Here is a 57671-nt window from a genome sequence, read left to right as displayed (position 1 = left end):
CCGATCACAAAGAACGTCGCTGGCACCCGATGTTGCGTCAACACATCGAGAACCTCTGGCGTGCAGAATGGATTTGGCCCATCGTCAAAGGTCAAATAGACAGGGAAGCTTCCGCTCACATCAGCGTAGTCGCAAGGAACGGCAGACACGGGGACAAGTTCTTTCACAGCTCAGGCCCGTTCCGATCGATCATTGCGCCGGCGGGCCACTCGCTGATCGCGCTTTGAACCGGGAACACGACCACGATCACCTCTTCGATGCGGATCGGCGACAAATTGGGGTAGACATCCGGATGCGTGGAGCGGACGCGAAGGCCCGACATGAGGGTCGCGAGGCCCTGTCTTTGCACCAGTCGGGTAAGATGCTTCTCAAGCGCGGGCCGGACCGTCCCGAAGCCGAACGGGACTCCAAGTTCGTGCAGTATAGGATACATCACCCGCAGCGCGTGGCTGATACCCAGTCCCTCGAGATCCGGCCGCACGGCATACAGCCCAAGTTCAGCCACGAGTAGATCGACTGCACCAATCTTGATGAAGCGGCGCAGTAGTCCGACGTGAGCAGCTACACCATGGGCGTCGCGACCAATCACGCGGACCTCAGGCCTGGCGCCGGCCCAACTTCTGCTGCCTTCAAATGGCTGCGCATTGAAAGCACCGGTCGGCCCGTAACTCTTGCGAAAAAATTCGGCGAGCTCGGCATGCTCGGTAAGCCGCAGCTCGTTTTCCCAGCGAACGCTCCAATGAACCTGAGTACGCGCAGAAGGAGCTAACGCGGTGCGAGATGCGACAATGTCCATGGCAGGCTTTCCTACGCGAGTAATCTCAAGAGCGGGGTCAGTCACGCAAACTCACTCACCGGACGCAGATCGATCGAGAAATGCGCCCTCGCGTTTTGTTGGATGCCGGTTCTCCTTTGCGCGCGCGGCGCCGGAGCAGATCGCTTGGGGTGGCGCCTTTGTGTGCGATCAGCTGGTCGCTCCGTTGAGGCTTGTCATTCCGACCGAATGCTGTGCCGAAGGCGTACGGACGGGGCGGTTTGATCGTGCAGATGTTATCTGCACCATGGAGCCCTTCTGCCTCGTCTATGGCGGCCATCGGCGCTTTGCCGCCAGTGACCGGACCATCGATGCGGACCACCTCGTTGAGAGAGCGTCCCAATGACAGCAGATCAACTTGGTTCTCATGCATCTACGACACGCCCCGAATGCGATTGACAGTCGAGCCAATGGACTGTCGCCAGATCTATTTGGCATCCGCAATCTGCGCCTGCCGCTGTATCGCGACACTAGGGCGATGCTGATCCGGCCCTCAAGTGTACGCGGGTAAACCGCCGATATGGAAAGGGTTGGAATACACATACGAAGGTTTACCGAGCGCTTCGCGTTGCAACGGATACGCGGGTTGCGCTGGTCAAGACCGACGCCACTCGTACGCCTTCGCGTTGAATAGCCGCCCAAGAAGCCGACAGAAGCCGCTCGCGTTCAAGGGGTTGTCCAGAGCCCGCGCACGACCGACAGCCATCCTGGTGTTCCGACCATTTTCCAAACTGATGTTTGCTATCCAACATCCCGCAGTTTGGTAAAATCGATTGTTTCGATAGAATGCATCCACACGATGGATAGACTCAAACGATGCGATTCAAAGGACTCGATCTAAACCTGCTCGTTGCGCTCGATGCTCTGATGACCGAGCGCAACCTCACCGCCGCGGCGCGTACAATTAACCTGAGCCAGCCCGCTATGAGCGCGGCAATCGCGCGGCTGCGCACCTACTTCGGCGATGAACTTTTCACGATGCGCGGTCGAGAGCTCGTCCCGACACCGGGCGCGGAAGCGCTCGCGGGTCCCGTTCGCGAGGCCCTCTTGCACATTCAAATTTCGATTATTTCGCGAGATTCGTTCGACCCTGCTCAGTCCAGCCGTCGCTTCAGGGTCATTCTCTCCGATTTCATGACAATCGTCTTTTTTCGACGAATTATGGACCGTATCGCACAGGAAGCCCCGGCTGTGCGCTTTGAATTGCTGCCCTTTTCGGATGAGCCCGACGAGTTGCTCCGCCGGGGACAGGTCGACTTTCTCATTCTGCCGGAGTTGTTTATGTCGAGCGCTCATCCCAAGGCGACGCTGTTCGACGAGACTCTCGTATGCGTGGGATGCCGCACGAACAAGCAGCTGTCACGCCAACTGACATTCGAAAAATACCTTTCGATGGGTCACGTTACGGCCAAATTCGGACGGGCGCAGAGGCCCAACCTGGAAGAATGGTTTTTGCTTGAACGCGGCCTAAAGAGACGGATCGAGGTGGTAGTGCAAGGCTTTAGCCTTATCCCACCCATAATATTGGACACCCGCCGTATCGGCACGATGCCTTTGCGACTCGCTAGGCACTTCGAAAAGCGGATGCCCGTGCGGATTGTCGCACCACCCTTGCCTCTGCCCACATTCACCGAAGCATTGCAATGGCCCGCGTTTCACAACACCGACCCAGCGAGTGTTTGGATGAGGCGAATATTGTTGGAAGAGGCGTCCAACATCGCATCGGGGCATCTCGAGACATCTACTCGCAGGCGATGTTAAGTTCAGCATAAGGCGATTCCGGCCGTGTCTCGAGTATGGCGGCACGCCATTAATTCTCCGCCGACGCTTTCCATTTCTCGACGCGCGATGTGGCAGACGCCTGACGTTAGATGACGAAGCGCTCCGAGGGCTTGGCAGGTCGAGCGCGTAATAATGTTCCGGCTGAGATTGGGATAGCGGCGATACAGGTCGACGGACGTGCAGCGTTGCTGCGGTACATAATCCTTATTGGTGCGCAAATGTCCGGGCACGTTCAATTATTCGCTTGAATCCCACGCTGCGTGAGGTTGTAGGCTGCGCGCCTTGGCTCGCGCTGCGTTAAGCGGCGGTCGACCGGGCGCACAGCCGAACTCACGGCTTTGGCGGAACAACTTGGACTGGTGCCAATAGTTAACGACCGGATCTTGTTACGAGGCGCGCCGGAGCGGCGAGCCTATTAGCTTCGGCCTTGTAACGGTTTCCGGCCTATGATGTCCGCCAACGGCCGAACTGTCCATTGTTGCGATGATTCCGCGACCTTCCTCTCGCGATCGCAAGGTAGGACGAAACCGATTCGGACGAGCCGGTGAGGCCGCCCCAGACGTAGCCGCGGCCGGTCTTTTATACACCGCAAGCACGTTTGCGCCGGACAAGAAGATATGCGTTTCAAAGGACTGGATCTAAATCTTCTCGTCGCGCTCGATGCTCTAATGACCGAGCGCAGCCTGACTGCAGCGGCACGTAAGATCAGCCTTAGCCAGCCCGCTATGAGTGCAGCTGTCGCCCGACTGCGCTTCTATTTTGGTGACGAGTTGTTTGTAATGAGAGGACGGGAACTTGTCCTGACCCCACGCGCGGAGGGACTTGCCGCTCCGGTTCGTGAGGCGCTGATGCACATTCAGCACTCGATTATTGCACGGGAGGCCTTCGACCCTGCCCGATCGAACCGGCGGTTCAGGATCTGCCTGTCAGATTTCATAACCGTCGTATTCTTCCGCCACGTGGTGGAGCGCGTCGCGCGAGAAGCACCCAATGTCAGGTTCGAGCTGGTAACGCTCACCGATGAGCACGATGAGCTACTTCGGCGCGGCGAGGTCGATTTTGTCATCCTGCCGGAACTATTCATGTCCGGTACGTACCCCAGAGCGGCCTTGTTCGAGGAGAGCCTCGTTTGCGTGGGCTGCCACACGAATAGTCACCTACTGAGGCGGTTGACATTTGATCGGTATATGTCGATGGGCCACGTTGCGGTCAAGCTCGGAGGCCCACGCAAGACCTTCCTCGAGGATTCCTTGTTGCACGATCTCGGGCTCAATCGGCGCATCGATATTCTTGTGCAGAGCTTCAGCATGATCCCGCCCCTGCTAGCGGGCACGGGCCGCATAGGGACCATACCCTTAAGGCTCGCAAAGCATTTTCAAAGAACCGCGCCGCTCCGGATTGCCACGCTTCCCCAGCCATTCCCCACCTTCACCGAGGCAGTCCAATGGCCAGTCCTTAATAACAGCGACCCAGAATGCGTCTGGCTGCGGGAGATATTGCTGCAGGAGGCAGCTCGCATGACAACTGCGCGTGAAGAGGTATTCAGCATTAGCGGTTCGGAGCAAGCAGATGATGCCGGCAGCTCCGCAGGATCGGTCTCGCCGTTAGCGTAAGGACGTTGGCAAACGTGAGCGAACCCGGCACCCGGACCGTGTCCCAACGCGTGCAATTTCGAATCGTCTCGCTCGAACTCGTTGTCTCTCGTCAAAGCTCCTCATAGTTGGCGACCGTCACAAGCCCGAGGCCGTGCTTCTCGCACCGGCGACAGGCTCGACGTAAAGCGGTCGCTCGAGCATTAGCCCCGGCTTTGAGAGACAGAGAGGCCGCTACGTGCCCGCGCCAAAGCTACGCTGGCGCATTGCAAGCCCGGCTTGCGGCCGCGCCGCCCTCGATACGGCAGGATCGGCTCGGCGGCTAATCGCATCAACACGGCGAATCGGTCGTGGCGCTCGCAATGAGCGGACGGTTCGGACTCGTCGGAGAACCCAGCACCACGACAGTGAACGCAGTGCCGATTGATTGGGCATATGAATGTTGGACTCGCTCCGTCCAAGCAAGGCATCGCACGTGCGTGTTGCTCTGTCGCATCACCCGAGAGCGCATCGCATCTTCGTCTCTCTGCGCCGCCGGTCTGACTTCTTTTGGCCGCACCTCGGCCAAACCTCTTGACGAGGTGCGCCATGCCGACGCAATGACGAACAAGGAGCCGTACGTTGGAGCAATACAGTGGAGTATTCGATCCCGAAGAGCTTTCTGTCTTAGGAAGTCTTTTTGACAGGGCAGTCTCCGCGCTGCCGCCATCAATGCGAACTCCGGAAAATCGAACGGCGATCGCCAAACTCATCCTGGAGCGTACAGCGGCCGGCAATACCCAGCTGACATGCTTAACGAACCTGTTGATCACCATTTCCCCCAAGGGTTGATCGCGCGCCGTTCTAAGGATAGTCACCACACCTGCGCTGGAATGGAAGACGATCCAGCTAGAGCTTTGAAATGGCTTGAATCCAACGTGACGTCAGGTTGTAGGCTTTGAAATTGAACAACATGAGCAAAGCTACACCAAGACGGCGTCGATGGCGCATTGGCGAACTTGCGGAAGCGACCGGAGTGACGGTACGCACGCTGCATCATTATGAACACACCGGCCTGTTAGCCGCTTCAGAGCGCACGGACGGCGGCCATCGGATGTACGACCGCGAAAGCGTCCAGCGGGTTCATCAGATCCGGGCGCTACGCGAGCTCGGCTTCTCCCTTTACGAGATCCGTAAAGCTATGGAGGGAACGACTTCACTGATCGACCTATTGCGAAAGCATTTGGAGCGTATAGAGCTTCAAGTTGCTCGAGCAACGCTGTTGCGAGATCGATTGCGCAACATGACGACCGACAGTGACGTTCAGGTCAGCGTGGATGAGCTACCTGCCACCTTGGACGCCATGTCGCGGGTTGAGACACGTAGTCAAACATCCCGATGCACATGCAAGTTGGCTGCAGAACGCGAGGAGCGATGGCGACGCATTCGGGACGACCTCCGCGATTGTATGGATAGAGGTGAACACCCTTGCGGCGAGCGCGCGAAAGCCGTCGCGATTGCCGCGCGCCTGCTGATCGGCGAAATCGCTGGAGCGGATTCTCGGGTTTCGACGATCCTGAAGGTCCTTGCACGCCTAAGCGCCCCACGCAGTTTGGCTGGTTGGGATCCCTGCCTCATGCAATATCTCGATCTTGCCCTCACCGGCCTGGAGGATCAGCCATACTGAAAACACAAGGCGGCTTCGGGGACGGCTTGACCAGTCCGCTTGGCCGGCTCGATCGTCATGGCGGTTCCGCGTGATCTGCCGGCTTTGATGCCCGGCGGCAGCTTTACCAATCACCGGTCAGATTTTCTGCGAGGGTCTCGGCGATCCGCCGCTTTCTCTGATGCATTAAGCGAAGCTCCCGTTCAAGAAAGGCTTGAATCGCACGTAACGTCAAATTGTAGGCTCCGCCATGGTCGTTGCCCGATCTGACGCATGCTTCGCTTGGCGATCCTTCGACCTGCGGGCCCGTGCTGGCCGCAGACAGTTGGGGTTAGATCGAGGTGAGCACTAGGAGTTCTGCAGTGTTGAATAGGCGTTACACTCCAGCTGCAGGTGCAGCCTTCCTTTTCTGTGCCCTCGCCTCGACTGCGTGGGCTTCGGACGTTCATATTGCCGTGGCCGGCCCAATGAGCGGAAGCAGCGCGGCGTTCGGCGCGCAGATGCGCAACGGCGCCGCCGCGGCTGTCGAGGCATTGAACGCTTCGGGCCTGCTTCCCGACACCAAGGTGATACTGAGTGTCGCTGATGACGCCTGCGACCCGAAGCAAGCGGTCGCCGTTGCAAATAAGCTCGCAATGGCTCAGGTGCGTCTGGTCGTCGGCCATTTTTGCTCGTCTTCGTCCATCCCAGCCTCCGACGTCTATGCCGAAGCAGGTATCATCCAATTGTCACCTGGTTCGACAAATCCTCAGCTAACGGAACGCGGCATCGAGACCGTGTTTCGGATCTGCGGCCGCGACGACCAGCAGGGCACCGTTGCGGCTGAATACATTCACCGACATTACCATAGCGACAAGATCGCAGTGCTCGACGACAAGAGCACCGCCGGCAAAGGTGTCGCCGATGCGGTTGAGGCACAGCTTCAGGGATTCGGCGAACACGTCATTCGGCAGAGCTATATAGCCGGTGAAAAGGATTATACGGCGCTGATCTCTAGATTGAAGAAGGACGGGGTACGCCTCGCCTATATCGGCGGTTATCACACCGAGATTGGGCTGATCATCCGTCAGGCATCAGAAGCAAAGGCCGGCCTTACCGTCATGGCCAACGACCCGTTGATGACCTCCGAATTCTGGGGCATCACCAGCAGCGCGGGAAACGGTACGCTATTTACCTTTATGCCCGACGTGGCAACGAATGCCAATGCGGCCGACGCCGTGGCCAAACTCAAGGCTTCCGAGCTGTCGTCCGAAGGCTACACACTTTACGCCTATGCGGCAGTTCAGGCGTGGGCAGAGGCGGTGAAGCGGGCCGATTCCCTCAATGCTGCGCGGGTCGCAACCGAACTCCGTTCACGGTCGATCGAAACAGCCGTTGGTCCGGTCAGGTTCGATACCAAGGGAGACAATGCAGGCCCAGGCTTTGTGGTTTACCGCTGGCTCGACGGGCGTGTTGAAGCGCTCGACCAGAACTGATCGACGCGATCCACAGCCCTTCTCCGCCAACCCAGCCACCGATACAGATGATGAAACGACATCAGGACCTTGCTGCCGTTATACTCGCGAGCTCTCTTGTGCTCGCGGCTTTCGGAGCGCTTGTCGCCCTCGCTGCAGCGCTCGCAGAATTACCAGACGTCGACGTGGAGGAGGAGCTACGTCCGATGGTAGACAAATAGCATTCCGATTAAGGCCAGTTCTTGCGACGCTCCACTGCCAAACATCCGCAACAGCCTGATTGGGAATGCTGCGTCGCTCCGCTCATGCGACAGCAGCCATGACAACCAAACCGCCGCGGCAATCTCTCCGTCGACCGCGCATGCTGACAAATGCAACCTCACTTCCCAACTTCCGGCGACCTCACATTGCGCGAACGCGATTGCGATCCAATCGCTGTTTCGCCAGCGCGTTCCTTGTCAATTCTGCCAGCGCCTCGACCGATCCAAGCGACTGACGTCAAACTTAAGGTCTGTGTGAACGCGATCCCACCGCCGGGCAGTTTGATGCAACGCCGCTCGTTGCGAAGCGAATTGCCGATAACAACCTCACATTGATTCCGGCAGCCGGCAATTCGGGCATGGCGCCTCGACAATCGGGCAGAGTTACAACATTGAGAATATTATCGTAATGACTTCGATCAGCTCTCCTTTCCGACTGCGCATCCTTGGAACTTGTTCCACTTTAGGGCACAGCCGCCGATCCATCTGGCATGAAGGATGGGACGCTCCATCTGACATCGCGAAAACTCGGAATATCTACTGCGTGTTTTGAGCCAAGCTTCGTAAGGGCGCCGACGACAGATGATGTCACATTGCATATTGCCTGCACTTCGAGTGCAAGTGCTGTGCAAAACGGAACGGACAGATGAAACGACCGAGATTCACAGAAGAGCAAATTATCGCGATACTGAACGAGCAAGGGACTGGTGCGAAACCGGCTGATCTAGCTCACAGACACAAGATCTCCGAAGCGACGATCTACGACTGGAAGGCCAAGTTCAGCGGCATGGACGTTTCGGCCGCCAAGCGGTTGAACGCCCTGGAAGAGGAGAACGCGAAGCTAAAGAAGCTTCTGGTCGAGCACATGCTTGGCGTGGATGCACTTCGCGAACTCCTATCAAAGTAGTCGCAACCAATATGCAGGTTCTCACGCCCACGCTGCACGGCGCAAGCCCAGAGCGTTAGCTCTTGCAGAACAGCTAGATCGGCCAAGTGATGCACGCCACGTCTTTGAGGCCGACGGCACAAAGCAACAAGGACTCCCATTCCAAAATCGGAGATAATCGAGTGAAAAGCGGCCTTCCCTCAAGACTGACATGCGCAATCTTTGACCACTTGGACGACGACGGCCGCGCCATTGCGCGACAGTATGAAGATCGCCTCAAGCTGGCGGAGGCGTGTGATTCTCTGGGCTTTTACGCTTATCACCTGGCGGAGCACCACTGCACCCCTCATGGCAGAGGGCCCTCGCCGAACCTGTTTCTAGCAAGTCTTGCGCAGCGCACCCGGAGGCTTCGCTTTGGTCCGCTTGTTCTGTTGCTCAACCTCTATCATCCATTGCGCGCGTTCGAAGAGATCTGCATGCTTGATCAATTGAGCGGCGGCAGGCTCGAACTCGGTATCGGGCGCGGCTCCCAGCCGATCGAATGGGGCTATTTCGGCATCAGCGCAGGCGCGGCGCCAAGCCGCTATATGGAAGCCAGCGAGATCTTAAATGTTGCGCTGAAGAGCGATACGTTATCCTACCAAGGAAGCCATTTCGAGCTGAACAGTGTACCCTTAACCTTGAGGCCTCATCAGCGCCCTTATCCGCCGACCTGGATCGCCAGCAATCGGACCGAATCGGCGGAATGGGCCGCGGCAAATGGTGCAAATCTGGCGTGTGTCGGTCCCGCCTCTGCTGTCCGAAGCATCACGGATGCTTTTCGTTGCCGTCGCGCGCGCTGCACAGCCGCGGACGATCGAGAGCCATTCCTAGGGTTGGCTCGTATGATCGTGATTGCGAGATCTGACGGAGACGCTCATGCGGCTGCCGAAACCGCTTATGGACAATGGCTGGATAGCTTTAAGTTCCTTTACGAGTTGAACGCCACTCCGACACCGCCGACCCTGCCGCTGTCGTTCGATGCAGCGCTGGAGAGCCAATTGTGCGTCGTCGGAACGCCAGCTTCCGCCCGACAGCAGCTTCTTAACCAGATGGAAGAGGCAGGTACCAACTACCTACTCTGCCAGCTTGCATTCGGGAACCTTCCGCTCGACATTTCACTATACACCGCGAGCGCGATCAGAGCCGAAATCATCGATAGCTTTGGCTGACAACGTCCATTCAACTTCGCTACTGCGGGATGCCCGGCCCTTCTTGGCATGCCGTACGTGCCCATTGGCGTACGATCAAGGCGTTCTTTCTTGCTCGACGGGCGATCCCAAACCCATAAGGATATAGGCGCGATCTCAAGCGTCACTTTGCCGGCCGCGCAGCTGATGTCGTCGGCAGCGACATGACAGGTTGAATAGCGTTGGCATGACAAACCGGCTCAACCCGTATGCGGGCTTGTCTTATGCGTCGTCCAGAGCAGGTCAAGGATAGTCGCGCGCTATCCGCGGACTGGATGCATCCCATAAAAACTTTCGATTTTACGGATTTCAGCCAAATGCACCATAGTCGCTCACCGGTTTCCGGAAAGCACCTTTGACGAAGCTCGTGTGACCATGGACCCCCTTTGCTTTCTGCCAAGTCGCAGGCCGGCTCAAGCCTTTCGCGCCAACATCACCAACGATATCCCTCGACCTTTGAAACCGCGCCACCAGCGGCCTAGCTTCAACCGGATGGCTCGCCGAACCGTATGGCCCTCATTCGAAGTCGCCGACAGCAATTTCGTCATCCTAAAGGCGTCCCCGAAGATTAGGTGCTTCTCACGCGCATTGGCCGGGTTGCATGCGTGCGTCGCGTAGAAGCCAGGCAGGCGCACTGCCTCTTACGCCAGCCTCGGCAAGGCTTGTCGGCCTGACCAGCTGGACAGCCCCGTTACTTCCGCGATGTTGTGATTCTCAAGCAATGCGATGTCAGCCATCTGACCTCCTTAAGGACGCGCTGGTATCAGCGGCGCGTACTGACGTCGATTTCGGCGACGCGAAAGGCTATGCGACAACACTAGCCGCCCACTTACGCCCTTTGATCGCGGGGTTCTCATGCCGCCCATCCGCTCCACGCTGTTTGGTGGGCTCTGCCTATGCCAACGGCGTTCCTGTGAGGTTCGCTAGCTTGGAGTGCGCCGGCTCGATAGCTCAATCAAGGACGAGCGTTCTACCACGCAGCGCACAGCGCTCGATAGCGACCATACCTCCTTCGGGTCTTTCTACGAGACCAGCCTGTCCCTTTCTTTGGTTGCACATGCGCGAGTTGTCTTGTGCAGCGGCAATTCGGTCACGCACCGCATCGGCTGCCTCGCAAACCGGAACGCACACAAACACTACACGTCAATCTCGTTTAATTAGTCTGGAGCAACACTGTGGAACTTGACCCTTCGAATTCACGCATGCAAGACCTTGAGGATCGCATCGACCTACAACTCGATATCGTGGCAACTCTTGTACGCGAAGGAAGCAACGAGCTCGAGGCAATCCAGCTGCTCAACGCACTCACGAACGAAATGATATCAGCGGAACTGGAGCTCGGCCAGCTCGGCGATACGAGCACCGGTGGCCATCCCGGCAGCGGGCGAGCAGCGCGAATGAGACGGGACCATGGCGTCTACAATCCAGAAGAGCTTCAAATCTTGGGGCGCCTTCTCGATCAGGCAGTGGCCGCCTTACCGCCTGCACTGCGCACTCCGGCCAACCAGATGCGGATTGCCAGATTGATTCTGGCACGTGCGGCGGGCTGAGAGCCGCTTTGCTCCTCTGCGATTGACGGCCGCTCAGCGAAAGCTTCATCGCTGGGCTAACCGTGGCTGTGCTCTCCTACCCACGGATAAGGCCGCTTCGAGACCGTGGCTCACCGCTACGTGAGTGAGCCGCTTCCACGTGCTGATCATTTCGCTTCGGAGGAGCGCGACATCCATCCGATTTCCGGTGGACTGCACTTCAAACGCTTGATCATGGCTTCTTACACGCTCGCAGTTTACTCCAAGGCAGATACGCACGATCCGAGATATTCGTGCGAGACACCGCACGGTTGACCGCGCCTTCCGATATTCGGATCTTGGCAGCATAAGCTAACTCCCTGATCGCGGCCGCATTGTTCTAAAGTTGCGGGCCACCTGATATTTCGTTGCCAGAACGAGCTCCTGGCAGATCAACGCAATTGTCGCGATGCTTGTCCCGTTTCTTTGGCGCGACTCATCCGGAGCAGAATCGCATCGCAAACGTGGTGCTGTGCGCAGAAACCGGCGGATGCGGCCGGGCTGGTGACGCATGTCGGGAAGCACACGAACGGATTGTCGAGAATGAGCCACACAGCAGGACGCGACATAAAGCGCGCATACGACATCTCCCAGAACACTTCTTAGCCTTGAAAGTTTGGAAGGTAGCGAACGGCCTGCTCCGCAAGACGGCTGCAGTTCGACTGACTCTTGGGAGTGTGGGCCCGGCGAACGGCGAAGGGCGAACGCCGGGCAACAAGATGCGCGGCGCAAAGCGACAAATGTCAACGCGGGGTCTCTTCAGCCAATTCAGAATCGTTCGCCTCGCGCCGGCACTTCGACATTCGGTCATCCGGAATTCAACAAGCGGCATTATAAAGTTCGCTGTAGCGCCGCGAGCAGCTCGACACACATTTTGGCTGTGGCTCCGACTTCTTGCCGGTCAGGACAGGCCGCAGCTCGTCGGTACGCTTCGGACGAATCTTTTACCTTGTGCCAGGAGTCGAGGAGATTCGAGATGGATCAGGTCATATCCGACCAGGTGCAAGCGCCAGACGCTATCGCAAGTATCGCATTTGAAAAAGCGTGGCGCTTTGTCGAGAAGGACCCAGTTCTGGCGCATCATCTCAAGGCGTTCCTTCACAGCCGCTTGCGAGCATTACTGGAGTGTTCGATCAGAACCGGCGAACGGAATACCCTATATCTGGCCAACGAAGCGATACGCAATTTACGAGCGGAACTGGCGTCGCCGAGCAAACAGTAGGTGGTTCGTTCCTCTAGCTGGCCGCCACCCTTGTTATCGGCCAGGAACGGGACGGTGTCGTCACTCCCGAAGGGTCAGGTCGTGGTCGAGCTGAGTTTTCTCTGCGCATCTTCTTCTACACCGACGACTGCGTCAGAGAGCCCTGCTCGTGCAGCTCTCGTGGTCCCCACACCAGTAGGATAGAAACGGGAGCACACCGGCAACGAAGGCGGGACAAGCGCGCGTTGCCTCGACGTGACACAATGCGCACCTTATCTGACAGCTTGGCATGCGTCTCAGCAATTTCGATGCGGGCTTCATCCAGCGCGGTGACCAGCATTCTGCGGCAGACGATCTTGGCGGCGCGCCGGCTCGATTGGCTCTCCTGTCGCGGCAAGAGCAGTTACAGCTCGCCAGATACCACTCCGGATCTTCAGGATGTCCGAATTTAGATCGATCAATGCCTCTGATGGGTCATTTCCGACGTTACCACAATCTTAAGTCGCCACACGACTCCTCACCCAAGATTAATTCAAATCCCATCCCGATAAAAACGCCTTCATCTGTGCGGCTCATGACGAAACCCGCTGAACGACGCGCAGCCGGACGTATCGCCAGGAACCTGGTTGTAGCGGTGTTTCAGCAAATGCGCTCGCAGCATTGCGTCGCACAGTGCCATCACGATCGTATCGCCTTCAGGTAAAGGCGCCACGAGGCGCCCTATCAATGTCGCTGCATTTCCGTCGATGCGTCGCAAGTTAGGCGCCTCACAACCTGACGCACCGTGCGTTTCGACCCATTTATCGCGGAGGAATGTTGTGCCTCAGTTACAGCAATTCGCAATCATGTTGTTAAGACGCACGGCGCCGGGGGCATCAAAAGGAATGACACTGGAATGAAGAATTTGCTGGTTCTGACCGCAAGCATCGCACTCAGCGCTGCAACTCCCACATTCGGCGCTGACCTCGCCGGGCAGCCTGTCAACATCAAGGCAGCCACATTGCCGGTGGTAGCCCCGATCAACGACTGGAGCGGCTACTATATCGGTCTCAATGGCGGCTGGGGATCGAGTCACAATTGCTGGAATTTCAACGGCGTCACTTCCGAGGGCTGCCATAATTCGACCGGCGGCACCGTCGGCGGCCAGATCGGCTATCGCTGGCAGATCTTCAGAACGGTGTACGGCATCGAAGGTCAGGGCAACTGGGCCGACTTCAGCGGCTCCAATGTCAGCACTGCCTTCCCAGCGGACACCGTTGGCACCAAGACAGATGCATTTGGATTGCTCACCGGCCACATCGGCTACGCATTCAATGCCGTGCTGCTTTACGCCAAGGGCGGTGCGGCGGTGACCAGCAACACCTATCACGTCAACTCAGTGGCTGCTGGCACCGAGCTTGGCAGGAACAACGATGTTCGCTGGGGTGGCGCGCTCGGCGTTGGCGCCGAAGTCGGCCTGAGCCCGAACTGGTCGGCTGGCCTCGAGTATAATCACTTGTTCATGCAGGGCAGCAACGTAAGCTTCCCCACGGCCGCTGGCTTCGATCGCGTTCACCAGGACATCGATCTTGTCACGGCACGGCTCAACTACAAGTTCGGCCCAGCGCTTGCAAAATAGCGAACACCACGCGCGCAAAAGTTAAATCGAGAGCCCCGACTAACGGTCGGGGTTCTTTCTCGAAATGCTGCCCTACCGCCTTACGACCAGCCAGCGGAACCGGCTCGAGCTCGTCTAGGCTTAGATCACTGGCTGGCGGAGCAGACCGCAGGCACACCAGAGGATACCAAGCCAGTCGGCTTGACATGCGTCGTCGAACTCCAGAACCTTACGCAACGTGAGATTCCGTCGCCTGTCTCAACGAAGCGCTGTTCGAATGACAGGAGCCTTACCAGGGCTTGGCGTCAATGGCACTTCCTGGCGGTGAGGATGGGATCTCAAAGAATATTGAGGCGAATGGCTATAGCGGTCGCCTGGATCCGGCTGGTCGCGCCCAGCTTTCGCATTGCATTCTTGATATGAAAATTGACCGTATTTTCGCTAATTTTTAGGATCTTCCCAATTTCCCAGGACGACTTCCCCTCTGCCACCCACCGCATGCAACTGATCTCCCGTTGCGACAATGCAATTTGTTTCCCGCAGCCGCCATTAGAGGGTCGAGCAATCTCGCCATAGGCGCTGTGAAAGAGCGAAGCCAGGGCATTGAGATGACCGATGCGATTCTGAGGATCAGCATCGTCGGACGGAGATGCAAAGGACACCACAGATACTTGGCCCAACGGGCCAAATAAAGGCACGCTCATGCCATGCTTCAGCCCGGCCTCCCTAGCCTCATCCAATACGCGTCTCTCGTCCGGTTGAAGCTGATAATGGTCAGCGAGTTGGTCCCACAGAAACGGACGCGAATGCATCGGCGTCCGCCGGACCACCGGATCGATGGTGTGGTACTTGCGTTTGAAGTATCGATCGCACCAGGCCGGCGGCCAATTCACAGCGACAGTCGGCGGTGGATACTCAGCCAACCGAAGCGGCTCGACGAAGTTGAGGGCTCCGTAAGCAACCTCACTGAATCCTTCCTCGGTGGCACGGTTTACAAGAAGGTCGAACAACGCTCTCAGCGAATGCGTCTGGTTTGCGCATTCGGTGAAGCTAAAGAGATCCACGATGGGCGCTTCGGCACGCCGATCCGGCTCGCCATCGCTGCGTTCGATTGCATTTTTTTCAGGCCGAGCCACATTCCATTCCATGAGCTGAACTCTCAGGTTTGCTCTTCGTGAAGTCTGGAGCGCCCGCTGCGTCAGACGCCATTCCCGAATTTTTCACCTTCCGCCAGCTGCGGCGCGATAATTGTTCCGTCAAACGCCGGGATCCAGCTGCTATCCTCGTCGGACACCCGACGGCACGCCACAACCGAAGCGCCGTCAAATTCCGTCCGATCGGTCCTGCTCGCCGATGACGCGTTGGCCAAGCAGGCGATCACCGCATTGTCGTTCGTCTGATGGTCCGTGCCCTCGATGCTGCCTTAATAGTGCGGCCAAAGCAGCCATGAGTGACAAGATCGACTCTACTCAGATTAAATGGTAAGGAGCCACTGTCCCGCCGGAAAGACGCCTGGCTTTGCCTCAAGGTTGGGCGCGATGATACCCCGAACGTTGACCTTCGCGATTCAAGCGGGATGGAGCACGTTGGCCAACTTGGCGGTGCCGGGCTCGACCTTCGCAGTTCCGACATCGGCCTTCTGCTTCCTGCCGACAGGAAGGTCATTTTTTCCTCCCCATCCTGCGAATTGCTGTCGCGAATTCTTCGCTCATTCGCCGTCCTTCGACGGCGTCGGGAATGCGGTCTGCGAGCAACGCGGAAGAGCCGCACCAGCAGGTGACCGCGTGATATAACGGCCCGGCGCCGGATCAGGCGCGTTGAAGAGGTCCAGCGCACCTGAATTGAAGGCACAGATGATCCATGCGCCAGGTGCGCAATGGGAGATGCGCGCAGAAACAACACCTGCCGGCCGCAGAGGACACCTTGCATGCGCATCTCCATAAGGGAGAGGACCTGGGCGCGGATCAGCAAGTGTCGTACCAACTGGCGGCCTCAGAAAAATCAATCCTCGATACCAGGGATTCAAGGCAAGAGCCCGGTTTCGGCGCACGAGCGCTTGAAGCAATGGCGACATCTGGAGGAAACGCGACAGCGCCACTTGCGCAAGGCTCCCACGGCCTGGAAAGAGTGCCGCTCGGCGCGGCGGCTTCCAAGCGCCTTTCAAACAGCCGGGCGCTGGCGTACCACTTTCACATCCTGGTCAAGTACCGATGCTGGCAATTGAAGAAGCCGATCCACAAATGGCAATCGTGTGGGAACCTTAGCCGGTGCCAACTGCGGCGCGCGGCCGGGCGGCATCCGATTAAGCGCTCGCTTGGACTTCATCCGTCGCGGAAAGACAACTGGGACTGCATGCAATTAGCGCAAGGCAAGCGAAGAACTTTTCGCAGGGTTGGTGAAGTATGCTTTCTCTGTTCTTTGCGATTATCTCACTGCTCTATGCAATGGTTGGCCAAGCCGGTGGAACCGCGTTCCTAGCGCTTATGGCGTTTTCTAGCTTGCCCTCCACAGAGATGCGCCCGACGGCGCTTGGCCTCAACATTGTTGTCGCGAGTTATTCCACGTGGTTCTTAAACCGCAACAAAGTCATCGACTGGATAGCGCTCCGGCCGCTTCTATTGTCATCAATGCCGGCGGCACTTGCCGGCAGCTTGCTGGTGCTCGGGGAGAACGTTTACAGGACATTGACTGGTCTTGTCCTCCTTTTGGCGAGCGCTGTGATGATCGTTCGGCGCGGCCGCGTTGCCCATCGTATTTTCGAAACTCCGCTCTGGGGAAGCGTGGGCATTGGAGCGGTCATCGGGTTTGTTTCGGGTCTGACCGGCGTGGGCGGAGGAGTATTCCTGGCGCCCGCGCTCATGACACTGAACTGGGCGTCAGCCAGGCAAGTCACCCTGCTGTCGCCTCCGTTTATCCTAGCGAATTCCACGGTGGGCTTCGTCGGAGTTCTTTTCACCGGCCAGTTTCCGTGTTCGGATTCGGCCATTTACGCAATCGCCGCACTGGGAGGAGCCGTCGCAGGAACGGTTATCGGCCTGAAATGGCTGAGCCAGACAGCTATTAGGTTCATCCTCGTGGCGGTTCTGCTCATTGCCGGCGTGCAGTTGGTTCGCACCTAAATGCCGCTGGATCTGCTTTTGCTGCAGCTGTCGTTGCGGTCATCGAGCACCACCGAGGTTCATGACAACGGTCGCAAAGATTCCAAAACGAACGATCCGAGCCCCTGAAGCAGAACAGACGCGTATCGTCTGACTTGGACGTGCCAGGGAGTACAGAAGCTGACAATGCCCGCGCGTTGCGATTCCGGCACAGCCTGCGGCCTGGTTGGGAATTGGTGAACTCGCAGCGCTCACAATGGCGCGGCCGAATCAAAGCGCCCCGACGCACCTGCCGGGGTTGGAAGTGCGCCGGGGCGGCCCCAACATCATCAGTACATCCGTGACGATGCTTGGCGCAATGAGACAAGCGGCGTGGCGGAATTGAGGCTGGTCCATCCTTATAACGTGGAGTCAAAAATGTTTTTCAACCGGTTCGACGCCTATTGAAACTCACGTTGCGTCACGTTGTAAGATCTCGCGCCCTGCGATTCATCAACCGAGACTCCTTGTCTGACAATCCCAGCTTGGAGAGCATTCTGCTTGTTGCATCGCGAGGCGCCGCGATAAATACTATCCCTATCCTCGTTCGCGTATGCCATTTTTTCCTGCACAACCTAGGCAGCCCGGAACGCAAATCGGAACGCGACATCGCGTGCCGTAGCGTTTCCCGCCCAAATCGCTGAATGCAAATGGGCTCAAATCCCGTCTGCGCAGGTTTGAAAAGGCGTGACTGACAAAGATGCGGCAGATTGTGTAGCTTCAATAGAAGCGCCGACTATCGTTCCTCGACGAGCCCTTCTACCGCAAGAAAACAACATCGACGCGAGACACGCCGGCGCTTTCTCACATTACGTGCGAGCGTGCGGCAAAGGGGGCTATTGCGCGAGGGGCAGGTGCCAGGCCGTGAGCCCGAGCGGCAGCATGCCCACCTGCCAGTTCGCACGGGGTGTATGATCGAAGCCGAAAAGAGCTCAACTGCGCGTCGCTTTTGATTATGACGCTTTGCGCTCCGATTGGGCCGAGCATTCCAGCAGCGGTGCATCGAGGCTCGGGATTTCCGGCATCGCCTTGCCGGCGATCGCCTGAAGGTCACCGACCATGCCAACGGTAGATTCGATGACAGAGAGGATCTGCGTCTCGCGCTTGGCCCATTGTCGGCCCATGAACTTTCGCTCCTTGTCGAGATCTTCTCGCATGTCGTTGAATTTTTCAACGACAGCTTCTACCCGCTGGCGGAACCTGGTGCCGGTCAGATACCGATACACCTGCTCCATTTTGGTTTGCTGGCCTTCCTGCACCAGGCGCGAGCTGCTCAAATCAATCAGCCCCTGACGGAGCGCGATCGCGACCGCAACAGCACAGCGGGGATGAGCAACCCATATTCCGTCGATCAGATCGAAGAATTCGACGTGCTTCGGCAGCGCCTGTGAAATGATGAGGGCCACGTCTGCGCCACACCGCCTTTGGTCATCGCGCAGTTTCCCGAGCCAGCTATCGCTCCATGCCTTCGTACGCTTGGATTCCCAAAGGATGAGGCCCGCAGGATGACCTATTGAACCGTTGACCTGCTGGACGACGTCCGCACCCAGCTCTCCCTTGCCTATCGGCTCGATTGTATCAGTGGGGAAACGGCTGCGAAGCAGCTCTTCGAGTTCGAGCTCAAGCACTTCGCCCTGGGATTGCTGCGAGCCTTGCTCAGCCTTGCGCTTCAACTCTTCGATCGTCCGCGCCATGGATTCGATCGTTTGATCCTTCTCGAGCACCCGAAGGCGGGCGGCTTCGTCGGCTTCCTGCCTGGCTTTGGCCCGGATATCCGCGATTGAGGCCTGCACGCGTTTTTCGATGGTCAGATCGAGTTCACGTTTCTCTTCGTCAAGGGCACGTTGCCTGCGGATCAGTTCGGCCTGAGCCTGCTGCGCCTCAGCAAGTTTGGCATTGTTGGCCTCCAGGCTTTGACGAAGCTCGGCCGCTTCGGCAGCTTTTGCCAGCAGCTCGGCCGCCGCGGCCTGCCGAGCCTTCTTCGCTTCCATGGCGACGAGTTTGGTGCGCTCGGCCTCCAGGCGCGCGGCCACCTGATCCTCGATCTGTTCGCGTTGCCTCACCAGTTGCTCCTGCTCATGGCGCAAGGCCTCGGCCTTGCGGGCAACCTCGGCATCCTTGTCCGCCAATTGTCGCTGAAAACGTCGGCGAGTTTCCTCAATCAGGGGAGCAGCAAGAGATTCGGTGAGGTGAATCTCATGATCGCAGTTCGGGCAATGGAGAATAGGCTGATGCCCAGCGCCCGCCGCGGGTGTTTTCAGGTTCATGAGCCCTCCTGGCCGATTGGCCTTGTGCTGCCGGCCAGCGTGGCGCGGACTATCAATCGGATTTAGCGTGATTTCCTGACTCGATCGAACGCCTGGGGCATTCACATCAGCTTTTCCACCGAAAACCAGTCTGAAAGGCCGAGGCCGACTGGTTCGCCGCCGGCAACGCCTTGGATCCTGTCTTTGTCGCAAAGCCCCTGCGTTGGATAATGCAGACGCAATGTGCGCTCCGATGAATGATTGTTCCCGCGTCCAATGGTTGGGCGGATCGAGTCCGCACGGCCGAGCTTATGTGAGACATTTGTTCTTTCACCGGGTGCAAATGATGGCTAGCGCCTGACTTGCTCACCGCTCCCAGTTCGCAGGCCGTCTTGGAAGTTACATCGAAGAAGGGTCTCGAGCTTCAGGATCAGAACAGTGCCTTTTGACTTAACGCAAAGACACAGCAGAGGATATCCATCAGCCTCATACCGTATCAACGCGGAAAGGTAAGCGTTGCAGACGTCACTCCTAAATAAATATTGCGATGCTCGCCTGCCCTGGTACACCATTTACCCAACCGTACCGGATTTCTCTGCTGCGGTCGGCGCCACGACCTACGAGGCGTGGTTGCGGCGGCTGCCGCCTGACGAATCCGTATCGCTCTACCTTCACGTTCCGTTCTGCCGGTCGATCTGCTGGTATTGCGGCTTCCCAACAAGCCTCACTCACAGCGAGCGGCCGATTCGCAATTACCTGCTGACGGTCCGAGAGGAAATTCGTCTGGTCACAGAGCAAACGCCTCACGGTCTTCCAGTGAGCGACCTGCATTTCGGCGGCGGCACGCCGACTACCATCCCACCGGCCGATTTCTTGGCTCTGATGGAGCTGCTGCGCCGCTGCTTCGCGTTCAGCAAATCGACCGCGCTCGCCGTCGAGATCGCCCCCCGCGCGTTCACGGCCGAGATGGCGGAAACCTTGGGAGTAGCGGGCGTCAGCCGCGCGAGCATCGGCGTGCAAAGCTTCGATCCCGTAGTTCAAAGGGCGGTCAACCGTCTCCAAAGCAAAGCGCAGGTCGCTTTTGCCGTCGAACGCCTTCGCCAGCATGGAATAAGCCGTATCAATTTCGACCTGCTCTTCGGATTGCCGCATCAGACCGTGCAATCCTGCGTGAACTCAGCGCAGACGGCTTTGACGATGCGGCCCGACCGCCTTGCGGTGTTCGGCTATGCCCATGTTCCCTCCTACATGAAACGCCAGCGCCAGATCGACGAGGCGGCGCTGCCTGACAATGTTGCGCGCGCCGAGCAAGCTGCAGCCATGGCAGATACGCTGGTCTCCGCCGGATATCGCCAAATCGGGCTCGACCATTTTGCCCTCCCGGACGACGAACTCGCGCACACGCAGAGAACTGGCCGGCTGCGCCGCAACTCGCTGGGCTATTCGGCCGATACGTGTAACACAGTGATCGGCTTTGGTCCGTCAGCCATCGGCCGTCTGCGCGATGGTTACGTGCAGAACGAGACAGCAACCAGTTCCTATAGCCGACAGATCAGTGCTGGCCATCTGGCAACCTCAAAGGGCCACTGCCTCACCGCCGAAGATCGCCTTCGGGCCGCAATCATCGAGCGGCTGATGTGCGACTTGCAGGCCGACGTGCCGGCAATCTGCTCCGCCCACGGATTTGCTCCGATGCCCTTTCTCGATTCAGCTGACCGTCTGGGAATGCTTGCCAAAGACGGGATAGTGGACATCGAGCAGGGGTTCATCCGAGTCAAACCAGAGCACCGTTTTGTCATTCGCGCTGTTGCTGCCGCGTTCGACGCTCATCTCGACCGCACGCCCTATTGAGAAGCTACGCATGCGAGCAGATCTGTAATATCAACGCGCATCGCAAAGGAGCAATCGGCGAAGCGCCTGTGGCCGCCAGGCGAAATGGTCGTGATGAGGCGGAGCGATCAATCCCTATAACTGACTCCGCAACCTGAAGTCGCCGAACTCCCTTTTCCGCACACATCAATCGGCGAATACGATATTCCCACCCCTGTGGAATCGATCTGTTGTGGAGCTTCGGCTCCTGCTAAGGCTTACTGAAAACGGCACGCCGAGTTGACCAGAGACGCAAATTTCGGGGTCCTGCGGCGGCCGTCAGTAGTACGTCGGCCTCATCTTGTGCAGATGTCGAAGGGGCATCAGCTGCGTGATGACCCTCCCTTCAGATCGTGCCTGAACTGGCGATGATCTGATTACAGACGCGTCCCGCGGATATGTTGTTCACGACCTGGTACGCGGAACGCGCTCTGCCACCTGGCAAGAAGACCTTCAAAATCTGGCCCCATCGAAGCCTTTAGATCCTAGGGCGACAAGCGGCATCGCGAAACCGGCCCAAACAGTGGGACCGGTTGGGAGGCTGGTCACGCCTGTAGCCGATCGAAACATCAAGGTGCGCTTGCCATGGGTGCTGCGATCACTGGTGCGCCTCCAACGGAAACAGGTCCTTGTGGTGTGGACTGACCGCGCCGTTTCTTGGCCCGGCTCGAAGCAGCCTGGGCGGACGGTGGGGCAGAAACGGAAGGCGTGGAAGCGACAGGCGTTGAATTCTGCAGGGACTCGATCCGCGAAGTCAGCACGCTGATCTGATCTAAGATCCCCTTGAGGTCCTCCCGCGCGGCATGGATCCCGCGGTTCAGTTCTGCGATCTCATCGCTAGCCTTCAGCTGTGCCCACTTTATCTCGGACAGGGCAGCTCTGTCATCCAGTGACGACCTCACGATTGGAGCGGCTTGGTGGGTTTCCGACGTCCCGACAAACTCCCCGAGGCCAGCCCAAAGCCAGGCGCCAGCAGCACTAAAGCTGACGATCACAAGGAGAAGCACCAAAACCCGGAAAATGCATCGTGACGGCTCTCGCAACAGCGGTCGCAAATCCGAACCGACCGCATCGTCGATCATCGCCATCGCTCCTCATCCACCGTTCTTCTTTCGACCGGTCTGTTTCGCCGATCGGAGCGCTTGCGGTGTTCGCGCGCTCCAAAGGTCCCAACTGCCGGCAGCTTCACTCAAGACGCGCCGCTTAAGCGACGGCTGAGCCTCAATTCCTCATAGGGATGGCAACCATTGCGCTCGATCAACTACCAATGTCAGCAGGTTGATTGAGATCACGGGCACATGCCAAGCGGGACCAACGAAAGCCGCGCACGGGAAGGACCCACAATGCAAGACAGATTCGGCCGTCCCAGCGGTCTCTACCGAGCGAGCTGCTCGCCCGCCTCCACCAAAGCGGCTCGAAGGCTGTTTCGTCCATTCACCTGGGATGACCAGGATGGGCGTCGTCGTGCGACCTTCGAGCGCACGCATTCCAGAGCCGGCTGGTCCCAGATCCTGTCGCTTGTCTGGCCCAACAGCATCACAAAACTCCATGAACCCGTGGCTCGTGGCTCACGGGATTTGCTTTCTGGCGCCTGCCACTTCGTCAGTAAAGGGGTCTTTCAGCAAGGGCCCCGCCAACGCCGGACCACTCTGCCCCACTGCGAGCAGCGAGGCTGTGTTCATAAAGTGACAGCGAGGGTAACGGCACTCGTCATAAACCTCTCGCCGCACCAGCGCGCGCTGCTCTCTTTCGGCCCTCCGGCCTGATGCGCAAGTGAATTGCAGAGCAGATCATCTGCTGCCTCCTCGGGAGCGAAGATGTTGGGATGCCACTCTCGGCCATTCAGGCGACAGTTCGTTCCCAATCATGATTGACTGATACGGACCTGAAGTACGCTATGCGTGATTGGATTCTTGCGGCGACGTCGCTTCGAACATCTTCCGCCTTGGCATCTGCTTTCACGTTTCGGCCAATCGGCAAACAATTTAGACGGGCTATCGCAGTTTCGCTGGCGGCTTGCCTGCTCGGCAACTCCGCGCGGGCACAAACCGAGGACGAGCTTGATCCCGGGAACGACACTGTAGATCAAGCCAGCGAAAGCAGACAAGCTTCCGGTCGGGCGACAAAGTTGCGGACCGGGATGACGCGTCAAGCAATCCAGCCTCGGCGCCCATGGTCTGCGGCACGCGCCGATGCGTCTGGCGAAAAGCGCAGCAGTGTTGATAGATTTGCTCAGACGCGAACGCAAAAGCCCATCGATCCCTTCGCCAGGTACGACAATCTGCGTGAAAAAGGGTTGTGGCTCGCCATACCTGGCCCTGCAGATACGATTGATCAGGAGAATGGCGTTCGGTCCGCGCTGGCAGATGTCGGCATTGGCTATATCGGCTGGACACACAACACGCTTGTAGATAATCAGCTGCCGAATGCAGCGAGAAGCCCAATCGCAAACCAGCTTTACATGGGCCAGAACCCGACCTTCGCTTCGGCGAACTTCTTGATCGTCACTTACGATCTCACCCGATTTGGCGTTCCCGATGGCCAAATTGTCGTCGGAGCCGAGCAGCAATACTGGACGTGGGATCGCCCGGGGCCTGACAGAGTGGGGCTCAACACGCTCGCCTACTACCAGACTTTCCTCGACAGGAAACTCGAACTCAAACTTGGTTACCTGAGAAACCAAAATGAGTTTACCGGCACATTGTTCGGAGGGATGACCGGATCGAACATGTTCGCCTTGATCCAGGCAGGGCTGAGCACCAATGCTGCGCCTACGCCGGCGGTCAACCTGAAGTACAATTTTGACGATCGCTTCTACAACAAGATTTCACTCCAGCGCTCAATCAGTCCAGATGGTCCCTATGCCGAGATAAAGGAAAATCCTGCCGGCGTGAACTGGAGCACCGCCAATGCGGGGACGCTTCTTGTCGATGAGATCGGCTACAGGAGCAAGGCCGCTCCTGGAGCGCCGGACACATGGCTGCGGGCCGGCGTTGGTTTCAACACCAGCCGCTACAAGAATTTGGCAGACCCGGATCAACAGCGAGTGAGCGGCAACAATTTCCGTTACATCGCTGCAGACCGGCAATTCTGGCAAACTGATGCCACTAGGTCGCCGTCTCGCGGGCTCTATGGCGGATTCTCTGTCATGGGAGCTCCGCCTGACCTCAACAGGATCAGCCAGTATTACGAGCTTCGTCTTTATACGAAAGGGCCGTTTGATAGCCGTCCCAAGGATCTGATTGCTCTTGTCGCCAGCAACACGACCTGGAGCAAATTCGCCGTGGATGCTGCCCTGGCTAAAGGCCAGCTTGCGCATCGCGATACCCTGGCGATCACGGGCACATATACTGCCCATCTCGCCCCGGGCATCTATGCAAGCGCCGGATTGTCATACATCCACAACCCGACAAGCGTCACACATACGCTTCGCACCGAGCACGCCCTCAATCTGATGGTGTCTACGCTGGTTTTCTTCTGATTATGGCAAGCCGCCCTTCTGCTGTCACCTTTGGGTGCGGAACTCTGCGATCTGCTTGCAGGACCGGTCCTGCATCTGCGTTTGATGCGCCGGTTACACCGGATGTAAAGGGACACCAGCTTTAAGTGATTGCACAAAATGGACGTCGTTAGGTCTGTAGGGACGATCGAGGGGATTGCCGAGAAGAGGCTGATACCGAACGCCGTCATTTGCGAACTTGTCCGCGCGAATAACTGCCACCACAGACCTTAACCACGTCAGGTTCTCGAAAGCTTGCCCGACTAGGTAGACCCGTTCAGGTGATCCTGAAGGAGAGGTTAGCGTGGACCCGCGAGACTTTGACCCGTTTAACGTGCCAGCTTGGCCGCAGGTGCAACACGACGTCTCGCAAGAGCCGCAGACGAGCCAGGCCGGACAAGATGGCTTTGAGCAGCACTTGGCTGAGACAAGGCAGTCCGAACCCGCGCCCGTCGGCGCTGGAGGCTACTATCCCCATCTATCAACAGAAGACCGGGACCTTATCGACAGGGCGATTGCTCAATATAAGGCTCAGAAGGACCCACAACCGAACACGGTCAAGCTTTATACTCAGGCACTTCGTCGACTGGCGAATGATCTCCGCCGCCGTGACCAAACGACTGACTTAAGGGACCACCAGTCCCTGGTTAATCACCTAGATACTTACTTTCCGGAAGACGCCCTCATGAAGACAGGCGTAAGCGTGCTTCGTGCATATCATGATTCCGGTCATTCGGTTTCTCGCGGGCGACCGCGCGCGCTCCCCTCAGCGAACGACACACCTAGCGATGGCCAGCACCCCCCAGGCGAAGCGATGGATCCACGTGCGCGGAGCAATCTCCTGGCAAGCGAGGTGGCCCCCATCAATCATGAACCTGACACAGCTCAATCGAGAGCAGCGAAAAGACGGAGGACGCTGAACGATCTGGAAGAAGTTCAAGTATATCGGAAACCGAGCGCAAGCGCCGCTTCCGGAGGAAGTGGCGGAGCAATGCCGGTCGCCTCAACGGGCGTCATAATCCGTGGTCAGTGGGACAGGCGGCCTCTCTATCCCGAGGATGCTGCGGATATCTTCAGGCTTGAGGAGGCGCTTATTGAGGGGGGCACGGCCGCCGTTACGGCGAAGCAGCATGCAGGTTCTCTTATTGGCTATAGCCGTTGGCTCTTCGCAAAAAACAAACCAAGCATTGTTGCTCGGTTAGACGGCAAATGGCTGAGCGATGGTAGTGACGTGCGCGAGTTCAGCGGTGCCTCTAATAGCAACAGACTTGCTAGAGCAATGGAGTATCTGCGGACCTTTCGGTCGACGGGGGCGGTCGTGCCCATCGTGCGTCCAGGGCGTACTCGCGCTAAGCTCAATCCTTCCCCTCAGAACGTGGCGCTCATCAATCCCGAAGGTGCATTACTGACAGAACCGACACGCATCGACAGCGCCGCTGCGCAGCACCGCGGGTCGTACGAAGCTGATCGGCGAGCGGAACATCAGGAGGGATACGACAATCAGCCGGTCCCGTCGGCTCTCCTCGAAGGACAGCTCGCGGTCGATCCAGAACAGCTTCCTCAGGAGCAGCTTCAGCGCCTGCGGGACGATCTTGATGACCAAGCTATTCCCCTGCCAGTTTCCCTGCCTTCAGAGGAGCTTCAGCAACTGGAAAAGGAATTGGCCAACGAGCTTCAGCGGCGATCGGAGGATCCCCCTGCCCCCTCGCTTTCCTTTGATCAAGTAGAGTTTATCATTGATCCAGACCAGTTCTCTCCAGCGGAGTTTCGGCGACTGCTCGAGGATGAAGACGCACAGGAGCTTATCGGGGGCCGAGATGATCATCCCGCCACCTCGGCTTTCGTCCAGGAGCAAGTCGCATCCGATTCGGCGCAGCTCCCTCCGGCAGATCTTCGGCGAGTACTGGATCATCTCGATGATCAACCCAGCGGCTCGCCGGCCTCCGTCCCTCCGGAGGAACCGCGGCAACTGGAAAAGGACTTGCACGACACGCTTCACGGACTACGGAATGATCACTTCGCTCCTTCTGTCTCCATTGATCCAGAAGAATTTACTTTCGAGCCCGAGCAGTTTTCTCCAGAGGAGATTCGGCGACTGCTTGATGATGAATAACCAGAGGAGGTTTAGGAAGGGCGAGACGTTAGCTTTCGTGCAAGGCACATCACCGCCGTTGCGACAAGACCCACCAGGACGCCCGGCTCGACCTGCAGGCGTGCGAAGACGCTGCTCGACCGGGTGGTCTCACTCCCGGAAAGCCGGAGACACAACAATGCGGCAACATGCCTGCGGGTCAACAGGGTTTGAGCAGCAGTTAAAACGAGCCGCAAAATCAACTCCTCTGATCAGAGCTCCGCAAAAGTGGATGGACCGATCCGGCGCTCTGGCGTCGGTGAGGATGATGTACCGACGAGCTGCGAGGTGGCCGCGTGGGAAACTCACAGAGCCAACATCGCCGTCGAAATCAGGCGTGTACTCACGCCCCACCTCTGCGATCTGCATCGATTGTGTGCATGGCCCGTCAAGCGCCGCGTGATGGAACGCCTCGCGCGCGCTGCCCGACGAGCATTTGGAATTGCAGCCAACTGTTTCTTCACCGAAGTTCGGGATAGATGCGAACGCGCTGGCGTCCTTCGCTTTCCACCAACTCGCCCCTATAAGGCATTCCTCGGATCTCGAAATAGCTCGGCCGCCCGGGCGCAGGCATGATGCGCTCGCCTTCCAGAACGCGGACGAGGTAAGGCGGAAGGAACCGCTCTCTGTGCTCCCAGCCGCCCCGGATCAGATGGCCAAGATCAACTACACCTTCCCCGGGTCGTCTTGCGCTTACGATTGGCGCTGGGCGGTGTAGCGGCCGGGATGGCCCGGCTTCGTTCATCCCGCCAACGCGCGGGTGATGGATCAGGCGAATATCCGTGCGACCGCCCGGTCCAAATGTCGCCGAATAGCGCTCCCCATTAATCGCAAACTGACTTGGCCCGAGCTGGTTTGGCAGCAGATTGATGTTGCCCAACACATCGATCAACACGTCTGAGGCCGCCTGGGAGCCGTGGCGCCAGTTGGCGCCAACGATCGCTCCGATGTCCCGCAGCTCCGGAGCCGCCCCCGGTGGGCCCGCGAACGACGAAGCGGCTGCAAATTCAGGTGGCGCAGAGCGCGCATCGTCGCGCAAGTCGTGGGGTGTGGGTGGATCCAGATCAACGAAGGACTCGAGACCGCCGTAGATGTTGGACGATCGAGGCCTCACGGACGAAGGCGATGCGGCTTCTTGCATCTGTTGCCCAAGCCAGGCCCAGGCTCCCTGGCTCGGGGTGGCCGGAGTGGCAGGAAGCTCGAATGGCGGATGAGCCTGCGCCGCCCAGTGCGGCGCCGGCACTGGTGAGGCGGGTTGGTGGATTTGGCCGCCGAGCCAATCCCAGGCTCCCGCGCTCGGCGTCGCGGGAAGCAGCTGGGACGAGCCGGCCTGCCATCCGCTTTGCGGCGCCGGCATCGATGAGCCAGATCCGTGCATTTGCTCTCCAAGCCAATCCCAAGCTCCCGCGCTCGGCGTGGCTGGCGTTGCGGGAAGCTGCTGTGGCGAGTGGGCCTGCCGAGCAGCTTCCACAGAAGGCTGACCCGGGTCCTCAGGAGGCGGCAATCCCAGTGCCCTGTTCGCCTCAAGGATTTGCTGGTAGCGCCCAAGCCTGAGCAGATCAGCGTTGATCTTGCTGTCCTTGCTTTCTTGCGTGTATTCCTCGAGGTCTCGAGCGAGCCCAGGGGTAGAAAGTCGGCCGGCGATCGGCTGTCTGTCATGCGTCTGCAGCCACTCACTCAGTCTGAACATGCGGCGAGTTTGCCTATCGATCGTCTTGGGGTCGATCTTGCTGGTTGCCTTTTCCGCCGCCGCCCACATGCGGATGAAGCTTGCGTCCTCAGCATGAGGAGCCAGTCGGCGGACATCGGCTGCCAGCGTATTTCCGGCACCGACTTCACGAAGCTTCTTCAGGGCCGCCTTGATGCGCCTAGCGCGGTCCTTTGCATAAGTGTCTACGTCCTCATCGAGCTCCGCTTCCAGCTGGTGGTTTTCCACATCGGGATTTTCCAGCTGCGCATTCTCCTGTTCGCGGCGAATTCGATCGGCAATCGAGGGCCTGGCGGCGTCGCTCAGGCGCGCGCTCAAATGGCGCAAATCGGCTGCCGCGTTCTTGATCGTGCCGTCGCTGAGATTACCCGCCGCCTCGTTTCGGAAATCCTCGATGAGCTCCTCATCGGCCCGCAAGACCCCACGCGTCCGGCCTGGCTGCCTGGCGTGATCAATTCGTAGATTCGTCGAAATGACGTCAGACTGCCCCGCGTCGCGCGACGACTTTGCGCTGCTGCTCCCGCCAAGGGCCTTGCCAAGTCCCGACTTGAAGCGTGACCATAATCCGCGGCTTTTTCCACTCTTGGCCGACGCGGCAGACTCTGCGTCCGGAAAGCTGTAGCGTGCGCTGCTGAACAGATCATCTCGCAAACTAGACTGCGGTTGCGCCGAAGCGGGAAGCTGAAAGCTGGGAATGTCTACGCTCCGGCGCGTGCCGCCTAGCGCGCTCTCCCTAGAAGTGGAATGCCGCGGCGCCCGCATCGAGCCGCCGAAATCGTCCCTCCGCACTGCTCGACCACCTCCTGCGGGAGGCCGATCTGGCGAAGTTGAACTCCTATGATCAGACGGATCGAGGTTCAAGTCCTGCAGCTGCCCTTCAAAGTCAGCCTGCTCGCTTCGGCTACCCGCTCGCTGCCCAGTCCGCCCCTGAAGGGCGGCGTACTCGCGCATCCAGGCTCCTGAATCGAAGAATGGGTCAACCGGATCCATCCTGCTCTCCTCATGTTTGCATAGCCCCTGCAGCAATCCGCACTTCCTGGATTACGGCCAGGCAGCAGTTCGTTCAGCAAGGGCCAGATTCTCTGATTGTTGTAGCCGCAACCTTTCCAAAAGCTGACGAGATCAGGATATTGCTGCGCGCAACAGCTTCCTCGCATCGTCACCCGCCTGACGACAGGACGGGCGCGCTCCGGTTTGGCAGCGATGGGCGAGGCCTCACGATCGATCTTTACGTACCGCCGCAGAGCAATGATAAACATCTCTGCGGCGGTTGGGAGCCTCATAATTCGAGGCCACGCTCTGCGAGCACACGGTCCATGACCTCGCGTTTGATCTCGCCCGCGATGTCGTTTCTGACCTGGGCTCCAAGCACCCGCTCGGCATCCTCGTCGCCCAGCAGGCCATGCTCGGCCAGTCGCTGACCGAGGCGGCTTTGAAACTCTTCGCCCATGGCTTCGTGCACGCGGTCTTGCATCGCGGCATGTTCGTCCGGAGCGATGCGCTCCAGCACCGTCTCCCAGGGTTGCCAGCGGCTTGCCATGTACTCGGTGAACTGGCTTGCTTCCCGCTCCCGGACCATGTCCAGCGCCTTCGTCGCATCATCCGCGCTTACATCAGAGACCGCCAAGAAACGCATGTCAGGGGCGACGTGACTGAGCTCCAGCGGCTCGCGCAGCCGATGTTGATAGGCCAGGTAAACTTCGATGTCGTCTACGTTCGGGTTGTTGCGAGCAAGCGAGTTGACCCTGTCGCGCGCGATCTCGTCCAGCGCCTCCAGGCGAAACGCGAGACGGCCGCACTGGATCAGTTCGCCAAGCCGGTTGTCATATAGCCCCTTCTTGACGTCAGCGTTGAGGCGCGCCGTCTGCATACCGTTCCAGTGCAACGTAACACGATCCTCGCAGCTGGTGTTAGCCTCGGAAGCCTGTGCAAAGTACTGCTCGCGCAATTCCGCATTGGCGGCCGCCTGCCGCAGATCATTAGCCACTGCCTGCCGAAACGCGTCAATGCTGTAGTTCACAGTGCCTCGTAGCCTCTCGAGGAACTGTGCATAGTCCTGGGCGCCTGGCTCATCCGCAAAGTGCTGCCATTCGGCCAGCGCGGCCGGGTCGTCTGCAAGCCAGTGTGCCGCAGCCTCATGCAGGGATTGCTGCGCAAGCTGCGGTGGCGCTTCAGCCGCCGCCAGTTGAGCGAGGACGTCGTCCGGCAGCGGGTTATCCCCGAACTCGAGGCTTTCCAGACGCGGGTAGTAGAGGCTATTCATCGGCACGAGAGCATCTAAAAGACCTTCAGGCAGGCTGGTCAGCCGGTTACCGCTGATGTTGAGCGATTGGAGCGTGCTCGGAAGTGGGTCGGGAAGGTTGGCCAATTGATTGCTGCTGACATTGAGTTCAATGAGCCCGGACGGGAGGGACTCGGGCAGATCGCTCAACTGATTGCCGCCGACCGCAAGCGAGGTGAGCTCGCTCGGGAGAGTGTCCGGCAGGCTGGTTAGCCGGTTGTCGTTCGCGTTCAGAATTCCGAGCCTGGCCGGAAGATTGGTTGGCAGACTGGTCAATCTATTATCGGCGACCTCCAGCTCAGAGAGGGTTGCCGGAAGATCGTCCGGTAAACTGGTCAAGCGATTATGGCTGATGAAAAGGCGATGGAGACCGGGTGGGAGCATGGCGGGCAGGCTGCTCAGCTCGTTGTGCCGGGCGCGCAGTTCCAGCAACCTTGGTGGCAGGACGGTGGGCAGAGCGGTCAGCGAAAGCGAGGACAAATCCAGCGAGTGCGAGCCTGTGTTCTCCGTATTCCTGATTCGTGTGCGCCCCTGCCGCCGATTTTCCGCCTGGCCCTGTCCCACTTCGGCAACCCAGTTGTCGAGGACCTGTGCGCGCGCGGAAGCCGGGGTCCGATAGCCCGTCAAGGTTTCGACCAAATTCGCCACGGCGCGGTTGAAGCCGCCGAGGTAGCTTTCCTGGTCCGCCTCTTCGGAAAGCGCCGAGGAAGAATCTGCATTCCACTGTGCCTGTCCCGTGTCCATCAATTTCTCCATCATCAGAAACAAGAATACCCGCCTGCTTCTCAAGTTTGCGAAGCAGGCGGTTGCACAGCGCGAATGTCACTCGAGACCGCTATAAGTGCTCTACGGCCCCGTCCGAGTGGGTACGGGTTCACACGGGTCCGAGCGCGGCAAATGGATCGATACTGCTGCGAGTTTCGCTGCCACTTCGTTGACCAGATAAGTCCGGTAGGACCGTTCCCGGGGCAGCGATCTGCCGTTAACAGGCCTACCTGTCGATCAGCTGACAAGTGTCGCTGCAGAACCTCAGGGGCGCTCGTTTGCCACGGGGTGAGCGAAGCAATCCAGCTTGCGGGTGAACCGGTCAAGCTTCGCAAAGACCAGCTCGACATTGACTGCCTTGGGCCATCTGAGAGGGGCGCCGTTTGCTTGGCTGTTCGGACCACCTGCCGCCCGTCGTTTCCGGCTACTCGGCCGAAAAGGCTCCGCTGGCCGCGGTTGAGATAAAGCGCCATCGCGGGTTCGGGGTATCTATACTCAAGCCGCTGCCGCCTTCGCATCCGCAGAAACGTGTAGGCTGGTGACTACCCTCGGCCTGGCTCGAGTCACCGCTCCAGAATCGTCGCACCGAGAGTCATTCCGGCTTCGACGCCATCGTTGCCGCCTTCCGGAGATAGTCTGTCAGCTTACCGAAAGCTAAGTGTCTTAGGGCCTAGAGCAGGTCACCATGGGCTGAGTCTACTCAGTTTCGTAAGGAGGATGAGATGGATCCTTTTGAGGCAGGACACATTCAGCGCGGCGGAGGCATCCCTTCTGCATCTTCCGGACAAGAGGACGGGCAAAACGGGGCGGCGGCGCAGTGGAACGCAGTCGTGACCGGCTACGCCGCAAACTCCGGGCACTCAGCCCATGCAGAGAACGACGAAGACGAGGTGCTCGAGAATTGGGCTGCTGAACCGGAGGTAGGCCCGCTCGAGGATCGGGACGAAGCGGTACGCCGAGTGAATGCTATCGGTGAGGCCGTTACACTGAATCTTGAATCGCTGTCCCTTACAAGCCTGCCTAGACTTCCGAGCGCCATCGTTGTGCTTGATCTGCCCTTCAACCGGCTGACCACTCTGCCCGATAGCCTCCCTGCTTCGCTCCGGCGTCTAAACGTCAGTGCCAATCAACTGACCAGCTTGGCTGCGCTTCCAACCGAGCTCAGAGGCCTCGACGCGAGCTTCAACCGGCTGAGGAGCTTGCCTGAGGTCCTACCCGCTGCGCTGGAGTTTCTCGACCTCAGCCACAATCAGTTGTTAGATCTGCCCGAGGTCCTCCCTGCTTCGCTCCAGTCTCTCTACGCCAGCCACAACCAGTTGACGAACCTGCCGGCGGTCCTTCCTGCCATGCTCCAGTTTCTCGACGTCCGCGAAAACCAACTCACGCGTTTGCCGGAGGCCCTTCCTGCTTCAATTGAGTTGCTCGATGCCAGCCAAAACCAGTTGACGAGTTTGCCCGAGGACCTGCTGACGCAGTTTCGCGCTGATGGCAGGATAGGTCTGACTGAAAATCCCTTGCCCGAGCAGGTGTTCGCGAATTTGGATACAGTCCTTAGCGCCAACGGCTATGTCGGTCCGACCGTCTACCTTTCGCGCGATGACGAGAGTGAGTCGTCCGGGACGGACGATGGGCCGGCCGATGCTCTCATCGAAAAGGTCGCAGACTGGCTCCGCGGCAATCCACAGGAGGCTGATCGAGAGGTGCTGGCAGCTTGGCAGGGCCTTGCTGAAGAGCCGGGCGCCCGGGAATACACGCTCTTCCTTGGCAAACTGTTCGACTCCGTGAACTCTGGTAATGAAGAATTCCGCGAGTCGGTCGCCGATGATCTGCGGCAGGCGGCGAAAGACCCGCAATTGTGCAAGCGCTACTTCCAACTGGCCCTGGACGCCAACCAGAGCTGCGAGGATCGCCGAACTTTGACTTGGAACGGCATGCAGACCGCACGGCTCATCGCAGACGTCGAGAACGGCGCCTATAACAACAAGGCTCGGCTTCCCGATCTCATCGATCTGGGGCGGGTCATGTTCCGCCTGGACGCGCTGGAGAGAATTGCGCGCGAGAAGGTTCACTCGCTAGGCTCGGGCAACAACGTCGAAGACGTCGACGCCATTGAGGTCTTTCTTGCTTATCAAAATAAGCTCCGCGACCGACTGGGATTGCAACACGTCGCGCCGAACATGCGCTTCTTTGAAGTCTCCGGCGTCACCGACGCTGACGTTGATAGCGCAGAGGCATCCGTGCGGGAGAGGGAGGCGGCGGAATTCGCCGACTATTTGGCGGTGGACTGGCAACCTTGGGACGACGTTGTGAGTCATATCGCCCCCAAAGACCATGCCATGGCGCACGACGAGCTCATTGCTGCAATGGGGCCGGAGTTCGTCAGGCGGCTGCAGCAACAGCTCACCGACAAAGGTTTGATCGGGGTCGAAGCTGACCTTGTCGAGGATGCCAAGCTAGAGTTGGGTGCCGCAGTTCGTAGGGAAATCGCCCGTGAGATCAAGGGCGCTCTCAGAGACAAGGTGCTCAATGATCACTGCCTCAAACTGTAAATCGGCTTTTGCTGCAGGAGCTGCTAAGTCTCCTGTTGCAGTTCTCCTCCGGTGGGGCGGTGGGTCGCCGAGAGAATTCGCGTGATGCGCAGCGAGTGCTGCGGAACGCCGATCTAAGGACCGGCGTTGCTCGACTCATCCATCGGTGTTTCCCTTAAGCGACGAGGGCCGATCTCGCGATGATGCGGATGTCCTCGGCGGCTATCGAGGGCGGCATGGATAGAGTGAATTGCCGAAATCACAGAGAAGATACGCGCGTTTGTAGGGCTCCCGATCCAGGATCGATGAACGTCGGACTCCGCCTCGCGGTATCGGCTGATCGAGCCGACCGCTACTGCCTGAGCTACGAGGGCCCTGAACATCACCGGCCGAACGAAGATAGCCGAAAAGCATCAGCCCACTTCGTTGTCCGCAGATCTGCGCAAGGAGCTGAACAAGCAAATCAGCCATTACCGAGCTATGACAACGGCGCTGACGTGACGGTCCGTAGCGCTTGCCGACACTGAGCCGCCAAAAGGAAAGGATGATCTGCGAGCTGGCGCGGACGCATGTGGGCGCACCGCGAACCGATGAGATCGTCGCGCCGGCCCCTTTCTATCGGTTTGACCGCGGCATCAGTGGGTTGCTGTACAAGACTCTCCACGACAATTAGGCTCTCCTCCCGTCATTCATCCGAGAATCGCCGTCGAAGCCCTTCGCCCTGAACGCTGCTCTGTGTTCCATCGTCATGGTTCGTTGGCAGCCAATCTGTGGCGCCTCCGAAGAATGCGCTCAGCGACCATCTCGCAGCTTCGCCATCTGTCAATTGATGGGAGTGAGGCTCGCGGCCTGAGGGGTTGGCCCCGACGCCGAAGGATCTGTGTTCAGCATAGTAGCTTGTCTTCAACGTATTGGTCTTACCGGGCGTCCATTCGCGCCACCCTTCCGCGATCACGGGGGCATCTATCTTCGCCGACAGGAAGACCACTGTGGCGTAGGGGCGCCAAGGGCGGCCAAGTGCGATATAGCCCGCAACAGGGTCGGCAGTTAGCCTGCAATGATCAAAAACATAGCCACTGTCCTCATCCGGCGCTGCCTTGCTCTGAGCGGTATAGATGACCGCTTGATTGGCGATGCCGTGCAACTCACATTGCCGAAACCAAGCCTTGGCGTTGCCGAATATAAAATCGACATGCCCCTCGATGTAGCACTTCGAGAAGTATTGTCGTGACATTCGGCCGTTCGGTCCCTTGCCGGCAAACAGCGTGTCCTGGGCGCCGAGCAGGCGGACGCGCGTAATGACGTCCCGGTCTCCGGTAACTGACAGCGCTACTGCTTGCGAGGGGGGATTGGCTGGATTGAGGGCGTAGTCGTTCTGGATCGTCAGATTTTCGAGCCGGAAGTCATCGCCAGCGGCATCCAGTGTTGCCGAACGCGCGGTTCCTCCCACATTGATCGCGCCGTCGCCGTACACAATGACCGTATCCTCCGGTTTGCCGCCAGTCCCCACGATATGAATACCGGATTTTAAGGCTTTGACCTTCTCGCGATAGGTCCCCGGCGCGATCCGAATATCCCCGCCTTGCGCCGGCAACGCGTCGATGGCTTCCTGCACGGAGTGATAGTCTGCATTTGCGGCATGCGACACCAATAATGCCTCGGCGTATACTGCCGGGAGACTGAAATATCCAGCCAGAAGCGCGGCGAACATCAAGAACATTCTCATTTGATCTTTCGTTGGTCGCATTTGCGGCGCTTTCGCTGCAGTCGATGTAACGCGCGGCGCGAGATAACCCCGAGGATCCTGAGCGCAACTCTCTCAATGTCCGCCCTTGCTAACCAGTCGCGCAGCGGGGCGCGGGCCATGAGGCTTTCTTCCGCCAATATCGGCAATCCAAGCCCATCGATGCGGCCTCTCCGCTCCGATGTTCCGCGCCGGAGCCGTAGTGTTTACCGGTCGGCGTCTCGGAATGCGCTGGAACAAGCGTCTGATCCGCGCGACAGCAGTTCTGTAGTTCGCCCCGGCAGCGGCGGCGATACGTCAGAGTGATCGGCGGTCACCTTTGCATGTTCGAGCTGCCAGGTCGCGGACCTGGCAAATCGGACATCCTCGAGTGTTACGTCAAGGGCATGCTGCTCGTCTACGCCACGCATCATCAGCGTGCCATTGTCGCCACGCACATGGCGCAGAACAATCTGCCGATAGACCGGAATCCGCGAGCCCTGTGCACGTGGATCGTATTTCGCATCGAACGCCAGCGGCCACCGGTTGCCCCTCAGGCAGATGTTTTCATAAGTCACGCGCTCGACCAGACCGCCTCGACTGACATCGCTCTTGATGCGCAGACCAGACGTCGTTCCGTCCAGCGTCAGATTACGCACCATTATGTCGCTGGCCCCGGAATTCACCTCGCTGCCGATCGACATGCCGTGCCCCCAGCCGAAATAATTATCGATGATGGAGATATGGCTGCTTGAGCCATTATCGCCGGCCTTGATTGCGACGTTGTCGTCTCCCGTTCGGATGAAGCTGCGGGTGATGGTCACGTCCTGGCTCGCGCCAGGGTCGATGCCGTCGGTATTGCGGGCATCCCCCGGGGCATCGATCGTGAGGCCCCAAAACGTGGCACCTTCGACCCGGTTCATCGCGATATGAAAATTGGGCGCATTGCGCAAGGTTACACCCGCGAACGTGATGTCTTGCGCATGATCGATCTGGATCAAGCGCGGAGCGTTTTGGTTGCCGCCCTCGGCTTGGGCGCGGCGGGCCAACTGCCACCAGGTTTCGGCGCTGCCGACCATGGTTGTACCGCCCTGACCATCGATGATGCCGTCCCCGTAGATACCGCCGCCACGGGTTTTGGAAAAGCTGATGAGCGGCCGGCAACCATCGCCCTTGCTCGAGATGCGACCACACTGTCCACGGCCCTTGTCGTAAGCAGCCGGTTCGGGGATGGCGATGAGCTTGGCGCCTCGTCCGATCCATAACGTCACGCCCGATTTCATCTCGAGGGGACCCGACCGGAACTCGCCCCGCCCTAAATACACGGCGGCCCCCGACGGGCATTGGTCGATGGCATCTTGCAAGGTGACCGTATCTTGCTTGCCGGAGGGCACGGGGCGGTCGCACACTGTCTGAGGTGCAGTAGGTTCGGTAACGATGCGACGATCTTGTGCGTTGGCGGCCGGACAGAGAATGATGCAGGCAATGATGGCTAACAAGCTGCATGCTCGAAAAGGCTGTGTCATCGACCTCGTCTCTTCGCCGCGTGGATCTATGCGGCCTAATTGTCTCATGTGCGCGAACTGATCGGTCGCGGCTCGCCTCACTCGCCGCGCAAGATGACATTTATAAGACGTAGAGGATGCATTGACCTTTACGAGCTCGCAGCAGCATTGCTGCAAGGGGCGATGAACGGCCTGCAGCTCATAACTGAGAGAGGCTTGCGCGCGGGTGATACCTGCGCCTTAAGGTAGGAAGACTTACAAATCAGCCAGTAGTTCGCCCTCGTTGTTTTCAGTTATGGACTGAGAGCCGGTCACGTCCGACAGGGAGCACTCTGCGCACTAAAAATGCACCTTCTGTATCGACGGCGCCTGCTGGCTCGTCGGCGAGTTGATTTGGCTGTGGCGGCGTAGGTTCATTATCCAACAGTCACGACAGCTCCCCCAGTGAAAGCTGAAGGGGTGCGAAAATAAACGCCTCCGGATCTAGTGGGCCTGCGGCGTCGTCGGCGAACGGATCCGGGTCGAACTGAAGCGGCTCATCCAGCAGTTGCGAACGTTGCTCCGCCGGAATCAACTGCGGGGGGCTCGGGGCGAACCGCCCTGGATCGACGGCGGTCGGGGAATGCAGGAATTGAGCATCCAGCACTCGTCTTCGCTTTGCCAGCCGCCCGGTGGGATCCACTGGATCGGATGTCAATTCTTCGCCCAGGACGGGAAGCGGCAGCGAAGTCGCTTCATCGTTCTGCCCGCCCTCAATTTGCTCGCGAAGCTCCTGCTCCTTGCTCAGCTCATTTAACGTCTTGCTATCAGTTTCTTCGAGCGATTGGCCTCTATCGCCCAGGAGCCTTGCGACCTTGTAAAGCATCTGAATATACTTCTCGGCCGTCGCGTGTGACAGCTTTCGGCGCGTGCTGACACCCTCAATCATGGCCCAAATGTAATCGCGATCTCTACGAGACACATTGGTCGGCGGTTTACGGTTGGGACGCCGGTGAATGTGCGCGGTATCAGCCATCCGCGCTGCATCCAGATGTTGCTCAAAGGCATCTTGTCCCGCCCGAGCTTGTTGATCTGATCGGCGTTCTGCACCGGTGCTGCAAGTGCAGCACCAGACGCGTCGAAATTGTGCGGGTCCACGCCAACCTCACCTCGAAGCCCACCCGCGTTAGTTCGTATTCGTACAAGCTTTCGAGAAGCTGACGAAATCGGTGTCCGCATATGGATTTGGATGGACCCAGAACCCTCTTTTTTGGCATCCGCGAACTCAGGTGATCGCCATTATCACCCCCTGCTCGAGAACCCGCCCGGAGGAATATAGTCAGGCACCTCTCATCAACATCCAGGCGATGCCAAATGAGGCTGGTCAGCTTGCCCGTTCACTGCCCGGCGTGGCGTGCCTTGATCTTACCGAGCGATCACGACCGATTAAGCGTTCCGGCTTAGCTCTCTAACAACAGAGATCGAGACCTCTGCGTGAGCGGCCCAATCCGGAAACATAGTGTCCGGTCGGATTCGCGGACGATACGGCCCCTGTCAGCGTTACCAATCAAACGCGCGTCCGCTGGCCACCGCAAGCAACAAAAAACGCGGAGCCGATAGAAGTATCGCATCTCGATATCCATTTCGGCAGTCGGTTCGCAACACGATAGATATTGACGGCTTTGCTACGCCTGAAGAGCCTCCGGGCTCACGGGCGTCCGGCGCACTTAACGGTCCCAGGATTGACTCGTGAACGTGGCGGCCAGCGGGTCGACAGGATCATTGACACTCTGAGATTTGCGCGGCCGTGCCTTACGCGCCGAGGTGTCTGCCGCAGATTTCTGCTGGCGTTCATCGATCGGCGCCGAGACTGATCGACACTCAAGCCTCCGCTCGAGCTCCGCCAATTCTGTCTTACATTCGGCTACAACCGATTGGGCACGAAGCAGCTTGACTCTAAGCTCGTCCCGTTGCCTGAATAATTGCTCAGGATTCCAATCGTCATGCATCAGCTCATTCATCATCCGCTGGCGCAAGCCCCTCTACCTGGTCGTCGCTCAGCAGCAAGGGAAACGGCTCGGCATCTCGCCGCTAATCGATGCAGCGCCTGAGGTGCCGATGAAAGGTCAGGCGATAGATCGCCCTCGGGTGCAACACCTTCAATCAATCTGACATGCACATTCGTGCCGTGCTCCTTGGAAGGTGATTGGTAGCGACCGTCAAATCTAACCGCGATCTGAAGGTGACAAAACGCGCCATGCAGGCATGCGCGGTGGAGCGCGCCTGGTGAGAACCCTGAAGTCGAACGGATGCGGCAATCTTCATTTGAAAACCCGTATGGGTTACTGAAAAACATCATGGCCGCATAAATCATGTCACATCTTTCAAGCAATCGACATGCCAATGGCGCTTGAGAGTTTTGCATTGAAGAATGATGCGCCTCTCGCTCCATTAACTCGCTGCAAACGTCCTGTTGTCGCGCTTGAGACAGGCGGCGTCTGAAGCGGGACAGCCAAGTCGCAAGCACAACGCTCATACCAGCGACCGCTTTTCCTTGCTGGCCAAAACGCTCTCACCATTTTTGAGCGGAGCGTCATCGATTGAGAACATGCTATCAGCAATGACAGTGCCGATGACGCGGCCTTAGATTGCACGCGAATGTCGTGTCAGCAGGGCAATTGGCTGAAGCGCGGAATCCGGAGCGGCGGCATTGAATGAGTAAGACAGGGGACGACACGCACCGATCATCCTGGCGTCGCCAGTTGGCCACATTAGTGGCTCGTCATCACCTCAGTGGCGAACTCGCCGCAACCGCGACACTCGCGACTCCGATCGCACTCACGCAACTTGCGCAGATCGCGATGATGGCGACGGATCTGGCATGGATCGGCCACATCGGCACCGACGCCCTCGCGGCAGCCGCGCTTGCCGGCATGATCTTATCGGTTGGCCTGACCTTCGCAGCTGGCGTGATCTCGGCAGTAGGGCCGCTCGCGGCGCAAGCGCGGGGCGCGGCAAACACAGCCCTGGTACGGAGCTCGCTGCGCATGGGGCTATGGATTGCACTCGTGCTATGGGCGCCGATCATGGTTTTGCCGGTGCAAGGCGAGCAAATCGTGCTTGCGCTTGGCCAGGAGCCAGCTATTGCGCGCTTAGCTCAGCAGTATCTGCTCGGGCTCGCCTGGGGCATCTTGCCGGCGCTGTGGTTTTTGGCGATCCGCAGTTTCATGGCAGCGGTCGATCGCCCGGCGCCGGCCTTGTGGATCACGCTCGCCGCCATTCCGACCAACGCACTGCTGGCCTATCTGTTGATCACCGGCAAATTCGGCTTGCCGCAACTTGACTTGTTCGGGGCCGGCCTTGCGACCAGCCTAGTGAACAGTGGGACCTTTCTGGCCGGCATTTGGTTCGTTACATACTGCCGTCCTTTTCGCGACTACCAGGTGCTCCGATATCTTTGGCGGTTCGATTGGCCATTGATGCGGGAGCTCCTCGTGGTCGGCACCCCGATTTCGGTCGCCATTTTGATGGAATCGGGTCTCTTTTCTGCGACGGCCCTCCTGATGGGTGTGATTAGCACCACCGCGGTGGCCGCCCATCAGATCGCATTCCAGGTTGCAGCCGCCCTGTTCATGATCCCGTTTTGCATCGGAATGGCGGTGAGCGTGCGCATCGGACACGCACTCGGCCGCAACGATCTATCAGGTATCAGACAAGCTGGTTTTGCCGCCATGCTGCTTGGAGTCCTGATCGCGGCGATCGCTACGATTGCCGTGGTCGGCACGCGCTTTGAAATCGCCGAACTGTTCGTCGACCAATCGGCCAGCAATGCGGACGCCACGATCAAGCTGACTGCAGCTCTCATCCTTGTCGGAGCGAGCTTCTTCATTACTGATGCACTTCAGAGCATTGCCGCTGGCGGCCTGCGCGGCTTAAGGGACACGCGTGTGCCGCTGCTCTTCGCAGGCATCGCTTACTGGCTGATCGGCCTCTCGGTCAGTTACGTGCTCGGCTTGAAAACTGGCCTCGGTGCCATCGGTATCTGGATCGGTTTGTCAATCGGCAAGGCCGTTTACGCGGCCCTCCTTGTGATACGTTTGCGTCTTTTGGCGAACAGACCTCCCGTAGCAGCCATGAGCCAGACTTCAGCTCAAGCGGTGTGCCGGCCATGAGTCGAAGCTATAGCGCGACCAGAAAATGCGCCTGAAGGACAGGCTCCGCAGTCTGTGGAGCGCGACGGGACGGTTCCTCATTCTCTTCGGACCACACGGGCAGCCAGCTCCTAGCCTAGCCTGTGGTCAAGTTGGCTTCAGGATCCGAACCTCCGGCAAACCTTGTTCCTGAACGTAGAAGAGCCCCCGCCGGCTACGGGGCCCCTCGAGGAGGAGAGGCTCCAGCCCTATGGCGTCGGCGGCTGAAGCCCAGCCGAGGAGACCCAATCGTCAATGTCTGCTGCAATTTCCGCGGTGCGGGCTCGCTTCAGCAGACTATCTCGCTCCGCGTCCGCAGGCATGATCGCCGCCATTTCAGCAAGACCCCTTGCAAATACGGCCAGGCGATCCTGCAGTGATGTTGTTTGCCTCGCATGATTTCGCTTTTTCCTCATTGAGGCGCTTCCTCGTTTCAAGCGTCAGCGTCGTCGCTCTGCGAATCGTCGAGCAGCATAGCTTCCGACGAGATTTTGCCGCGACAATCTAGGTTTAGTTGCGAGATAACTCTCGACGGTTCGCGTGCAGTAAGCCATCGGACGCGATGTCGCTACCGTTTCTGTAGCAAAAACAGGCCACTCCATATTGGCTAGGGCTTTCTAAGTGGCTTACTCCATTTGCTTCTTGGACTAACATGCAGCCGGGGCTTTGGCTTGAGGTGATCGATTGAAGCCGATGCCGGACATCGCCCATATAGACAAGATCTTTGCCTTCCTGCTTGCCAATAGCAGCCGGAGCAAAGGCGTCGGCTCAGGGATGAAAGCGCCTTGATTGACGATATTGCGCCTGCGAGCTGAACCCTTTGCTCGACGGTCATTCCCTTTGGACGGGATGAAGCAGCTATGGTGTGTTTCTCAGCAGGCGGTCGCGGTCGACGAAAATCCATCCACGGCGAATGCGATGCGCCGCTGGCCCCCGCGGCATTCAGGACACCCGGGCCGCACATCGCACGATCTACTGTGCTGGAGCGGGCGATCACAGTACCGCGCCCACGGAAACCAAATGCAAGGATCGGTGCGCCACTTTTTGTAGCCGGGCGGAAGGCCCGCCAGCTTCTCGCAAGCTTGCCGGCGTAGCTGTGCTGCCACCGTCCGCGGAATGAGAAGAGCGTGGACAATCCTTTGCCATCCAGTCCGGCAGCTTTGATGCAAGTGCAACGGGCCGCCGCGGAAGATCGTCAGGCAGGCGAGGCGTTCGAGCAGCAGTTGGCAAGCGCCGGCGAGCCTCACGAGGAGACCGGGCTGTACGCCGGACCAGTCAGTTTCCAACCAGCAAAGCGGTTCAAGGTGACCTGCCTCTGAGTATTTCGTCCGGATGGAGTTATGGTCCGGCCTGAGCAGCAGTCTCGAGTCCGACGCTGCGAATGTGGAATTGAAATATTTGAGCAGCTGCGCGACAACACAGGATCCTCACCGAGCGAACAACGAGTAGCTTTGCAACCGCTTCATGGCGGATGACCTGACGCTCGTCAGCTTATCGACAGCTGAGCTTCCTACCATGCGAACGTCTCGATCTAGCCGATAGAACCGCCTAATCGGCTGAGTCCAAACATGTCATGGAGTTTAATGAATACCGAACGAGCTCAGCCTCGCGCTGGCGTACCTTCCGAATCCGAAAGCACCGAACCAGCGTCTGCGGCCGCCGGGCAGTCCCCCTCATGCCTTCCCCAGTGGGCGTCAGCCCTGACGCGGTGGGTCACGGGAGCGGCCGCCGCCGACCTCGTCTCGTCGCAGGACAGCGCCCTGGCGAGCTGGGCAGCAGAAGAGGGGCAGGGCCAAAACGAGAATCGGCAAGAGGGGGTCAACCGGACGAGGGCATGGCGGGACGAGGGTAATGTCAGAGACGAGCTGAATTTGTCGTCATTGTCCCTGACCAGCTTGCCAGCCTCACTCCCGCCCAGGCTCCGGACCGTCATCGTCATCGGTAACCAGTTGAGCAGCCTGCCGGCCCAGCTTCCGGGCGGACTCCGGGACCTCTACGCCTCTGACAACCGGCTGACTAGCCTGCCCGCCCTCCCGAGCAGGCTGCGGAACCTCCACCTCATGGCCAACGAGCTGACCAGCCTGCCGGCAGAGCTGCCATCCAGGCTCCGCAGCTTGATGGTCGATGGCAACCAGCTGACCGATCTGCCCGCCCTTCCCGCCACGATCGAGGAGTTCTCCGCCAGCAATAACCAGCTGACCAGTCTGCCCGACCTTCCAGCCAGGCTCCGCCGCCTGGACGTTAGCGAAAATCAGCTGACGAGCCTGCCCGATCTTCCAGCGAGACTGCGCTACCTGGACGCAAGCGACAACCAGCTGACAAGCCTGCCCGAGATTCCGGCTCGAGTTGGATACCTGGACGTCAGCGAAAATCAGCTGACCAATCTGCCAGAGACGCTCCCGTTCAGCCTTGAAATGCTCGGCGCCAGCAATAACCAGCTGACCGGCCTGCCCGCGACCGTGCTGACGCAGCTCGGCAGTGCGTCCAGCATCGACCTGCGGTCTAATCCGATACCGGCCCCAGTGCTGGCCGATTTGGCGTCAGCCACGCGTGGTGCGGATTATGCCGGCCCGCAGGTCTTGCTGTCGATGCCGCTACAATCGGTGGAACATCAGCCGCCATCCCTCCACGAGGTTGTCGCGGATTGGCTCGTGGACGAGCCCGGCGCAGTGGACGCGTGGCAAGGCTTCGCCGAAGAGCCGGGTGCGCAGGACTTCGCACTGTTTCTCGAAAGACTCGCGGGCACCGTGAACTATGGTCATCAGGCGTTCCGCGACCAAGTGGCCGAGAATCTGCTACAGGCCGCGATGAGGCCGCAGCTGCGCGAGCAGTATTTCGGGCTCGCCAATGGAGCGACTGCATCCTGCGAGGACCGCATTACTTTGACCTGGAACAGCATGCAGACCGCACGTCTGAACGCTGATGTTAAGGAAGGGCTCTATGACAATCGGCTCGACCAATTGCTCCAACACGGCCGAGTGATGTTTCGTTTGGAGGCGCTTGACGACATCGCACGCGAGACGGTCAGCTCCCTCCGCCGTGCCGATCCGGAGGCCGATATCGACGAGATCGAGGTCTATCTTGCCTATCAGACCCAGCTACGGGATCGGCTTGAACTGCGCCACATCGCCCCCGATATGCGCTTCTTGAATCTCGCTGAGGTCACGGCGGACGACGTTGCCAGGGCTGAGACGTCGGTGCGGCAACAGGAAGCGACGGGTTTTGCGGATTTTCTCGCAACGCGCTGGGAGCCCTGGGATGCGGCGGTGAGGCGGATCGCCCCCGATGATCATGCCGCGGCGCGGGACCGGATTGCCGATGCGCTCGAAGATGAGTTTCCGGCGCGCTTGAACGAGCGACTCGCGGAGCATGGCCTGACGGATGATGTCGATGCCCAGCGCGTGGTCGGAGCCCAGATCCTCAGCGAAATCGCCCGCGAGATCAAAGGCGAGCTGATGCATAAGGTTTTCCGGGAGCACGGCCTCGAGCCCTGATCGCTGCGATAGCCGCCCTGCAGTCTCGTTTGGTCGTTACGGGACGAGCGATTGTTGAGGTTGAATGGATACGCGCAGTTGCCGTCTGCTGGCTACATCCGTCCAGTCCGGCGTGTTGTTCGCGCGCCGGCCGTGCCCAGAAACCCGCAATTCTCAACTTGTAAGCGCCGCCAGAAGGTCATTGCTCGCCTGGATTTCGACGAACAGACCATGTCCGAGGGGTCCGAATACAAGGCTGTGCCAGGACACGACTGGCATTGCCTGGGTCGAACTTGATCACGCGCAGGATACTTCGGCAGCGCGGGCCAATGAATCTCCGTTCCCATCGGCGCAAGGTTTCATAGCTCAACGCCTAGGGCGATCGTCTGGCATCGGCTTCGCGGCACAGAGCGCCTCGCCGTAGGTCTGCGAGCAGGATAGCTAGGGTGCCCGCCCCACAGCTACCGGGCCGGAAGGCAGCCCCTGCTGACCATCCGAGGGCGTCACGCGGCTCACCTTCAGAATGTCGATGATCCAAAGTCACTTCGGCGCACTCGGCTCGACGTCACGCCGAGGGGAGGCCGATGACGTAAGCGTGACGGAATATATCGGTGCCAATTTCGAGCCGCCCGATCGCGAGCAGCTACGCTGCGGCTTCGTCAGCTTTTCGAAAGCTTGCTCTGGTAGGATGTCTGCTCAGGTGATCTTGGACGTGAGGCTACGTGGACCCGCACAATTGTGACCCATCCAACGTAACAGTTTGGTCGCAGGTGCAGCATGCCACCTCGGAAGAGCAGCAAGAGGTCGGCGAGGCACCAGGCGTTTGAGCCGTCCTTGGCGACGGCGCTCCCAGCCAGCAGCGGTACATCCCATCATCAGTCTGAAGAAGACCGGCGCCGAATTGATGACGCGACGAATAATGCGGCGGCTCGGACTCGTTAAAAGGCGCACATCAAGCCTGCATACTACCGAACTTGGCCGATTGCGGGCATGTTCTCCGCTTTCGACGTCGAGCGTTTGATCTGAGCAATCAGCAATCCTATCGCTCACGTCAACGAATTCTAATAGCCGAAGGATGAAGGCGCCGCTGAGCAATCTTCGCGATTGCTGCGAGCCCGACACTCGCCGTGCGATTCCACCCAGGCCCTCAGAAAACGACGAGAGTTTCATTGAAATGATGACGCGTGCCAATCGGCGCAGCGAGGCCGCCCTTGACCCGTATCGCCCTGCTCTTCGTAGATTCTCCGAGGCGCTTCTTTTAGAGGGCCAGACGATATCTGGACTGGACCATGACGCGCGGGTTAAGTCCGCTCGGAGGCTGTTCCCGCACGACAAGACTCTCATCTCCGCGTTGAATTTGTTTCGTGCTGCGGAGCTCCGCGATAAATTTGGGTCGTGATGCGGAGCCAGCCTCCGGTCCAGGCGCCTCGAGCGGGCAGCTGAGCGTTGCAGCTTGGCGGAGTAGTCCTGCGTAGCAGAATTGGCGCCTGCTATTCACGGACAAGATCTGTCCGGTCCCGTCCTGATAAATTATCATCGTCGGGGACCATCACTGACATTACCGCTGTATTGTATGGTTTTGTGAACAACGACTTTGGCTCTCGAAATAAGAAATCAAGCGGATCACGGTGGATCATTCAACTGCCGCACGGCCTGTCATCACAATGCCGAGCCGACGATCGGGAAAGTGACGTCGATTTTCCGCTCTCGATCTCATTCAACGTGCATAGCGCAGGGCCGCGGAGCCTGAAGCAATCCCCATCATTGCGCTTGACATACTGACCCCCGCTCCTAACGACCTCGTCTTGAGGCCAAGATAGCGGGCATGTCGCCGCAATCTCACTACGCGAACGCCCTCTACGAAGCCGTCGGATCATTTTGCTGCTCGGGCAGCCGTTGGACCAAATGTGCGAGCCAGGCGAACGTCCGCCATAAACTTTCGTATCGTCAGGTGCTCCCCTTGAGGTGCCCAATCTTTACCAAGGTTCGATTGAGCCGCTGATCACGATCCTCTTAGCTGCATGTGCGGCTGGCTACAGCGACAACTCATTCGTCTTCGCCGGCTTCGTCAACTGATAGCTGATCAGGAGGTCGCGAATTCTATTTTTCGTCGGAGTGGCAGCCTTTGCCGAAATGTGGATAGAGATACTGATGGAACCATTCGAGCTTGCGTGGTGCGAGTTCGAATACCGACAGGCTCTCAGATTCCTTGAAAAGATGGAGAACAGGGCGGACGACGTCTAGTCCCAGAGCGCGGAGATTCAGCCGTTCTGATTAGTCATGCGGAAGGGCCTGTGGGCCAAACACTCAATGACAGCGCACGGCCACGTGCACGCCAGCAATGTCCTTCAGCGCGCCAGCGAACCGGCCACGCACGAACCCGTGCCGCTCGATGAGATGGCGGGCAAAGGTAGTCTGGCCGGACCCAATAAAGCCCTTGAGGCCGATGATGATCATGAAAGGAAGCTCCCGATTGGAACCATACGGTCTCAATCGGTATTGTTTCAACACTTGGGTCCTGCCAGGGCCCTTCCCCATGCGGGTGACGCGCGACCGCCCGATCTGGCTAAATGCAAAATTTCGAAAGGCACTTTCTGTTCTCGGAGTGGCTGCGGAGTCAAGGCACCCGGGCGGTCCGTAAAAACATCAGATTGGCGACGCGCACGAACCACCTACGATGGAGAGAAGAGCTTCCCATTCGAAGTTAAGAACCCCTGGTTCAATGGGAAAGCGGATATTGCGTCGTTCAGCCGAGAAGAAATCCTAGCGACGAAACTCCGTGCACTTCTCCAACGCGATAAAGGCCGAGATCTCGTTGATCTTGCGAAGGCCGTTGCGCTGTTTGACGGGCTCGACGCTGCACGTGTCGTCGAGCTGTTTGGCAAACATCTGAGTGCGTCCGGCCAAACCATTTCTCGAGCCGAGGCCGAGGAGCGCATGCCGCCTTCGGCGAAAGATGGGCTCGACTGATGAAATTGTAAAATCAGACTCGTGTTTGTTCAGGACGATTGGCGCGAATTCCCAACGTCTCAGTCATTCTGATCAAGTCGGCCAGCGACCGTGCACGCATCTTCTTCATTACGTGTCCCCGGTAGATCTTGACCGTAATCTCGGCGAGCCCAAGCTCGGCGGCTACCTGCTTGTTCATCAGGCCAGCAACGACCAGTTTCATCACCGCCTGCTCGCGCGGGCTTAAGCTCTCAAATCGACACTGTAGGTTCGCGACGATGTGCCGAGCCTCCCGTCTTTTGCGATCGCGTTCGATCGCCGCAACCACGGCATCAAGCAGTTCCTGATCGCGAAACGGTTTGCTGAGAAAATCGACCGCTCCTTCCTTCATGGCCCTGACGGTCATGGGGATGTCGCCATGGCCGGTAATGAAAATGATCGGAATACGTATGTTCAACCTCGCTGGCTCGGTCTGGTAGTCAAGGCCGCTCAAGCCTGGCAGCCGGACATCAAGAACTAGACAGCTAATAACGTCCGGGATTGTGCTCTGCAGCATTTCGTGCGCCGATCCGAATGCGATGACGCCTAACCCTACCGATTGAAAAAGATTCGTAAGCGAGCGACGCATGGAGATGTCATCCTCGACGACGAAGACAACCGCCCTTGTCGAGGACTCGGCGTTGCTGACTTCACTTGGCGAGTCAAATCGTCCTGTCACGAGACGGCCTCCTTATGCAGCGGTAGGGCAACCTGGAACGTCGCGCCCGGTCCACTTTTGTGGACCATTGACAGCCGTCCTCCGTGAGCTTCCACAATCGACCGGCAGATCGAAAGACCCATTCCAAGGCCACTCGACTTGGTGGTGAAGAAAGGATCCAAGACGCGGTCCGCGTCGTTCTCGGCGATGCCGACGCCGCAATCGGTCACGGCAAGTTGGATGTGCCCCACATCGTCCTTTGATGATTGAATCAGCAGTTCGCACGTCCGGTCGGTAACTGCCTCCATGGCTTCGATTCCGTTCATCACCAGATTGATGATCACCTGTTGTAGCTGAATCCGATCGCCAAGGATCGGAGGCAGCCCTGCCGTCAACTCGGTTCGTAACGTCACTCGGTGGCTCACCAGCTCTCGTGTTACCAGCGCAATGACCTCCTTAACGACCTCATTGATGTCGAGCGGCACCATCTCAATGTCGCCTTTCTTCGCGAGCGCGCGAATACGACGGATCACCTCGCTTGCCCGGGTTGCGTCTTCGATGATCCACTCCACCGAAGAGCGCGCAGCGAAAAGATTAGGAGCTTCCCGCCCCATCCAACCGAGGCACGCATCGGCGTTGCTGATAATAGCGGCGAGTGGCTGGTTTATTTCATGGGCGATGGAGGTTGTCAGCTCTCCTAAGGTCGTTACACGCGTCACATGCGCAAGCTCCGCTTGTGCCTTTCGTAGTTCTTGTTCGGCTTGATCGGCGCGAATGGTCGCGGTGATGTCAGTGCTGACGCCACGGTAGCCGAGAAAGTTCCCCTTTCCATCGAAAACGGGCTTGCCACTCGTGCGGACGTAGATCGGAGAACCTGTCCGATTCACGGTGCGGTAGACGAGATCCCGAAACGGAAGATGGGCCTCCAACGTCGCCCGATGCTGCCGCCACTTCTCGGGCTCCTCCTCGAGGTCGCACGCAATGTCCCAGCGAAGCAGGCCGATCAATCCTGTCGCCAAAATTCCCGCAGCGCTGGTGTGCTCGGATAAGCGAGTGACCTGATGATCCGGCCCAGTCTCCCAGAGCCAGTCGGAAGCTGTTTCGGTGTAGTCGCGAAAGCGCTGTTCGCTTTCGCGCAGCGCGGCAAGCGTGTTTTCCAGGCGCTCCCTAGCTGCGTGTTGCTCGGTGACATCCATATGTGTTCCGATCAGCTCGCTGACGTTACCATTGCTGCCGACCACCACCTGCGCAACGGAGTGTATGCGTCGTATCCCGCCATCTGGTAAAAGGATACGAAAATCATATTCGAACCGCCCCTCCTTGTGTTCAATCGCCTGGCGCTGCACCTCCTCCAGCCGCGGCAAGTCGTCCGGATGGATGCGCGATCGAATGGCCTCGATTGATACCGGCTCTTGTGGGCGAAAGCCGAACAGACGATCGATCTCGGCGGAGCGATACACGAAATCTAGACCGTAGACGTCCCAGGACCAGCTGCCTGTGTGACTGAGATGCTGGGCTTCGGCCAGATAGGCCTCGCTGCGGCGCAGCTGTCGTTCTGCTCGCCTGACCGCCGTAATATCCGTAGCTGCCCCAACAAACTCGGTCTCACCAGAGGCCGTTCTCGTCGCTCGTGCCTGCGCATGGATGTGCTTTACCGAGCCGTCTGGTAGCAGAAGCCGGTATTCGTGCTCGAAATCGCTCGGGTCTCGCGTCGCGCGCTCGATAATTTCTTGAACCGAAGCCCTATCATCTGGATGAGTGCGCTCAACGACGAGCTGCGGCCCCGGCAGCGTCTGGGGATCTAATTGGAAAATCCGAAATGTCTCCTTTGACCAGAAGGCCTCGCCCGTGGTGGGGTTCCAGCTGAAGCTGCCTGTGTGACTCAACTCCTGCGCCTGGGCCAAATGTGCTTCGCTCCGCTGCAGGGCAAGTTCGGTCCGCCTTCGCTCCGTGATATCTTCGCAGGCGATAAGGACAATGGGCTGCTCATCCGCCCAGAGCATGGCTTTGGCGCTTTCACGTACCCACAAGACCGAGCCGTCCTTCCTGACCTTCTGGACGTTCCAAGTGCGCGTTTGTCCGACATCCTCCAGGCACGTCCGAACGCATTCCCGAACGTACACGCGATCCTCCTCGAGAAATACCTCCAGCACGGATTGACCGATCAGTTCAGCACGAGCATAGCCGAGTTGTGTCGCGCCGAATGTATTGACGTTGAGAACAGTGCCGGCTTCATCGACCATGAAGTACATGGCCGGATTGTGCTCGAAGATGGCGTGCCACTGCTTTTCGCGATCCTGCAAATCGGCCGCACTCCGCTGAAGCTTGGCCGCAATCACACGCGCAGCCTCTCTTTCCTGGCGGAGCTTACCGATCAGGTGCGCTCCCACAATCGAGGCAATACAGAATGCAACAATCACCGGCAGATCTTGGGGGTCATCGATTCGTAGGCTGAATGCCGGCGGCGCAAAGTAGTAAGCGAGAGCAGCGATGGTTACGATGCAAAGCGCCGACGACGCGATGAAGCTGGCCATTAGCGAAAACAGCAAGATCACTAACAAATACGCGAACGCCGTCGTGGCGAAATGCGCGTGAAGGTACAAGCAGGCCAGTGTTACCACGGTCAGCGTTATGCTGCCGAAGGTAAACTGAAGGGCCGAACGTTCTACTGCTGATTTGGCTGCGTATTCTGATGCCATCCGGCCTGTTCTCCGGCGGGAGAGCTATAACATTTTAGGGCGCGCACTCATAAAGCCACGACCATACAGGGCGTCACGTCAGTTGTCCGCGCAGTTCCGGTTCAAGCGGGTTTGCGGCGCAACCATCCCTTCATTTTGAGACCGTCCCGCATGTTGAGAGCAAGAAGTGTAATGTTTGTTGCGCCCGCGACGAGCTCGATCGCCTGCACAGCATAGAACGTGGCATCGAATTCTGCCGCCTGAGCCTTGGACGCAAGGAAGAGCGCAGACGGAATAAGAATCAGGATGCCGTTTCCTGCAATGAATGGCATGCGATTGAATTTGGCCCCGATCAGTCCGGCCCGGCGCGCCTTTGCCAAGATGACACCTGTACCACCGGTCGCAGCGAGCGCCGGGATCAGCAACAAGAAACCCCACGGTATGGTGCTCTTGACCGCTGCAACTGTGGCATGGGACGCGAACAGCTCGCTGAGTACCGTCGATAGCCAAAATGTGCCGATCGTTGCGATAGCCAAGGCGCCAGCGACAGGATGGATCAACTTGATCATGAGTATCTTCCCTTCCTAAAAGCAGCAGGGCTAGGCAACGCAGATGCCGGGCACGGCAACTTTCTGGAACAGATGAGGGGAAGCTATCGCCGAGGCCGGATAGCTTGCGATTTTTGCTAGAAAGTCAGGATGGGTGAAGGCCGCGCGGAAGTGTGCGGTGGATTCCCAGACGGCGTAGTTCAGATAGGTCGAGCTGTCTCCGAGAGCTCTGTGCAGCTGAGTGGAAATGAAGCCCGGCTGTCGCTTCATGAACGCTGCGTCGTCCTGCCAGGTCTTGAGAAAAGCCGCCTCATCGGCTTTGTCGAGAGTGAATGGGTTCACCAGGACGACAGAATTTGCCTCAATAGCGATCTGGCGGTCGATCGGGAAGGAAGGGTCGAGTGGGCGTAGCAGCGACATGAGTGCCTCCATCGCTTTTTAATATATGATGCCTAATTGGTACTATGGGTACATAAGCAGATTGACATCATCATGTCAATATAAAATAATGGTGACAAATGAAAAGAGCCACGCGAACCCCAGAGGGTGACGCCCTGACCGACCTTGTTCTCGATCTATTCAGGCTCGACAGCCTACTTCTGACGGTCGGCGACCGTCTGGTCGCCCCGCTTGGCCTAACAAGCGCACGCTGGCAGGTGCTTGGCGCCATTGTGTCCGCCGAACGTTCCCAACCGGTCGCTTGGCTCGCTCGCGACCTCGGCGGCAATCGTCAAAACGTGCAGCGGATTATCAATGATCTGCACAGGGAGGGCCTCGTATCTTTTGAGGTCAACCCGCATCACCGACGGGCGCAGCTCGTCGTGCTCACTGAGAATGGACAGCGCGCCTTCGAAGCCGCAATGGAATTGCAGGCTCCCTGGATCAACGATCTTTCAAAAGGGCTGTCGGTCAAGGATATACGGACTGTCCATCGCGTGATCACGGCCTTGCGAGATAAACTTGAGGGCAGCCGTGAGGACAAGTCGGCCTGACATGCACGAGGACAGCGGCTGCAGTGCAGTCAAGACGTTGAGCCGGAACAATCAGGCGTGCCTCGCCGAACCAGAAAGAACAAAGACAAGTTGCCGCCGGATCGGTCATGCGGAAGAAAGCGCAATGGTACTGTGGCAAGATACGAAGGCGAAGTTACGCGACTGCTTTGTATGCCGTAGGGCCATCACGCCCTTAGGCTGTCAATGCGTGTGGCCGACGCCGCATGAATGCGCATTCCTTTTGTGGCTTGGCGCTGAGCGCGTCCAGGTGCCAGCGAATTCGCTGCAATGAACTTAAAACCACTCCGGGAACCGGATAATTGAAAGTCGAGCGCGATCGATCATCGCTTGGTCTTGTGATCAAGTGAACAATTGTCCTTCCTGCGCCACGCGCTGCCCGAGATGGCCAGATACAGCGGCGTTGAGACCCCTGCAAAGGTGGCATCACCACGGACGAGATCAAACGTCGATCGGTGATGCGATCATCGCTGCGCGCTTAGGGAGGCGGCATGAGCCGACCGCTGCCCTCTGCGAAATCAGCTGCCGCCCTGGCATGCAGCCTCGCCGAATCGAATACCGGCAATTGTGTATGTTCGGGACCGATGAGAAGACCAATCTCCGTGCAGCCAAGGATGAGCGCGTCGGCGCCCCGTGCGCGACCTCGCGCAATGATATCGATAACTTCTTGGCGCGAGTGGTCGGAAACCGTGCCGCAGCACAGCTCATCGAAAATGACTTCGTGGATCCGGTTCCGCTCGTCCTCCGCCGGTAAGACCGGCGAAAGGCCGAACCGCTGCCGCAGGCGATCACAATAGAACGGCTGCGCCATCGTATAGCGCGTCCCAAGCAAGAGTGGTCGCTTGACGAAAGCGGCGAGCAGAGCCGCAGCGGTCACATCGACGATGTGGATGAGGGGCACACTGAGCTCGGCAGCAACAATGTCGGCAATTACATGCATCGTATTGGTGCAGATCAGGATGCAGCTGGCGCCTGCATCGACCAACTGCCGGGCGATCCTCGCCAGATAAGCAGCGGCTTGCCTCCATTCTTCCGCCTCCTGAAGGGCGACGATATCGGCGAAGTCAACAGAGCGAAGCAAGATGTCTGCCGAGGCGAGGCCGCCGCGGCGCTGACGGACGATTTCATTGATTTCCTTGTAGTAGATGGCCGTGCTTTCCCAGCTCATCCCTCCGATCAGCCCAATGGTTCGCTGCACTTTACGATCTCCACTTGATGCGAAGGCGACACTGGCGTACCGGGCCTTCGGCGACAAATCTCGGCGTTGTTTGGCGCAATCTCTCTGGAAAGTGCAAATCAAAGGCCTTATCTCTGTGATGGCAAACTCTTCTTACCCGAGCTACGAAGCCGGCTGGAAACGATTCCCCGTGACGGCGCTTGCCGGATCGATCGATCTTTCGGTGTCCGGGGCGGCGCATCAAGCACAGTGGAGGACAGCGCTCTGATCGGCGCGTCGCCCTGGTTGACCGACGCAAAACCAACGTACCAATGACTGTGTTCATGGGTGCGCCATCGCGTCACTCGATGGCTGGCTTGAGGATTTTCGTCGTGCCATTGCAGATACTCCGGAAATTCTCGAAGCCTCTCGCTTAACCGGCGAAACCGATTGTCTGCTTACGCCTCATGGTGCCGGTCTATGATGCAGTTTACAAGAAGCCGATCGCCGGTCTCGACCTTGCTGACCTCAGCTCGTTCATCAGCATGGAGGAGCTGAGGTTCACGACCACAGTGCCGTCGACCCAAGCTTAGGGTGCGGCTCCTGGTGGCTCGGGGGAAAGCCGCCTGGATGCGTATGTATATTCCAGAGCCAGCCGGCGCGCATGTTCGATGAGATTGGCCGCGGCGCTGTGGCCCCCATCGAAGTTCTCAAAGTAAAAATAGGGTTGGCCAAGCGCAGCAAGCTTTGCGGCGGCCTTGCGACCGTGCGCAGGATGCACGCGATCGTCCTTGGTGGAGGTGAAAATGAAAGGCTCCGGGTAGCTCTTGCCCGGTACCAGCTTTTGATAGGGCGAGTAGCCTTCGATCCACTCTCGTTGTTCGGGAATGGCCGGGTCGCCATACTCGGCGGTCCAGGACGCGCCGGCGCCCAAGTGGGTGAATCGAAGCATGTCGAACAACGGCACCTGTATGATCGCCGCGTTGAAAAGGTCGGGGCGCTGGGTCATTGCGGCGCCGACCAGCAGGCCCCCTTGACTGCTGCCGAACACGCCGAGCCGGCGCGGACTTGTGACTTTCCGGCGGATCAGATCGTCGGCGACCGCGATGAAATCATCCCATGTCTTTTGCTTCGTTGCCCCCTGGCCAGCCTGGTGCCATGGTGGACCGAACTCGCCGCCTCCGCGCAGGTTGGCAACAACGTACGCATTCCCCTGCTCGAGCCATAGCCGACCTACAGTTCCTGCGTAGGAAGGGAGAAGCGGAACCTGAAACCCGCCATAACCATAGAGCAACGTCGGGATTGATCCGTCGAATCTTGCGCTCCATGGTCGCACCAGGAAGTACGGAATCCGCGTACCATCGCGCGAAGTTGCCTTGAACTGCTCGACGACATGCTTCGATGCGTCGAACGCCGCAGGTGCTGTCTTCAAGAGCTCGAGCCGTTCGCTTTCGGCATCAAAGTACCAAAGCGACGTTGGCGCGAGATAGTCAGAGACGCTAAACATCATCTCGTCCGCTTGCTGGGAAACGGCTGCTAGGCTGACGCTCGCATTCTCCGGCAGCGGGATCGGCTTGGCATGCCATCTGCCCTGATCGTACCTGTATAGGAATGCCTTGCTTTGAACATTGTCCAAAATCGTCAGCACCAGGAAATTCCTGCTGCTGCCAAATCCGCGGAGTGCCTGGCGGCAATTGGGCTGGAAAACGACAGATGGTTTGGCCCGCAACGGATCCTGCTTCCATTCGGCCAAGTCATACGAGATCATTGAGCCGGCCTTGAAGCTGGTCTCGCCGCTGCGCATCCAGTCTTCGTCCAGTTTCACAAGCAGGCGGCCACTCGCGATGCCGACGATCGCCGACTTCTTCGGCAGATCGAGCTCGATCGGCCCCGCGGGCCCGAACAGCACATACTGGCGCTCGAAGCCGTTGATCCGACGGGCGACGCCGGTCACATGGATCCGCCCTTCACCAAGCACCAATGGCACGATTTCGAAGTCGGTGCGCTGGCCACGAAAGACTTCGCGCGCCTGATCGAGCGGCTGAGCGCGCTTGAGTTCCTTCAATACGAAAGCGTAGCCAGCCTCGGTCGTGGTTCCCTCGCCCCAATCACGTGCAACAAGGACAGTGTCACGATCGAGCCAGCTGACGCTCTGCTTGCCCTCTGGCAGCTCGAATCCACCTGTAACGAAGCTTTTGGCGTCACGATCGAACTCGCGTATGGAAACGGCGTCCTTGCCACCATCGGAAAGTTTGACGAGGCAGCGGCGTCCAAAGCAGCTGCGTCCCTTGTAGACCCAGTTCTTGTTCTCGGCGGCAGCGAGCGCATCGATGTCCAGGATGGTCGCCCATTGGGGATCCTCGCTGCGATAGCTCTCAAGGGTGGTGCGCCGCCAGATGCCACGCACATGGCTCTCGTCCTGCCAGAAATTTTCTAGACCTTGTCTTCCCAGCGAAACGTACGGAATCCGGTGTTTTTTCTGGAGGATGGTTAGGGCATCCCGATAAAAGCGATCATAGCGAGGATCCGACTGCAGCGAGCCGAGCGTCTTTTCGTTCTCGACCTGGGCCCAGGCCAATGCGCGCGGTCCCTCGGACTCCTCGAGCCAGAGGAACGGATCGTCCGCCGGCGTCGCACCAGACTGCCCGTGGAGCAGCGCGACCGTCAGACATATGATCGAGAGCAACCCGGCGCGCAGAACGGACTTTTTCATTGTCTTATCCTCGGACGGGCACGCACAAGGCGAGCCCGCAGGTTCTTGCGACTCGTCGCGAAATTCGTGTTTTGAGCGTGCACGCACTATGTCGCGCCGCCCGTACCTCGACTGTGCAAGCAGCATGCCGTCTGGAAAACAGCAGTATCTGACGCATCGTACCGCATCGCCAGGTCAGCTTCCCGACATAGGGTCTGAAGCTGACAATCAGGTGTCCGCCGGGCAAGGTTTCGGCATCAGACAGCCTCGCCTGCCCTTTGAGGCCGCTGGTTCGACCTGGGAAATCGGCAGTGTGATATCGCGGCGGGCTGCTTCTCGCTTGCGCTCGGACAGATGACGCAAGCTATTAGCCGCCGGAGTGTTGGCGTGTTCGGGGCCCAGCCTTTGCCGAGTTGAACCCGCCATAGTTCGGCCTTCCGCGAAGTGATGCGCTGGCGCCAGTAAGAGGATCTCCTGGAAATGGAAGCGAGCCCGCTTTTTCGCTCGTCTTATGATCCAGACGCAATTCGTCCTAGAACTGCCATCCCTACATTCAGCGGTCGCCACGTAGGCGCAAGGCCGGTGTCCGATATCGCAAAGCGCATTCTGACTTTGGCGACATGAGCCAGACGCTCGCCCGCCTGTCGACACAACGCTACCTGACTCTTTTGGCGTCACTGAGATGGTCCGACACAGACCCGGGACTTACCAAGTGACGCGAATGCCGAGCTTGCCGTCATAGGCGTAGGTCTTGCCTTCGAAGCGCTGCTTATAGCGCGACAATCTGGCTGGGAAGCGCGCGACAATCAGGATGGCGAGTCGGTGTCGCGGCGAGGTGATGATTGCCGCGATGATTGTCGCGCGCAAGAGTTTTGTTGG

General features: G+C 58.7%; 38 protein-coding genes and 1 pseudogene (1 of these 39 running past the window's edge). 21 read left to right on the top strand and 18 right to left on the bottom strand.

From position 1 onward, the window contains the following. The 3 genes in view from nodB to ACZBJS_RS23310 are tightly spaced (at most 55 nt apart) and all read right to left on the bottom strand, a layout consistent with a single transcriptional unit that may run on beyond the window. A protein-coding gene (nodB, locus tag ACZBJS_RS23320) for a chitooligosaccharide deacetylase NodB (protein ID WP_456817186.1) crosses the window boundary here: on the bottom strand, nt 1-167 show its 5' end (the start). The gene continues 493 nt to the left of window position 1, outside the view; 167 of the gene's 660 nt are visible here — the first part of the coding sequence; the start codon lies at nt 165-167; the stop codon falls past the left edge of the window. Continuing rightward, nucleotides 164-796, bottom strand: coding sequence for a NodA family N-acyltransferase (locus ACZBJS_RS23315; RefSeq protein ID WP_463439244.1), 633 nt, complete (start codon nt 794-796; stop codon nt 164-166). Before ACZBJS_RS23315 ends, nodB begins: the two co-directional genes overlap by 4 nt. A gap of 55 nt (nt 797-851) precedes the next feature. Then, nucleotides 852-1187, bottom strand: a complete 336-nt coding sequence (locus ACZBJS_RS23310) for a hypothetical protein (RefSeq protein ID WP_463439243.1) — start codon at nt 1185-1187, stop codon at nt 852-854. A 443-nt stretch (nt 1188-1630) separates the two neighbouring features. Between ACZBJS_RS23310 and nodD1 the strand changes: the two genes are divergently transcribed. The 10 genes and pseudogenes from nodD1 to ACZBJS_RS23260 all read left to right on the top strand — a co-directional run bounded on the left by nodD1 (nt 1631) and on the right by ACZBJS_RS23260 (nt 14049). After that, on the top strand, nt 1631-2575 hold the full coding sequence (gene nodD1 / locus ACZBJS_RS23305) for a transcriptional regulator NodD1 (protein ID WP_463439242.1): 945 nt from the start codon (nt 1631-1633) through the stop codon (nt 2573-2575). A gap of 638 nt (nt 2576-3213) precedes the next feature. Then, on the top strand, nt 3214-4209 hold the full coding sequence (locus ACZBJS_RS23300) for a LysR family transcriptional regulator (protein WP_463439241.1): 996 nt from the start codon (nt 3214-3216) through the stop codon (nt 4207-4209). 600 nt (nt 4210-4809) lie between these two features. Beyond that, complete coding sequence (locus ACZBJS_RS23295; RefSeq protein ID WP_463439240.1) at nt 4810-5019, top strand: hypothetical protein; 210 nt, start codon at nt 4810-4812, stop codon at nt 5017-5019. A gap of 121 nt (nt 5020-5140) precedes the next feature. After that, nucleotides 5141-5854, top strand: coding sequence for a MerR family transcriptional regulator (locus ACZBJS_RS23290; protein ID WP_194295372.1), 714 nt, complete (start codon nt 5141-5143; stop codon nt 5852-5854). Between the two features lie 446 nt (nt 5855-6300). Next, entirely contained in the window at nt 6301-7308 is a 1008-nt protein-coding gene (locus ACZBJS_RS23285) for a branched-chain amino acid ABC transporter substrate-binding protein (RefSeq protein ID WP_463439239.1), read from the top strand. An 885-nt stretch (nt 7309-8193) separates the two neighbouring features. Then, nucleotides 8194-8451 (top strand): annotated as a pseudogene (locus ACZBJS_RS23280) (transposase); the annotation flags it as partial. Nucleotides 8452-8663: 212 nt separating this feature from the next. After that, nucleotides 8664-9644: an LLM class flavin-dependent oxidoreductase gene (locus tag ACZBJS_RS23275; protein ID WP_463439238.1), complete on the top strand. Its 981-nt coding sequence runs from the start codon at nt 8664-8666 to the stop codon at nt 9642-9644. 1220 nt (nt 9645-10864) lie between these two features. Next, entirely contained in the window at nt 10865-11212 is a 348-nt protein-coding gene (locus ACZBJS_RS23270) for a NolY (RefSeq protein WP_229157657.1), read from the top strand. A gap of 994 nt (nt 11213-12206) precedes the next feature. Then, the gene (locus ACZBJS_RS23265; RefSeq protein ID WP_229157655.1) at nt 12207-12452 is read left to right on the top strand and encodes a hypothetical protein; all 246 of its coding nucleotides are present in this window, start codon (nt 12207-12209) and stop codon (nt 12450-12452) included. Nucleotides 12453-13326: 874 nt separating this feature from the next. Further along, nucleotides 13327-14049: an outer membrane protein gene (locus tag ACZBJS_RS23260; RefSeq protein ID WP_463439284.1), complete on the top strand. Its 723-nt coding sequence runs from the start codon at nt 13327-13329 to the stop codon at nt 14047-14049. 317 nt (nt 14050-14366) lie between these two features. Here the strand turns inward: ACZBJS_RS23260 and ACZBJS_RS23255 are convergent, their stop codons facing one another. After that, nucleotides 14367-15092 (bottom strand): helix-turn-helix transcriptional regulator, encoded by a 726-nt coding sequence (locus ACZBJS_RS23255; protein WP_463439283.1) that lies wholly within the window; start codon nt 15090-15092, stop codon nt 14367-14369. Between the two features lie 1338 nt (nt 15093-16430). On the opposite strand from ACZBJS_RS23255, the gene ACZBJS_RS23250 reads away from it, so the two are divergent. After that, nucleotides 16431-17147 (top strand): sulfite exporter TauE/SafE family protein, encoded by a 717-nt coding sequence (locus ACZBJS_RS23250; RefSeq protein ID WP_229157652.1) that lies wholly within the window; start codon nt 16431-16433, stop codon nt 17145-17147. Between the two features lie 971 nt (nt 17148-18118). On the opposite strand, the gene ACZBJS_RS23245 is transcribed toward ACZBJS_RS23250, so the two are convergent. After that, on the bottom strand, nt 18119-19432 hold the full coding sequence (locus ACZBJS_RS23245) for a DUF2130 domain-containing protein (RefSeq protein WP_463439237.1): 1314 nt from the start codon (nt 19430-19432) through the stop codon (nt 18119-18121). Nucleotides 19433-19927: 495 nt separating this feature from the next. Here ACZBJS_RS23245 and hemN point away from each other — a divergent pair, with 495 nt between their 5' ends. After that, entirely contained in the window at nt 19928-21262 is a 1335-nt protein-coding gene (gene hemN / locus ACZBJS_RS23240) for an oxygen-independent coproporphyrinogen III oxidase (RefSeq protein ID WP_463439236.1), read from the top strand. Nucleotides 21263-21849: 587 nt separating this feature from the next. Here hemN and ACZBJS_RS23235 read toward each other — a convergent pair. Continuing rightward, on the bottom strand, nt 21850-22368 hold the full coding sequence (locus ACZBJS_RS23235) for a hypothetical protein (RefSeq protein ID WP_463439235.1): 519 nt from the start codon (nt 22366-22368) through the stop codon (nt 21850-21852). Between the two features lie 782 nt (nt 22369-23150). Here ACZBJS_RS23235 and ACZBJS_RS23230 point away from each other — a divergent pair. Both ACZBJS_RS23230 and ACZBJS_RS23225 read left to right on the top strand, forming a co-directional pair. Continuing rightward, nucleotides 23151-24761 carry a carbohydrate porin gene (locus ACZBJS_RS23230; RefSeq protein WP_463439234.1) on the top strand — a complete coding sequence of 537 codons (1611 nt, stop codon included), beginning with the start codon at nt 23151-23153 and terminating at the stop codon, nt 24759-24761. A gap of 1009 nt (nt 24762-25770) precedes the next feature. Then, the gene (locus ACZBJS_RS23225; RefSeq protein ID WP_463439233.1) at nt 25771-26892 is read left to right on the top strand and encodes a hypothetical protein; all 1122 of its coding nucleotides are present in this window, start codon (nt 25771-25773) and stop codon (nt 26890-26892) included. Between the two features lie 478 nt (nt 26893-27370). Here the strand turns inward: ACZBJS_RS23225 and ACZBJS_RS23220 are convergent, their stop codons facing one another. Together ACZBJS_RS23220 and nopM are read right to left on the bottom strand one after the other, a co-directional pair. After that, nucleotides 27371-29035, bottom strand: a complete 1665-nt coding sequence (locus tag ACZBJS_RS23220; protein ID WP_463439232.1) for a hypothetical protein — start codon at nt 29033-29035, stop codon at nt 27371-27373. Between the two features lie 862 nt (nt 29036-29897). Continuing rightward, the gene (gene nopM / locus ACZBJS_RS23215) at nt 29898-31643 is read right to left on the bottom strand and encodes a T3SS effector NEL-type E3 ubiquitin ligase NopM (RefSeq protein ID WP_463439231.1); all 1746 of its coding nucleotides are present in this window, start codon (nt 31641-31643) and stop codon (nt 29898-29900) included. Nucleotides 31644-32386: 743 nt separating this feature from the next. Here nopM and ACZBJS_RS23210 point away from each other — a divergent pair. Beyond that, the gene (locus ACZBJS_RS23210; RefSeq protein WP_463439230.1) at nt 32387-34213 is read left to right on the top strand and encodes an NEL-type E3 ubiquitin ligase domain-containing protein; all 1827 of its coding nucleotides are present in this window, start codon (nt 32387-32389) and stop codon (nt 34211-34213) included. Nucleotides 34214-34877: 664 nt separating this feature from the next. Here ACZBJS_RS23210 and ACZBJS_RS23205 read toward each other — a convergent pair. The 3 genes from ACZBJS_RS23205 to ACZBJS_RS23195 form a co-directional block, all read right to left on the bottom strand. Next, on the bottom strand, nt 34878-35912 hold the full coding sequence (locus ACZBJS_RS23205; protein ID WP_463439229.1) for a pectinesterase family protein: 1035 nt from the start codon (nt 35910-35912) through the stop codon (nt 34878-34880). 230 nt (nt 35913-36142) lie between these two features. Further along, nucleotides 36143-37414 (bottom strand): glycoside hydrolase family 28 protein, encoded by a 1272-nt coding sequence (locus tag ACZBJS_RS23200; protein WP_463439228.1) that lies wholly within the window; start codon nt 37412-37414, stop codon nt 36143-36145. 433 nt (nt 37415-37847) lie between these two features. After that, nucleotides 37848-38435: a hypothetical protein gene (locus tag ACZBJS_RS23195; protein WP_463439227.1), complete on the bottom strand. Its 588-nt coding sequence runs from the start codon at nt 38433-38435 to the stop codon at nt 37848-37850. 1726 nt (nt 38436-40161) lie between these two features. Between ACZBJS_RS23195 and ACZBJS_RS23190 the strand changes: the two genes are divergently transcribed. The 3 genes from ACZBJS_RS23190 (at nt 40162) to ACZBJS_RS23180 (ending at nt 45083) form a co-directional block, all read left to right on the top strand. Continuing rightward, nucleotides 40162-41571, top strand: coding sequence for an MATE family efflux transporter (locus ACZBJS_RS23190; protein ID WP_463439226.1), 1410 nt, complete (start codon nt 40162-40164; stop codon nt 41569-41571). Nucleotides 41572-42716: 1145 nt separating this feature from the next. Then, nucleotides 42717-42908: a hypothetical protein gene (locus tag ACZBJS_RS23185; RefSeq protein WP_463439225.1), complete on the top strand. Its 192-nt coding sequence runs from the start codon at nt 42717-42719 to the stop codon at nt 42906-42908. A gap of 741 nt (nt 42909-43649) precedes the next feature. Then, on the top strand, nt 43650-45083 hold the full coding sequence (locus ACZBJS_RS23180; RefSeq protein ID WP_463439224.1) for an NEL-type E3 ubiquitin ligase domain-containing protein: 1434 nt from the start codon (nt 43650-43652) through the stop codon (nt 45081-45083). Between the two features lie 2286 nt (nt 45084-47369). Here ACZBJS_RS23180 and ACZBJS_RS23175 read toward each other — a convergent pair. Further along, the gene (locus ACZBJS_RS23175; RefSeq protein ID WP_463439286.1) at nt 47370-47519 is read right to left on the bottom strand and encodes a hypothetical protein; all 150 of its coding nucleotides are present in this window, start codon (nt 47517-47519) and stop codon (nt 47370-47372) included. Between ACZBJS_RS23175 and ACZBJS_RS23170 the strand changes: the two genes are divergently transcribed. Continuing rightward, a complete protein-coding gene (locus tag ACZBJS_RS23170; protein WP_463439282.1) occupies nt 47460-48032 on the top strand; it encodes a nucleotidyl transferase AbiEii/AbiGii toxin family protein in 573 nt (190 codons plus the stop codon). The two genes, ACZBJS_RS23175 and ACZBJS_RS23170, sit on opposite strands and share 60 nt — an antisense overlap. A gap of 13 nt (nt 48033-48045) precedes the next feature. Here the strand turns inward: ACZBJS_RS23170 and ACZBJS_RS23165 are convergent, their stop codons facing one another. From ACZBJS_RS23165 to ACZBJS_RS23150, 4 genes are all read right to left on the bottom strand, one after another. After that, nucleotides 48046-48729: a response regulator transcription factor gene (locus ACZBJS_RS23165; RefSeq protein WP_463439223.1), complete on the bottom strand. Its 684-nt coding sequence runs from the start codon at nt 48727-48729 to the stop codon at nt 48046-48048. Continuing rightward, nucleotides 48726-51407: a PAS domain S-box protein gene (locus tag ACZBJS_RS23160; RefSeq protein ID WP_463439222.1), complete on the bottom strand. Its 2682-nt coding sequence runs from the start codon at nt 51405-51407 to the stop codon at nt 48726-48728. Before ACZBJS_RS23160 ends, ACZBJS_RS23165 begins: the two co-directional genes overlap by 4 nt. Before the next feature lie 101 nt (nt 51408-51508). Continuing rightward, on the bottom strand, nt 51509-51955 hold the full coding sequence (locus ACZBJS_RS23155) for a hypothetical protein (protein ID WP_463439221.1): 447 nt from the start codon (nt 51953-51955) through the stop codon (nt 51509-51511). Nucleotides 51956-51985: 30 nt separating this feature from the next. After that, nucleotides 51986-52354, bottom strand: coding sequence for an antibiotic biosynthesis monooxygenase family protein (locus ACZBJS_RS23150; protein ID WP_244558879.1), 369 nt, complete (start codon nt 52352-52354; stop codon nt 51986-51988). Between the two features lie 98 nt (nt 52355-52452). Between ACZBJS_RS23150 and ACZBJS_RS23145 the strand changes: the two genes are divergently transcribed. Continuing rightward, entirely contained in the window at nt 52453-52926 is a 474-nt protein-coding gene (locus ACZBJS_RS23145; protein WP_463439220.1) for a MarR family winged helix-turn-helix transcriptional regulator, read from the top strand. A gap of 496 nt (nt 52927-53422) precedes the next feature. Here ACZBJS_RS23145 and ACZBJS_RS23140 read toward each other — a convergent pair whose 3' ends face one another. Then, entirely contained in the window at nt 53423-54142 is a 720-nt protein-coding gene (locus ACZBJS_RS23140) for an aspartate/glutamate racemase family protein (protein WP_456817159.1), read from the bottom strand. A 313-nt stretch (nt 54143-54455) separates the two neighbouring features. On the opposite strand from ACZBJS_RS23140, the gene ACZBJS_RS23135 reads away from it, so the two are divergent. After that, a complete protein-coding gene (locus ACZBJS_RS23135; protein WP_456785604.1) occupies nt 54456-54584 on the top strand; it encodes an Lrp/AsnC ligand binding domain-containing protein in 129 nt (42 codons plus the stop codon). Between the two features lie 105 nt (nt 54585-54689). On the opposite strand, the gene ACZBJS_RS23130 is transcribed toward ACZBJS_RS23135, so the two are convergent. Further along, nucleotides 54690-56813: a prolyl oligopeptidase family serine peptidase gene (locus tag ACZBJS_RS23130; protein ID WP_463439219.1), complete on the bottom strand. Its 2124-nt coding sequence runs from the start codon at nt 56811-56813 to the stop codon at nt 54690-54692. Nucleotides 56814-57671 lie beyond the last annotated feature (858 nt).

It is taken from the genome of Bradyrhizobium sp. KZN70725, from assembly GCF_055264925.1.
The sequence above is the reverse complement of the archived record's forward strand: the minus strand, read 5'-3'. Positions and strand labels throughout refer to the sequence as shown.

Coding starts and splice junctions, on each gene's coding strand:
- ACZBJS_RS23315 (WP_463439244.1), bottom strand. CDS start 796: ATGGACATTGTCGCATCTCGCACCGCGTTAGCTCCTTCTGCGCGTACT.
- ACZBJS_RS23310 (WP_463439243.1), bottom strand. CDS start 1,187: ATGCATGAGAACCAAGTTGATCTGCTGTCATTGGGACGCTCTCTCAAC.
- nodD1 (WP_463439242.1), top strand. CDS start 1,631: ATGCGATTCAAAGGACTCGATCTAAACCTGCTCGTTGCGCTCGATGCT.
- ACZBJS_RS23300 (WP_463439241.1), top strand. CDS start 3,214: ATGCGTTTCAAAGGACTGGATCTAAATCTTCTCGTCGCGCTCGATGCT.
- ACZBJS_RS23290 (WP_194295372.1), top strand. CDS start 5,141: ATGAGCAAAGCTACACCAAGACGGCGTCGATGGCGCATTGGCGAACTT.
- ACZBJS_RS23285 (WP_463439239.1), top strand. CDS start 6,301: ATGAGCGGAAGCAGCGCGGCGTTCGGCGCGCAGATGCGCAACGGCGCC.
- ACZBJS_RS23270 (WP_229157657.1), top strand. CDS start 10,865: ATGCAAGACCTTGAGGATCGCATCGACCTACAACTCGATATCGTGGCA.
- ACZBJS_RS23265 (WP_229157655.1), top strand. CDS start 12,207: ATGGATCAGGTCATATCCGACCAGGTGCAAGCGCCAGACGCTATCGCA.
- ACZBJS_RS23260 (WP_463439284.1), top strand. CDS start 13,327: ATGAAGAATTTGCTGGTTCTGACCGCAAGCATCGCACTCAGCGCTGCA.
- ACZBJS_RS23250 (WP_229157652.1), top strand. CDS start 16,431: ATGCTTTCTCTGTTCTTTGCGATTATCTCACTGCTCTATGCAATGGTT.
- ACZBJS_RS23245 (WP_463439237.1), bottom strand. CDS start 19,432: ATGAACCTGAAAACACCCGCGGCGGGCGCTGGGCATCAGCCTATTCTC.
- ACZBJS_RS23235 (WP_463439235.1), bottom strand. CDS start 22,368: ATGGCGATGATCGACGATGCGGTCGGTTCGGATTTGCGACCGCTGTTG.
- ACZBJS_RS23225 (WP_463439233.1), top strand. CDS start 25,771: ATGCCGGTCGCCTCAACGGGCGTCATAATCCGTGGTCAGTGGGACAGG.
- nopM (WP_463439231.1), bottom strand. CDS start 31,643: ATGGACACGGGACAGGCACAGTGGAATGCAGATTCTTCCTCGGCGCTT.
- ACZBJS_RS23210 (WP_463439230.1), top strand. CDS start 32,387: ATGGATCCTTTTGAGGCAGGACACATTCAGCGCGGCGGAGGCATCCCT.
- ACZBJS_RS23205 (WP_463439229.1), bottom strand. CDS start 35,912: ATGTTCTTGATGTTCGCCGCGCTTCTGGCTGGATATTTCAGTCTCCCG.
- ACZBJS_RS23195 (WP_463439227.1), bottom strand. CDS start 38,435: ATGGCTGATACCGCGCACATTCACCGGCGTCCCAACCGTAAACCGCCG.
- ACZBJS_RS23180 (WP_463439224.1), top strand. CDS start 43,650: ATGGCCAACGAGCTGACCAGCCTGCCGGCAGAGCTGCCATCCAGGCTC.
- ACZBJS_RS23170 (WP_463439282.1), top strand. CDS start 47,460: ATGGCGGGCAAAGGTAGTCTGGCCGGACCCAATAAAGCCCTTGAGGCC.
- ACZBJS_RS23175 (WP_463439286.1), bottom strand. CDS start 47,519: ATGATCATCATCGGCCTCAAGGGCTTTATTGGGTCCGGCCAGACTACC.
- ACZBJS_RS23160 (WP_463439222.1), bottom strand. CDS start 51,407: ATGGCATCAGAATACGCAGCCAAATCAGCAGTAGAACGTTCGGCCCTT.
- ACZBJS_RS23155 (WP_463439221.1), bottom strand. CDS start 51,955: ATGATCAAGTTGATCCATCCTGTCGCTGGCGCCTTGGCTATCGCAACG.
- ACZBJS_RS23150 (WP_244558879.1), bottom strand. CDS start 52,354: ATGTCGCTGCTACGCCCACTCGACCCTTCCTTCCCGATCGACCGCCAG.
- ACZBJS_RS23145 (WP_463439220.1), top strand. CDS start 52,453: ATGAAAAGAGCCACGCGAACCCCAGAGGGTGACGCCCTGACCGACCTT.
- ACZBJS_RS23130 (WP_463439219.1), bottom strand. CDS start 56,813: ATGAAAAAGTCCGTTCTGCGCGCCGGGTTGCTCTCGATCATATGTCTG.